This window comes from Aquibium carbonis (assembly GCF_003970795.1).
Lineage (GTDB): Bacteria > Pseudomonadota > Alphaproteobacteria > Rhizobiales > Rhizobiaceae > Aquibium > Aquibium carbonis.
In genome coordinates this window covers 55,807-110,953 of record NZ_RWKW01000002.1, presented here as the reverse complement: position 1 = coordinate 110,953, position 55,147 = coordinate 55,807, and the positions used below count along the sequence as shown (strand labels likewise).

Annotated in this window: 55 protein-coding genes (2 of these 55 running past the window's edge); 32 read left to right on the top strand and 23 right to left on the bottom strand. The window is 64.6% G+C overall.

The genetic code is table 11. The features are described from left to right. The 3 genes from EJC49_RS00955 to EJC49_RS00945 all read left to right on the top strand — a co-directional run. Positions 1-1,054, top strand: the 3' portion of a protein-coding gene (locus EJC49_RS00955; protein WP_342635332.1) for an efflux RND transporter periplasmic adaptor subunit. The gene continues 83 nt to the left of window position 1, outside the view; the window shows 1,054 of its 1,137 coding nt (coding positions 84-1,137); its start codon lies beyond the left edge, outside the window; the stop codon is at positions 1,052-1,054. Between the two features lie 16 nt (positions 1,055-1,070). Further along, the gene (locus EJC49_RS00950) at positions 1,071-4,247 is read left to right on the top strand and encodes an efflux RND transporter permease subunit (protein WP_126697575.1); all 3,177 of its coding nucleotides are present in this window, start codon (positions 1,071-1,073) and stop codon (positions 4,245-4,247) included. 92 nt (positions 4,248-4,339) lie between these two features. Next, a complete protein-coding gene (locus EJC49_RS00945; RefSeq protein ID WP_126697574.1) occupies positions 4,340-4,498 on the top strand; it encodes a DUF3309 family protein in 159 nt (52 codons plus the stop codon). Between the two features lie 78 nt (positions 4,499-4,576). On the opposite strand, the gene EJC49_RS00940 is transcribed toward EJC49_RS00945, so the two are convergent. Beyond that, entirely contained in the window at positions 4,577-5,536 is a 960-nt protein-coding gene (locus EJC49_RS00940; protein ID WP_126697573.1) for an NAD-dependent epimerase/dehydratase family protein, read from the bottom strand. Positions 5,537-5,638: 102 nt separating this feature from the next. Here EJC49_RS00940 and EJC49_RS00935 point away from each other — a divergent pair, with 102 nt between their 5' ends. Then, complete coding sequence (locus EJC49_RS00935; protein ID WP_126697572.1) at positions 5,639-6,616, top strand: LysR family transcriptional regulator; 978 nt, start codon at positions 5,639-5,641, stop codon at positions 6,614-6,616. On the opposite strand, the gene EJC49_RS00930 is transcribed toward EJC49_RS00935, so the two are convergent. The 3 genes from EJC49_RS00930 to EJC49_RS00920 all read right to left on the bottom strand — a co-directional run bounded on the left by EJC49_RS00930 (position 6,511) and on the right by EJC49_RS00920 (position 9,889). Next, positions 6,511-7,683 (bottom strand): MFS transporter, encoded by a 1,173-nt coding sequence (locus EJC49_RS00930; RefSeq protein ID WP_126697571.1) that lies wholly within the window; start codon positions 7,681-7,683, stop codon positions 6,511-6,513. The two genes, EJC49_RS00935 and EJC49_RS00930, sit on opposite strands and share 106 nt — an antisense overlap. Positions 7,684-7,803: 120 nt before the next feature. Next, entirely contained in the window at positions 7,804-9,027 is a 1,224-nt protein-coding gene (locus EJC49_RS00925) for an argininosuccinate synthase (protein WP_126697570.1), read from the bottom strand. 97 nt (positions 9,028-9,124) lie between these two features. Then, positions 9,125-9,889 carry a phosphatase PAP2 family protein gene (locus EJC49_RS00920; RefSeq protein WP_126697569.1) on the bottom strand — a complete coding sequence of 255 codons (765 nt, stop codon included), beginning with the start codon at positions 9,887-9,889 and terminating at the stop codon, positions 9,125-9,127. 372 nt (positions 9,890-10,261) lie between these two features. Here EJC49_RS00920 and EJC49_RS00915 point away from each other — a divergent pair, with 372 nt between their 5' ends. The 3 genes from EJC49_RS00915 (at position 10,262) to EJC49_RS00905 (ending at position 13,284) form a co-directional block, all read left to right on the top strand. Beyond that, positions 10,262-11,866, top strand: a complete 1,605-nt coding sequence (locus EJC49_RS00915) for a glycosyltransferase family 39 protein (RefSeq protein WP_126697568.1) — start codon at positions 10,262-10,264, stop codon at positions 11,864-11,866. 13 nt (positions 11,867-11,879) lie between these two features. Continuing rightward, positions 11,880-12,521, top strand: a complete 642-nt coding sequence (locus EJC49_RS00910; protein ID WP_126697567.1) for a LysE family translocator — start codon at positions 11,880-11,882, stop codon at positions 12,519-12,521. An 88-nt stretch (positions 12,522-12,609) separates the two neighbouring features. Continuing rightward, the gene (locus EJC49_RS00905) at positions 12,610-13,284 is read left to right on the top strand and encodes an outer membrane protein (protein WP_126697566.1); all 675 of its coding nucleotides are present in this window, start codon (positions 12,610-12,612) and stop codon (positions 13,282-13,284) included. Positions 13,285-13,293: 9 nt separating this feature from the next. On the opposite strand, the gene EJC49_RS00900 is transcribed toward EJC49_RS00905, so the two are convergent. The 4 genes from EJC49_RS00900 to EJC49_RS00885 all read right to left on the bottom strand — a co-directional run bounded on the left by EJC49_RS00900 (position 13,294) and on the right by EJC49_RS00885 (position 16,403). Continuing rightward, a complete protein-coding gene (locus EJC49_RS00900) occupies positions 13,294-14,136 on the bottom strand; it encodes a GNAT family N-acetyltransferase (RefSeq protein WP_126697565.1) in 843 nt (280 codons plus the stop codon). Next, on the bottom strand, positions 14,045-14,557 hold the full coding sequence (locus tag EJC49_RS00895) for a hypothetical protein (RefSeq protein ID WP_126697564.1): 513 nt from the start codon (positions 14,555-14,557) through the stop codon (positions 14,045-14,047). Before EJC49_RS00895 ends, EJC49_RS00900 begins: the two co-directional genes overlap by 92 nt. After that, positions 14,554-15,783 (bottom strand): dual-specificity RNA methyltransferase RlmN, encoded by a 1,230-nt coding sequence (gene rlmN, locus EJC49_RS00890; protein ID WP_126697692.1) that lies wholly within the window; start codon positions 15,781-15,783, stop codon positions 14,554-14,556. The genes EJC49_RS00895 and rlmN overlap by 4 nt, the downstream gene beginning before the upstream one ends. Positions 15,784-15,899: 116 nt before the next feature. Beyond that, the gene (locus tag EJC49_RS00885) at positions 15,900-16,403 is read right to left on the bottom strand and encodes an invasion associated locus B family protein (protein ID WP_126697563.1); all 504 of its coding nucleotides are present in this window, start codon (positions 16,401-16,403) and stop codon (positions 15,900-15,902) included. A gap of 345 nt (positions 16,404-16,748) precedes the next feature. On the opposite strand from EJC49_RS00885, the gene EJC49_RS00880 reads away from it, so the two are divergent. After that, positions 16,749-17,324: a sigma-70 family RNA polymerase sigma factor gene (locus EJC49_RS00880; protein ID WP_126697562.1), complete on the top strand. Its 576-nt coding sequence runs from the start codon at positions 16,749-16,751 to the stop codon at positions 17,322-17,324. Positions 17,325-17,351: 27 nt separating this feature from the next. On the opposite strand, the gene EJC49_RS00875 is transcribed toward EJC49_RS00880, so the two are convergent. The 4 genes from EJC49_RS00875 to EJC49_RS00860 all read right to left on the bottom strand — a co-directional run bounded on the left by EJC49_RS00875 (position 17,352) and on the right by EJC49_RS00860 (position 19,436). Continuing rightward, positions 17,352-17,735, bottom strand: coding sequence for a YkvA family protein (locus EJC49_RS00875; RefSeq protein WP_126697561.1), 384 nt, complete (start codon positions 17,733-17,735; stop codon positions 17,352-17,354). A 50-nt stretch (positions 17,736-17,785) separates the two neighbouring features. After that, the gene (locus EJC49_RS00870) at positions 17,786-18,082 is read right to left on the bottom strand and encodes a 4a-hydroxytetrahydrobiopterin dehydratase (RefSeq protein ID WP_126697560.1); all 297 of its coding nucleotides are present in this window, start codon (positions 18,080-18,082) and stop codon (positions 17,786-17,788) included. Position 18,083: 1 nt separating this feature from the next. Beyond that, complete coding sequence (gene thpR / locus EJC49_RS00865) at positions 18,084-18,677, bottom strand: RNA 2',3'-cyclic phosphodiesterase (protein ID WP_126697559.1); 594 nt, start codon at positions 18,675-18,677, stop codon at positions 18,084-18,086. Between the two features lie 123 nt (positions 18,678-18,800). Then, positions 18,801-19,436 (bottom strand): arylesterase, encoded by a 636-nt coding sequence (locus EJC49_RS00860; protein WP_126697691.1) that lies wholly within the window; start codon positions 19,434-19,436, stop codon positions 18,801-18,803. 88 nt (positions 19,437-19,524) lie between these two features. On the opposite strand from EJC49_RS00860, the gene EJC49_RS00855 reads away from it, so the two are divergent. The 4 genes from EJC49_RS00855 (at position 19,525) to EJC49_RS00840 (ending at position 24,447) form a co-directional block, all read left to right on the top strand. Then, on the top strand, positions 19,525-20,220 hold the full coding sequence (locus EJC49_RS00855) for an ABC transporter ATP-binding protein (protein WP_126697558.1): 696 nt from the start codon (positions 19,525-19,527) through the stop codon (positions 20,218-20,220). Positions 20,221-20,230: 10 nt separating this feature from the next. Further along, entirely contained in the window at positions 20,231-22,780 is a 2,550-nt protein-coding gene (locus EJC49_RS00850; protein WP_126697557.1) for an ABC transporter permease, read from the top strand. A gap of 211 nt (positions 22,781-22,991) precedes the next feature. Continuing rightward, a complete protein-coding gene (locus tag EJC49_RS00845; RefSeq protein WP_126697556.1) occupies positions 22,992-23,771 on the top strand; it encodes a Bax inhibitor-1/YccA family protein in 780 nt (259 codons plus the stop codon). A gap of 106 nt (positions 23,772-23,877) precedes the next feature. Beyond that, entirely contained in the window at positions 23,878-24,447 is a 570-nt protein-coding gene (locus EJC49_RS00840; protein WP_126697555.1) for a GNAT family N-acetyltransferase, read from the top strand. Positions 24,448-24,451: 4 nt separating this feature from the next. Here the strand turns inward: EJC49_RS00840 and EJC49_RS00835 are convergent, their stop codons facing one another. Both EJC49_RS00835 and EJC49_RS00830 read right to left on the bottom strand, forming a co-directional pair. After that, positions 24,452-24,838, bottom strand: a complete 387-nt coding sequence (locus EJC49_RS00835) for a DUF2794 domain-containing protein (RefSeq protein ID WP_126697554.1) — start codon at positions 24,836-24,838, stop codon at positions 24,452-24,454. A 450-nt stretch (positions 24,839-25,288) separates the two neighbouring features. Further along, positions 25,289-26,056 carry a DUF1223 domain-containing protein gene (locus tag EJC49_RS00830; RefSeq protein WP_126697553.1) on the bottom strand — a complete coding sequence of 256 codons (768 nt, stop codon included), beginning with the start codon at positions 26,054-26,056 and terminating at the stop codon, positions 25,289-25,291. A 140-nt stretch (positions 26,057-26,196) separates the two neighbouring features. Here EJC49_RS00830 and EJC49_RS00825 point away from each other — a divergent pair, with 140 nt between their 5' ends. Beyond that, a complete protein-coding gene (locus EJC49_RS00825; RefSeq protein ID WP_126697552.1) occupies positions 26,197-26,898 on the top strand; it encodes a ceramidase domain-containing protein in 702 nt (233 codons plus the stop codon). Between the two features lie 58 nt (positions 26,899-26,956). Here EJC49_RS00825 and acnA read toward each other — a convergent pair whose 3' ends face one another. Beyond that, positions 26,957-29,650 carry an aconitate hydratase AcnA gene (gene acnA, locus EJC49_RS00820; protein ID WP_126697551.1) on the bottom strand — a complete coding sequence of 898 codons (2,694 nt, stop codon included), beginning with the start codon at positions 29,648-29,650 and terminating at the stop codon, positions 26,957-26,959. Between the two features lie 274 nt (positions 29,651-29,924). On the opposite strand from acnA, the gene ccmA reads away from it, so the two are divergent. From ccmA to EJC49_RS00785, 7 genes are all read left to right on the top strand, one after another. Continuing rightward, positions 29,925-30,527: a heme ABC exporter ATP-binding protein CcmA gene (ccmA, locus tag EJC49_RS00815; protein WP_126697550.1), complete on the top strand. Its 603-nt coding sequence runs from the start codon at positions 29,925-29,927 to the stop codon at positions 30,525-30,527. Continuing rightward, positions 30,528-31,193, top strand: a complete 666-nt coding sequence (gene ccmB, locus EJC49_RS00810; RefSeq protein WP_126697549.1) for a heme exporter protein CcmB — start codon at positions 30,528-30,530, stop codon at positions 31,191-31,193. It abuts the gene before it with no gap. Continuing rightward, positions 31,193-31,594 carry an ACT domain-containing protein gene (locus EJC49_RS00805; protein ID WP_126697548.1) on the top strand — a complete coding sequence of 134 codons (402 nt, stop codon included), beginning with the start codon at positions 31,193-31,195 and terminating at the stop codon, positions 31,592-31,594. Before ccmB ends, EJC49_RS00805 begins: the two co-directional genes overlap by 1 nt. Before the next feature lie 91 nt (positions 31,595-31,685). Beyond that, positions 31,686-32,450 (top strand): heme ABC transporter permease, encoded by a 765-nt coding sequence (locus EJC49_RS00800; RefSeq protein ID WP_126697547.1) that lies wholly within the window; start codon positions 31,686-31,688, stop codon positions 32,448-32,450. A gap of 4 nt (positions 32,451-32,454) precedes the next feature. Next, positions 32,455-32,625, top strand: a complete 171-nt coding sequence (gene ccmD / locus EJC49_RS00795) for a heme exporter protein CcmD (protein WP_126697546.1) — start codon at positions 32,455-32,457, stop codon at positions 32,623-32,625. Next, positions 32,622-33,194 (top strand): DsbE family thiol:disulfide interchange protein, encoded by a 573-nt coding sequence (locus EJC49_RS00790; protein ID WP_126697545.1) that lies wholly within the window; start codon positions 32,622-32,624, stop codon positions 33,192-33,194. Before ccmD ends, EJC49_RS00790 begins: the two co-directional genes overlap by 4 nt. A gap of 113 nt (positions 33,195-33,307) precedes the next feature. Next, complete coding sequence (locus tag EJC49_RS00785) at positions 33,308-33,856, top strand: NUDIX hydrolase (RefSeq protein ID WP_126697544.1); 549 nt, start codon at positions 33,308-33,310, stop codon at positions 33,854-33,856. A gap of 19 nt (positions 33,857-33,875) precedes the next feature. Here the strand turns inward: EJC49_RS00785 and EJC49_RS00780 are convergent, their stop codons facing one another. From EJC49_RS00780 to EJC49_RS00750, 7 genes are all read right to left on the bottom strand, one after another. Beyond that, positions 33,876-34,490 carry a pyridoxamine 5'-phosphate oxidase family protein gene (locus EJC49_RS00780; protein WP_126697543.1) on the bottom strand — a complete coding sequence of 205 codons (615 nt, stop codon included), beginning with the start codon at positions 34,488-34,490 and terminating at the stop codon, positions 33,876-33,878. Continuing rightward, positions 34,490-35,143 carry a septation protein A gene (locus EJC49_RS00775; protein ID WP_126697542.1) on the bottom strand — a complete coding sequence of 218 codons (654 nt, stop codon included), beginning with the start codon at positions 35,141-35,143 and terminating at the stop codon, positions 34,490-34,492. Before EJC49_RS00775 ends, EJC49_RS00780 begins: the two co-directional genes overlap by 1 nt. Before the next feature lie 47 nt (positions 35,144-35,190). Beyond that, positions 35,191-36,588, bottom strand: a complete 1,398-nt coding sequence (ftsY, locus tag EJC49_RS00770) for a signal recognition particle-docking protein FtsY (protein ID WP_425358783.1) — start codon at positions 36,586-36,588, stop codon at positions 35,191-35,193. Further along, positions 36,554-37,855: a tRNA (N(6)-L-threonylcarbamoyladenosine(37)-C(2))-methylthiotransferase MtaB gene (gene mtaB, locus EJC49_RS00765; protein ID WP_126697540.1), complete on the bottom strand. Its 1,302-nt coding sequence runs from the start codon at positions 37,853-37,855 to the stop codon at positions 36,554-36,556. The genes ftsY and mtaB overlap by 35 nt, the downstream gene beginning before the upstream one ends. Continuing rightward, on the bottom strand, positions 37,852-38,733 hold the full coding sequence (gene dapF / locus EJC49_RS00760; RefSeq protein ID WP_126697539.1) for a diaminopimelate epimerase: 882 nt from the start codon (positions 38,731-38,733) through the stop codon (positions 37,852-37,854). The genes mtaB and dapF overlap by 4 nt, the downstream gene beginning before the upstream one ends. Before the next feature lie 104 nt (positions 38,734-38,837). After that, a complete protein-coding gene (locus tag EJC49_RS00755; RefSeq protein WP_126697538.1) occupies positions 38,838-38,999 on the bottom strand; it encodes a DUF1328 family protein in 162 nt (53 codons plus the stop codon). Between the two features lie 66 nt (positions 39,000-39,065). Further along, positions 39,066-40,160 carry an MBL fold metallo-hydrolase gene (locus EJC49_RS00750; RefSeq protein ID WP_126697537.1) on the bottom strand — a complete coding sequence of 365 codons (1,095 nt, stop codon included), beginning with the start codon at positions 40,158-40,160 and terminating at the stop codon, positions 39,066-39,068. Positions 40,161-40,396: 236 nt separating this feature from the next. On the opposite strand from EJC49_RS00750, the gene EJC49_RS00745 reads away from it, so the two are divergent. The 10 genes from EJC49_RS00745 (at position 40,397) to odhB (ending at position 51,565) form a co-directional block, all read left to right on the top strand. After that, positions 40,397-40,954, top strand: a complete 558-nt coding sequence (locus EJC49_RS00745) for an AprI/Inh family metalloprotease inhibitor (RefSeq protein ID WP_126697690.1) — start codon at positions 40,397-40,399, stop codon at positions 40,952-40,954. A gap of 34 nt (positions 40,955-40,988) precedes the next feature. Further along, entirely contained in the window at positions 40,989-42,203 is a 1,215-nt protein-coding gene (gene zapE / locus EJC49_RS00740) for a cell division protein ZapE (RefSeq protein ID WP_126697536.1), read from the top strand. A 224-nt stretch (positions 42,204-42,427) separates the two neighbouring features. Further along, a complete protein-coding gene (gene mdh, locus EJC49_RS00735; protein WP_126697535.1) occupies positions 42,428-43,390 on the top strand; it encodes a malate dehydrogenase in 963 nt (320 codons plus the stop codon). Positions 43,391-43,405: 15 nt separating this feature from the next. After that, entirely contained in the window at positions 43,406-44,599 is a 1,194-nt protein-coding gene (gene sucC / locus EJC49_RS00730; protein ID WP_126697534.1) for an ADP-forming succinate--CoA ligase subunit beta, read from the top strand. A 151-nt stretch (positions 44,600-44,750) separates the two neighbouring features. Continuing rightward, a complete protein-coding gene (locus EJC49_RS00725; RefSeq protein WP_126697533.1) occupies positions 44,751-45,428 on the top strand; it encodes a hypothetical protein in 678 nt (225 codons plus the stop codon). Positions 45,429-45,539: 111 nt separating this feature from the next. Further along, positions 45,540-45,788, top strand: a complete 249-nt coding sequence (locus EJC49_RS00720) for a DUF6364 family protein (protein ID WP_126697532.1) — start codon at positions 45,540-45,542, stop codon at positions 45,786-45,788. Further along, positions 45,781-46,206 (top strand): PIN domain-containing protein, encoded by a 426-nt coding sequence (locus EJC49_RS00715; protein WP_126697531.1) that lies wholly within the window; start codon positions 45,781-45,783, stop codon positions 46,204-46,206. The genes EJC49_RS00720 and EJC49_RS00715 overlap by 8 nt, the downstream gene beginning before the upstream one ends. A 22-nt stretch (positions 46,207-46,228) precedes the next feature. Next, on the top strand, positions 46,229-47,131 hold the full coding sequence (gene sucD / locus EJC49_RS00710; RefSeq protein WP_126697530.1) for a succinate--CoA ligase subunit alpha: 903 nt from the start codon (positions 46,229-46,231) through the stop codon (positions 47,129-47,131). A 138-nt stretch (positions 47,132-47,269) separates the two neighbouring features. Beyond that, a complete protein-coding gene (locus EJC49_RS00705; protein WP_126697529.1) occupies positions 47,270-50,257 on the top strand; it encodes a 2-oxoglutarate dehydrogenase E1 component in 2,988 nt (995 codons plus the stop codon). 45 nt (positions 50,258-50,302) lie between these two features. After that, positions 50,303-51,565: a 2-oxoglutarate dehydrogenase complex dihydrolipoyllysine-residue succinyltransferase gene (gene odhB / locus EJC49_RS00700; protein WP_126697528.1), complete on the top strand. Its 1,263-nt coding sequence runs from the start codon at positions 50,303-50,305 to the stop codon at positions 51,563-51,565. Positions 51,566-51,618: 53 nt separating this feature from the next. Here odhB and EJC49_RS00695 read toward each other — a convergent pair whose 3' ends face one another. Continuing rightward, on the bottom strand, positions 51,619-52,518 hold the full coding sequence (locus tag EJC49_RS00695; RefSeq protein WP_126697527.1) for a DMT family transporter: 900 nt from the start codon (positions 52,516-52,518) through the stop codon (positions 51,619-51,621). Positions 52,519-52,712: 194 nt separating this feature from the next. On the opposite strand from EJC49_RS00695, the gene EJC49_RS00690 reads away from it, so the two are divergent. Both EJC49_RS00690 and EJC49_RS00685 read left to right on the top strand, forming a co-directional pair. After that, positions 52,713-54,011 carry an adenylosuccinate synthase gene (locus EJC49_RS00690; RefSeq protein WP_126697526.1) on the top strand — a complete coding sequence of 433 codons (1,299 nt, stop codon included), beginning with the start codon at positions 52,713-52,715 and terminating at the stop codon, positions 54,009-54,011. 71 nt (positions 54,012-54,082) lie between these two features. Further along, positions 54,083-55,147 carry the 5' portion of a hypothetical protein gene (locus EJC49_RS00685; protein ID WP_126697525.1) on the top strand. 615 nt of this gene lie beyond the right edge of the window, so the window shows 1,065 of its 1,680 coding nt (coding positions 1-1,065); the start codon lies at positions 54,083-54,085; its stop codon lies off the right edge, out of view.

Here is a 55,147-nt window from a genome sequence, read left to right as displayed (position 1 = left end):
CAGTGCCCAGTCCGAGAACCAGCCCCCGGTATCGGCGCCAGAGGGCGCGCCGGTAAGCGACCAGCGCGTCGTGCGCACCGTCGGCGTGGTGACGCCGCCGCGTCGTGATCACGCTCGCGCCATCCGCATTTCCGGCACCACCGAGGCGAACCGTCGTTCGGCGCTGGCTGCACGTACGGCGGGCATCGTGGCAGAGCTCCCGGTCCGGCAAGGTTCATCGGTGTCGGCCGGCGACATCGTCATGCGGCTGGACAGCGAAGACAAGAGGTCGGCCGTGGAAATGGCGACGGCCGTCCTGGCGCAGCGTCAGGCCGAACTGAATGCCGCCGAAAGGCTCGCGACGACGGGCAATGTCGCACGACTTCAACTCGATGGTGCGCGCGCGGCGCTCGCGACCGCGCAAGCGCAGCTCGATTCCGCCAATGCCGAACTCGAGCGTTACGTGCTGCGCGCGCCTTTCGACGGGCTCGTCGATCGCGTCTCGGTGGAGGAGGGCAGCGCGATCGCACAGAGCGCGCAGGTCGCGATCGTGCTGGACCTCGATCCGATCCTCGCCGTCGGTCAGGTCAACGAGCGAGACCTCGAGAGCCTGCGGATCGGCGAAGCCTCGGAGATCCGTCTCGTCAACGGCGCCGTCGCGCAGGGCACGCTGCGCTATGTCAGCCGCGACGCCTCCCCGCAGACACGAACCTACGGAATCGAGGTCTCGGTCCCCAATCCCGACCGGTCGTTTCCGGCTGGGATGACCACCGAGATCACCTTGCGTTCTGACCCCGTCGATGCGGTGTTCCTTCCGCGGTCGGTGGTTACGCTGTCTGGGGCCGGCGATCTCGGGATCCGGATCGTTGGCCCCGACAACAAGGTCGGCTTCGTTCCGATCGATCTGATCGACGACACGCCGACCGGCCTCGTGCTCGGCGGCGTGCCGAAAGATGCCCGCATCATCGTGGCCGGACAGGATCTCGTCGCTGAGGGCGACACGGTCAACCCGGTGGAAGCCGACGCCGCGACGGTTCGCCGGCTGATCGGCGAAGCAACCGGAACGACCAACTGACGGACACGCGCTGACCATGGGTCTTGTCGAGTATTCCATACGCCACGCGCGTCTGACGATCTCCATCTTGGTGTTCTTCCTGATCGCCGGGACGCTCTCCTATCTCAGCATTCCCAAGGAAGCCGAGCCCGACGTCCAGATTCCCATCATCTATGTGAGCCTGTCCTATCAGGGCATTTCGCCCGAGGATTCCGAACGGCTTTTGCTGCGACCCGTCGAGACGCGACTGAAGTCGATCACCGGTGTCAAGGAGATGCGCTCGACCGCCTATCAGGGCGGCGGCAACGTGGTGGTCGAGTTTCAGGCGGGCGCCGATCTCGACAAGGCGCTCGAAGACGTTCGCAACAAGGTCTCGGATGCCAAGCAGGATCTGCCGCAAGGCGTCGACGAGCCCAGCGTCAACGAAGTCAACATCTCCGAGTTTCCGGTGCTGGTGGTCACGCTTGCCGGCGACGTGCCGGAACGCGCCCTGACGACTGCGGCACGTGCGCTGCGTGACCGGATCGAGGAAGTGCCCGGTGTGCTCGATGCCGCGCTTCGGGGCGCGCGCGACGACCTCGTCGAGGTGATCATCGACCCGGTCAAGCTCTCCTCCTACGATCTTCGGCTCGACCAGCTGGTCGGGGCCGTGGGCGCCAGCAATTCGCTGGTCGCCGCCGGGCAGATGCAGGGCGAAGAGGGCCGATATGCCGTCAAGGTGCCGGCGCTGATCGAGACGGTCGAGGACGTCGCCAACCTGCCCATCGTGGCGAGTGGCGATGCCGTCGTTCGGGCTCGCGATCTCGCTACCATCCGATCGACTTTCAAGGATCCCGTCACGATCACGCGCCTGGACGGCAAGCCTGCGATCGCCATCGAGGTGTCCAAGCGCACCGGCGCCAATCTGGTCGAGACGGTCGATGCGGTGAAGGTGGCGGCAACGGAGTTTCAGCAGCTTTTGCCGGAGGGAGCGATCGTATCCTTCAGCCAGGACAAGTCGACCGTCATCCGCCAGCTGCTCGGTGACCTGGAGAACAGTGTCCTCACCGCTGTGATCCTGGTCTTCGTGGTCATTCTCTACTCGCTGTCGGGCCGAGCCTCCATGCTCATCGGCATGGCGATACCCGCGTCCTTCCTGATGGGGATCCTGTGGCTGTCGCTGGCCGGGTTCACGGTCAACATCGTCGTCCTGTTTGCGCTGATCCTGGCGGTGGGCATGCTGGTCGACGACGCCATCATCGTCACCGAGTTCGCGGAACGGCGCATGTCGGAGGGCATGGACAAGCGGGAAGCTTTTGCCCTTGCCGCCCGTCGCATGGCCGGCCCGGTTATCGCCGCAACCGCGACGCGCGTCGCCGCCTTTTCGCCGCTGCTTTTCTGGCCGGGTATCGTCGGCGAGTTCATGAAGTACATGCCGATCACGCTGATCGTGACGCTGTCCTCGTCGATGATCTATGCCCTCATCTTCACCCCAGCGATCGGGGCGCTGATCGCCAAGCCGACGATCGAGGAGCCCTACAGGGACGGGTGGTATATGCGCTTCGTGCGTCGTGCGGTGCGCCACCCCTTCATCGTCACCTTCGCGACGCTGGCTGCGCTGGTCGCCGTGCCCTTCGCCTACGTCCAGTACGGCAAGGGCGTGGAGTTCTTCCCGAACGTGGAGCCGGAATACGGGCTGCTCTACGTCCATGCCCGCGGCAATCTTTCGCTTGCGGAACAGGACGCGATCGTACGCCAGGCCGAGAGCCGCATCCTCGGCTGGCCCGGCATCGAGACGGTCTACACCCGTGTCGGCCAGGTGCAGGGCGGCGGCGTCCAGCTCGACGAAGACGTGGTCGGCGTGATCCAGTACGAATTCGTCGACTGGCGCGAGCGCAAGTCGGCCAACGCGATCCTCGACGACCTGAGGGTTGCCATGACCGGCATTCCCGGCGCCGACATCGCCGTCTCCGTCCCCGAAAGTGGCCCGCCGACCGGCAAGGCCATCCAGCTCAGGCTGTCGGCCGTCGATCCGTCGGGCCTCGACGAGGCGGCGCGCCAGACCGCGGCGATGCTTCAGGGCGTGCCGGACGTCATCGACATATCGGATGGATTGCCGCCCCCCGGCATCGACTGGGAGCTCCAGGTCGATCGGACCCGAGCGGCGCAATACGGCATCGGGCCCGGCTCCGTGGGCACAGTCGTTCAACTCGTCACGACGGGACTGAAGCTGACCGAATATCGTCCGGCCGGCTCGGACGACGCGGTGGACATCCGGCTGCGACTTCCCGAAGACCGTCGCACGCTTTCGGAACTCGACCAGCTTCGGGTCCAGACCGCCGTCGGCGCCGTTCCGATCTCCAACTTCGTCGAGCGCAAGCCTGCCTTGCGCACCGGCACGCTGACCCGCATCGACGGAACCCGGACGGTGGTCGTCGCCGCCGGCATCCGCGAAGGCGTTCAGGCCGACCTGGTGCGTCAGCAGGTGATCTCGAACATGGACGGCATGAATCTCGCCCAGCAGGGCATCCGCTGGCGGCTGGCCGGCGAGGACGAGGAGCAGCGGGCAGCCGGCGAGTTCCTTTCGAAGGCCTTCGGCGCGGCGATCTTCCTGATCTTCGTCGTGCTGCTGGCGCTTCTCAACAGCTTCATTTCCGTGGCCCTGGTGCTTTCGGCGGTGGTCATGTCGACGATTGGCGTGTTCCTCGGCCTCATGATCATGGGCCAGCCATTCGGTGTGGTCATGACGGGCATCGGCATCATCGCGCTCGCGGGTGTCGTCGTGAACAACAACATCGTCCTGATCGAAACCTACGACGTGCTGCGCCAGAGCGGCATGGACAAGCTGGAAGCCGTGCTCCAGACCTGCCGCGAACGCGCGCGACCGGTGGTTCTGACCGCCGTCACCGCGATCCTCGGCGTCTTGCCGATCGCTTTCGGTCTCAATCTCGAGCTGATGAACCACGAGACCACTTACGGCGCGCCTTCGACTCAGTGGTGGATCGCGCTCTCCAGTGCGATCGTCTACGGCCTCGCCTTCTCGACCGTGCTCACCCTGGTGGTCACGCCGTCCCTCCTGATGATCGTCACCCGAAGCAATGATTCTCGGCTGTCGGCAATGCTTGCTCGCTGGTTCCCCTGGCGCCGTCCGGCAACGAGTGGTTCCACAGAAGCGAACCTTGCGGCAGAGGCGGGGATCGATGCGCGGGCGAGTTTTCCCAAGGCTGCGGAGTAGACTTCCGTCCCGACACGGCGACACATGGAACCTACCGGGCGTCCGCGCATTTCCGGGCAGCATCTTTGCTGCTGAAACGGAGGGCTTGAACAATGACGCTCGGTACCATTCTCATCATCATCCTGATTCTGCTCCTGCTCGGAGCCGTTCCTGCCTGGCCTCATTCGCGCGGATGGGGATATGGCCCGTCCGGTCTCCTCGGCGTCGTCGTCGTCGTGCTCCTCATTCTGGTTCTGATGGGACGAATCTGACCACGCATCCGACGGAAAGCACGCAAAAGGCCACCGGCGCTGCCGCCGGTGGCCTTTTCCATGTTCGGTAGGTGCCGGTCAGGCGGCGCTCGAGATCGGGGCGCGGTCGAGCGACAGGTCGGCGATGGCCTGGCGGATTGCGTCGACCGGAGAGGTCGAAGGCAGCGGCCCGACCACGGTTGCGAACTTTCGCCCATCCAGCGAATGCGGCGTCTGCCAGAGATAGGACATCGTCGCGATTTCGCGCAGCATCGGCATGAACAAGCCGCCCGCCCGGAAGAGCGCCCATGGCACGCCCCGACGCTGCAGCCCATGGCCCAGCGCCTTCTCGGTTGCGGCGAGCATCTCCGATCCGCTCAGCGTATGCCCGGCAAAATGGAAGCGGTCGAACGGCGCAAGGTCTTGGCGCCTGTCCGCCAGCGCTACGAAACCCCGCGCGAGATCGGGCAGGTAGGCGAAGGCGTGGGGCGCATCCATTGGACCCGGCCAGGTGAAGATATCCTTCTTCAGCTTCGACAGGATGAGCAGATCGAGCCAGCTGCCCGGCTTTCTTCCGCCGTAAAAATCTCCCGCGCGAAGCACGAGCGTCTGGACGCCGGCCTGTTGCGCGCGCTGGCGGAATAGGTCTTCCATCGCGATGCGGATGCGTGCCTTCGGCGTGGAGGGTGCATCGGGCATGTCCTCGGCCATGCCAAGCCTCACGCCATGGCCGAAATTGTAGACGTTTCCGGGCAATAGCTGGGTCGCGCCAGTCGCTTCGCAGGCAGCGATGACGTTCTCCGCCATCGGAAGAACCTTCTGCTCCCATTCCGTGTATTCGGGGTTGAGCGCATTGAGCACGACATCCGCACCGGAGCAGGCTTCAATGAGCCGTCCGCGGTCGGTCGCATCGACCTTGAGCCACTCGACGTCGATGGGAAGTTCGGCCCCCTTGCGCCCTCGCGCCAGGCCCTTGACCCGCCAGCCTGCAGAGACGAAAGCCCTGCTGGCGGCGTCGCCAATCCGGCCGGCGGCGCCGAGAATCACGATCGTCTTCATGGAAATCTCCCGCAATGAAATGCCTGCGGGATACGTAGTGCATTCGCATTTGAATGATAATGCGCTATAGCTGCATTCAAGTTATTCAGAGATGAATACATAATGGCGGATATCGACTGGAACCTGATCCGAAGCTTCGCGGCCGTCGCCGAGACGGGAAGCCTGTCGGCGGCGGCGCGGACGTTGCGGGCCAGCCAGCCTACGCTCGGCCGCCATATCGCCGAACTCGAACAGGTGCTGGACGTAACGCTCTTTCGTAGGGGCCGGGCCGGATACAAGCTGACCAGTCATGGCGTGGACCTGCTTGGCCGGGCGAAGGCGATGCGCGAGCAGGCCGAAGCCTTCTCCCGTCTGGCGCTGGGCGCGACCGAGGAAGTGGCGGGGACGGTGCGAATCGCGGCAAGCGAGATGGTCTCGATCTACGTTCTCCCGTCCATCCTCGCGCGTCTGACTTCGGAGGAGCCCGGAATCGAGATCGAAATCGTCGCCTCCAATCTCGTCGAGAACCTGCTCGGTCGCGATGCCGACATCGCCATACGCATGGTCGAGCCGTCCCAACTCGATCTCGTCGCCCGGAAGGTCGCCGACATCCCGATCGTCGCCTGCGCGGCGACGAACTACATCGCCCGCCACGGACGTCCAGGTGACGTGTCGGAGTTGCTCCATCACACCATCATAGGGTTCGATCGCGGCATGGAGATGCTCAACGGCTTTCGCAGTGCCGGGATCGAGATCGACCGTCACGCCTTTCATGTCCGTTGCGACCATCATGCGGTCATCTGGGAATCCACACGAGCCGGGGTCGGCATCAGCTTCCAGCAGCAGCCCATCGTAGACCGGGAACCACTGGTGGAGGCCATCCTTCCGGAGTTGCGGATCCCACTCCTGCCGTGCTGGATCGCCATGCACCGGGATTTGCGGTCGAGCGTGCGGATCCGCCGGGTGGCAGATTTTCTTCAGGAAAGCCTGAAGCGCTACTGCGAAGGACGGCCGCTTTCGGAGCCTGCGTTGAATTCCGCAGCCTTGGCAAGGCCGGCCATCAGGCACACGACAACGAGAAGGACGGAAACGGCGACGTAGACCGGGGCGAAGCCGAAACGCTCTCCAACGAATCCGATCGCGGAGGGAGCGACGAGGATGCCCGAGTAACCCATCAGCGTGACCGTGCTGAGCGAGGCGCCGGAGGAACTGCCCGGCTGGTTGCCGGCAGCGGAAAAGGCGATCGGAACCATGTTGGCGATGCCCAGTCCGGCAAAGCCGAAAGCGGCGATGGCCAGCCACGGCTCCTGCGAGAAACCGGCCACCAGCATGCCGGCGGCCGCAATCAGGCTCGAGGCTCGCAAGGTGCGCACGGCGCCGAAGCGGTTGCGCACCTTGTCGCCGGTGAAGCGCATCAATGCCATCGTGCCGGAGAAGGCCGCAAAGCCCAGACCTGCGGTTGCGAGATCGGATCCTCGCTCCTCACGAAGATAGATCGCCGCCCAGTCGAGGACTGCGCCTTCCGGTATCATCGAGAACAGTGCGATCAAGCCGATCAGGTAGACCACAGGGTTGCGCGGCAGCGCGAAGCGATGCGGCAGGTGAGCTTCAGGTCGCGGCTCCGTCACCATGTATCGAACCGCCACGAGCATGGCCGCCAGTGCGATGGCTGTGATGATGGCGGCGTGAACCCTGTAGTCGGTCGCCTGGATGACGGCGCCACCGGCCCCACCGCCGATGAAGCCGCCGACGCTCCAGAAGCCGTGCGAGGACGACATGATGGCGCGGCGCAACTGCTTCTCGACCTCGACCGCATTGGCGTTCATCGCCACATCGGTCCCGCCGATCAGCGCGCCGAGCAGCACGAGCGCGGCCGCCGCAGTCCAGATCCCGGGCGCCAGCGCCACGACGAGCAGGCCGAACGTGCTGGCGAGGCCGAAAATGCGAACGGTCGTGCGTGACCCGACGCGGCCGATGAGATAACCACAGGCGGGCATGGCAATGAGGGCGCCGAGTCCGAAGCCGAGGAGAAGCAGCCCCAACGAGAACTCGCTGATCTCCAGGCGGTCGCGGGTGACCGGGATTTGCGGCGCCCAGCTTCCGATGATGAAGCCGTTGACGAGAAAGACGGCCGCAACGGCCCAGCGGCCGCGGATCGCCTGTTGCATGCGGACATCCTTCACCGGGCAACCTCTCCAACCACGGAAACGCAATTTTAATCGATTTAGTCGACGATCCAAGATAAAGGCGGCCGAACCGTTTGGTCCAGCCGCCCCGAAGAACGTGGGTCAGCCGCGGCGGTTGCGCGCCGCCAGTGTCCGCAGCCTGAGCGCGTTGAGCTTGATGAAGCCAGCAGCGTCCTTCTGGTCGTAGGCGCCCTGGTCGTCCTCGAACGTGACGAGCTTGTCGGAATAGAGCGATTTCGAGCTCTCGCGGCCAATGACCATCACGTTGCCCTTGTAGAGCTTCAGCGTCACCTCGCCTTCGACGTCCTTCTGGGACAGGTCGATGGCGGCCTGCAGCATCTGGCGCTCGGGCGAGAACCAGAAGCCGTAGTAGATCAGCTCCGCGTAGCGTGGCATCAACTCGTCCTTGAGATGCGCGGCACCCCGGTCGAGCGTGATGCTCTCGATCGCGCGATGCGCCACGAGCAGGATCGTGCCGCCCGGCGTCTCGTAGACACCACGGCTTTTCATGCCGACGAAGCGGTTTTCGACGAGGTCGAGGCGGCCGATGCCGTTGTCGCGGCCGTAGTCGTTGAGCTTGGCCAGCAGGGTCGCGGGGCTCATGCGCTCGCCGTTGATCGACACCGCGTCACCGCGCTCGAAGCCAATCTTGATGACGGTCGCCACATCGGGCGCCGCTTCAGGCGAGATGGTGCGCATATGCACATATTCGGGGGCCTCGACCGCCGGATCCTCCAGCACCTTGCCCTCGGAAGAGGAGTGCAGCAGGTTGGCGTCGACCGAAAACGGCGCCTCACCCTTCTTGTCCTTGGCGACCGGGATCTGGTGCTTTTCGGCGAAGTCGAGCAGGTCTGTGCGGCTCTTGAAGGACCAATCGCGCCAGGGTGCGATGATCTTGATGTCTGGATTGAGCGCATAGGCCGACAGCTCGAAGCGCACCTGGTCGTTGCCCTTGCCTGTCGCCCCGTGCGCGATGGCGTCGGCGCCGGTCTTTTCGGCGATCTCGACGAGATGCTTGGAGATCAGCGGCCGGGCGATCGAGGTGCCGAGCAGATAGACGCCTTCATAGACGGCGTTGGCACGGAACATCGGAAACACGAAGTCGCGCACGAACTCCTCGCGCACGTCCTCGATGAAAATCTCCTTGATCCCAAGCATTTCCGCCTTGCGACGCGCGGGCTCCAGTTCCTCGCCCTGGCCCAGATCGGCCGTGAAGGTCACCACCTCGGCGCCGAGTTCGGTCTGCAGCCACTTCAGGATGATGGAGGTGTCGAGCCCGCCCGAATAGGCGAGCACGACCTTCTTGACGTCTTTCCACTTGGTCATTGATCCGCCGGTCGCTCGAGAAGAGGGCGCTTCCAGCGCCCGTTGAATTCGCCGGAACTAATAGCAGGAAAGCGCGGCCGGGCAAGATCGAGCGCCTTCAGCGCCGCCGCGGCCATGACATGGCTCTATGCACGGCGACCGTGAGCGCGGGTTGATAGACGGCACGTGCTCTCAGGACCGCCCGGATCGCGGCGGAAACGCGAAAGACCCGGTCTGCCGCCCTGGCGATCGGCAGGCCGCTGCCGACGATCGCTCGGTCGATCTTGCCCTCGTTCGCCTTGAACCAGCGCCAGAGCAGAACCGCCACGATCGCGATGAGCAGCCAGGATACGAAGACATCGGAGAGAAAGTGCCTGCCGAAGGCGACGCGCAGCAGCGAGAAGGTGATGGCGGCGGGCAGCAGCAACAAGAAGAGCATTGGACGAAGCGGTGCGGGCGCAAGCACGACGACCGACATCAAGGCGGCTGCGGATCCCGCTTCGCCACTCGAGAAAGAGCAGTTTCGCTCGCAGGCATCGGCGAGCTGCCACGGGATGGTGTAGGGGGCGGTCCCGCCGAAGACGGTCGTATCGCCTGGCCTGGCCCGCTCGACGATCTCCTTGAGAACGCTGACGACGAGGCCCGAGCCGATGGCATAGACGCCGAGCACGAAGAGCGCGCGATGCGGACGTGGGAGCCAGTTGATCCCTTGAATGAAGGCATGGACGAACAGGATGACGCCCATGGCGGGAAGCAACAACTGGGGCACCACCCGGTTCACGTCGCGGATGGAGATCAGCAGCGGGTGGCGGGAAAGCGGGAAGCTGCCGTCGGGTGCCGCGAACATGCCAGTCACCGCAAGGTCGATCCATGGCATGATCATGAACACCAGGCTCGTCGCGATCAGGCCGTAAACGAGAAAGCGTACCGGTTCGCGCTGCAGGCGCTCGTTGACCCGCGCGGCGGTACATCCAAGGCGTCGGAACCAGGTATGTCTCTCGTCTTGCGAGGGAGGGTGGGATTCCGAAGGCGAACTCAACGTCCTGGCGACATTTCCATCTAACAACAGGCACCCCCTGATGCCAATTCCTGGCTTAGTGTCGAGTCTTTAGATGACGAGCAGATGATGGTTCAATCTTGAACCAGACAAGATTCCGGTTACACCTGAAACCATGTTGACCGGCGGATAGCCATAGCGCCGCGTGCGAGAGAAGGCTAGGAGAAGTGCGACCTCACGCAGTCGAGAGCGGCCATCATGCCCCTTCTTCCTGACGCAACGGCCTTCGAACGGTCCGATGGCAGCGCTCGGAGCGCCGAGCAACAGGCCACGCAGCCTGCGGTGCCGAAACTCGACCCGGCCACAAGGCCCGCCGCGCTACCGTTCTGGGCGCGTCGGAGCGGCGTGTTGTTCTACACGGGCCTCTGGACCGCGGTTTTCCTGTTCATTGCAACGGCCCTGCGATCAAACGTCGGCACCGACGATGCAATGGAGATCTACCAGGCCCAATCGCTCGAGCTGTTCTACCAGGCGCGCAACCCCGCGCTGTACGATTGGTTTCTCTATGGCCTGAACCGGCTCATCGGGTCGCCTCTCGCCTCGGTGGCGCTCCTGAATTACGGCTCGATGTTCGCCTGCGCCTTGCTGCTCTACGCACTCGCTCGCCGCGTCATCGTGGATCCACGGTTGCAGGCGCTGTCGGTCTACTCCCTGGCGCTGATCTGGGTCGTCGCCTACGACAGTCACCGCATTCTCACGCACACCAACCTCAACATCGTCGTCATTGCCGCCACCTTGCTGACGATCCATTCGCTGGCGCGCAACCCAACGGCAGCTGCCTATGTGCTGCTCGGCCTGTTGTTCGTGATCGGCATGCTCGCCAAATATGCCTATGGCGTCTTTTTCGGTGCCCTCGTTGCGGCCGCGCTTCTGCAGCGCGACTACAGGCGCGTGTTCCTCGACCCACGCTTCCTGCTGACTCTGGTCGTTGCCGCCATGCCATTCATCGCCCTGGCGGTTGTCTACGCGGGTGAACTGAGAACCATCCTCACGACTGTCGACGGCGTCGTCCAGACCGGACGGGAAAACTCCTTCGTCGATAAGGCCGGCGCCCTGGCCGCAGCCTTCGTTGGTTATCTTCTCCCGTTTCTGCCGGTCTATCTCGGCTCCTTCTATCTGAAAGGCCTGCCATCGAAGTCGGATGGCCCTCGTGACGACTCCTTCCGCCAGCTCCTCGGCCTCTTGCTCGTGGTGAGCATGGTGGCCATGATCATCTGGGCCTTCGGTGTCGGGAGCACGCAACTGCGATCCCGCTACATGCATGGCGTCTGGCTGGCCGCGCCGCTCTTTTTCCTCATGATGCTCGACCGCTTTGCGCCGCCGGCACGGTCGTTCAGGTCCTTCCTGGCGGCAACGGTGACGATCACCGCAATCGTCGCGGGCATCTACCTCGTGTCCCGGATGGCGCCCTCCGAAGCGTTATGCGGCAACTGCCGTCCCAGTATCCCGTATCAGCAACTTGGTGACGCCATCGAAACCCGATACGGGCGGTCGCCAACATTGGTGGGATACTCGGCCCTGGAGGCAGGATACTTGCGCGCAGCTGTGCCCGGGGCGCGAACCCTTACGTTGGTCAATCATCCCTATCGCCCGCCGACGCGACCCAGCGATCATTGTCTCCTGGTCTGGCAGGCGGATTCGCGCGCCCAGAGCCGGCTTGCCGACAGTCTTGCGCAGAACGGCCTGCCGCTCCTTCCCGACGAAGAGTTGACGATCGACTGGTGGGCGCCGCTCTTGCCGCATACCCGCCAGACGACCTTCCTGATCCAGCGACTCCCGCTGGACTCCAGGCTTTGCGAATAGGAAGCACGCCCGCATGTCGTTTCTGCCCGACGCCGCCGTTTTCATCCAGTTCGCCGTCGCAACCGTCATCATAGCGATTACCCCCGGTCCGGACATGACCCTCTTCGTCGGTCGGGCGCTGTCCGAGGGGAGGGCGGCCGGTCTCGCTTGCATGGCCGGTGCGATGACGGGTTGTGCCATCCACACGACACTCGTCGCGCTCGGTCTTTCGGCGCTGATCGTCGCGTCCCCGCAGGCCTTCCTCGTGCTGAAGATCGTCGGGGCGGCCTATCTGATCTGGCTCGCCTGGCAGGCGATCAGCAACGGCTCGGCCTTCTCGCCGGAGACGAGGCAACGACGAGCTCGCTCTTTCTGGAAGAACTGGGCCACGGGCATCGGCATCAATCTGCTCAATCCGAAGATCATCCTGTTCTTCATGACCTTCCTGCCGCAGTTCGTCTCTGCAAACGATCCGCATGCGGCGGGCAAGCTCCTGTTCCTGGGGCTGCTGTTCATCCCGCTCTCGTTGCCGGTGACCATTCCCATGGTTCTGGCGGCGGACCGGTTCGCCAGCCTCTTGTCGCGCAGCCCCAAGGTGACGCGTGCGATCGACTGGCTGTTCGCCGGTGTGTTTTCGGCCTTTGCCGTGAAGATCCTGACGGCGCAGGCGCGATAGAATGCGGCTTCGCGACGACTGTTGCTGCGCTGCACTTGTCCGGTTCCGGGATTGTTGCTAGTCAGAAAAACGACCGACGAGGGATGACATGAAGCAATTTCTGATTGCAACGGCTGCGGTGGTGGCCATGGTTTCCGCAGCACAGGCGCAACAGCGGACGTTCGACTGGAGCGGCCCCTATGTCGGCGCAGAAATCGGCGGCGGCTTCTCCTCCACGAATTTCGCGGCGTCGTCGACCGATTTCGCCGGCGGTTACAGGGAAGACGTCATGGTCGGCGGCGTGTTCGCCGGATACGACTGGCAGTTCGGGCCGGTCGTCTACGGTCTCGCGGCCGACATCGATTTCGTCCATTCCGCCGATCTCGCCTTCGGCGACGAAGATGCACTGACGGGCGGCAAGGGCGAAGCCTACACCTATGATGTCGACTGGGTCTCCACGGCGCGCGCACGGCTCGGTTACACGCCGACCGATCGTATTCTCGTGTACGGTACCGGCGGCATCGCGGCCGGGCATTTCGAAGCGACGAGCTATTCCCGCCCGTCGTTTTTCGACACTGCGGACACGGCGAGTTATTCCGGTGTGAAGTGGGGTGGCGTCTTCGGCGCCGGCGTGGATTTCGCCCTGCCGAACGACTGGTCGCTGAAGGCGGAGTACCTCAACTACAGGTTTGAATCGATCAACTTCGGCGGCGAAGGCCTCCCCAACACATCGTTCAAACCGAAATTCGAAGCCGTCAAGTTCGGTCTCGCCTACCGGTTCTGATACGACGATTCAGCCTGGTGCCGGCGGCTTCCATCCGGCGGCGATCAGTTGATCTACGACGTGCGTTGAAGCCACGCCCGCGCCAGAAAAGGCCGGCGGTTCCACCAGCGCCTTCATCCGCTGGCGGAATTCGTCCAGTGTCATTGCGAAAAGCATCTGGTCTACCCGTTCCCCGGTGCGCCCGTCGATTCGGTGCGACCTTAACTCGCCCTCCAGCCGGAGCATCCCGACACGGCAGGCCGCGACGGCTGCGCGGTTTCGCGAAAGTGGCGCGAAGGTAAGCTTCTCCAGCTTTCGCTCGGTGAAGAAGTGCCACATCAGCACGCGCGTCGCGTCATAGATGACGTCCATCCGCCGATGCTCGCCCTTGCCGATGACGATGTGGGCCGAGCCGAGCTTGTGGCGCAGGTCGACATCCAGAAACAGCAGGCCGAGCGGCGTGTCATCGACGGAATCGCGGATGGCCATCAGGTTGCGGCGCAGGTTGTCGAAGCTGCCTACGTATGCGCGGAAGGCGTCCAGTCCCATCGCCCGACGCGGGGCATTGAGGCCTTCCATGATGGCGGGATCGGTGAGCCCGTCGGCGATCTCCGGCGTAACCTCGCCGGGCACGAGCGTGCGAAGCCTGACGAGCTTGCCAACCCTGTCGACGAAAACCGGCTTGAGCTTCATTGCCGCGAGAGGCGTGACGAGCGGCGGCTTGCGGGGCGGCTGGGGCATTTTCGGCATGGCTCTGATATGCCGCTGCCCCTCGATCGGGTCAAGGCAAGGGAGGAATCCGCGCCCGTGGTGCGCGGCGCCACTTGCCTGCTCCCCGGCCGGCCACGATCCAGTAGCCGATGCCTCCCACAAAGCCGGCTGCGAGCAGTGCCGCGAACACCTGTGGATCGTCGAGGCGCTCCGCCGACACCTGCGGCATGCCTTCGAACTCGAGCGACAGGTCGCCTTGGCGCCTGCCCCAGAACACCGACATCAACACGATCGCGATGGCGCCGCCGGCAAGTGCATAGGTCAGCCAGTCCTGCCACCTTGCAAACTCGGTGATTGCGATCGCCACCAAGGCTGGCAGGAAGGCGAAATAGCCTATGAACAGAGCGACGAAAGGGATCGAAAAGGCGATGCTGCCGAGAAGCACCCAGGGCGCCAGTTCAGGCTCGAACCCGGCCGCGCCGATCCAGGCGAGATGCAGAACGGTGCTGGCTGCGAGTGCGGCGCAGACGTAGCCGGCAATGATGACGGCGAACCGGACGAGGATGAGCGCGACGTGGCTCAAGCCTCGCCGTGCCCCGCGATCATCATGGCCTCCAGCGCCAGCCGGTCGCTCTTCTTCATTCGCTCGGATTCGGACTTGAGCTGGCCGCAAGCCGCCAGGATGTCACGGCCGCGCGGCGTCCGGATGGGAGATGCGTAGCCGGCGGCGTTGACGGCGTCGGCAAACTTCTCGATCGTCTCCCAGTCGGAGCACTGATAGTTGGTGCCGGGCCAGGGATTGAAAGGGATCAGGTTGATCTTGGCCGGAATGCCACGCAGCAGCCGCACAAGTTCGCGGGCGTCGGCAAGACTGTCGTTGACGTCCTTCAGCATCACATATTCGAAGGTGATCCGCCGCGCATTGGACAGTCCGGGATAGGCCCGACAGGCTTCCATCAGATCCTTCAGCGGATACTTCTTGTTGATCGGCACCAGCATGTCGCGCAGGTCGTCGCGCACCGCGTGCAGCGAGATGGCCAGCATGACGCCGATTTCGTCGCCCGTGCGGTAGATTTCCGGCACCACGCCCGAGGTGGACAACGTGATGCGCCGCTTGGACAGCGACAGCCCATCGCCGTCGGACGCGATCAGCAAGGCCTTCTTCACTTCCTCGAAGTTGTACAGCGGCTCGCCCATGCCCATCATGACGATGTTTGTGATGCGGCGGCCTTCGGCCGGTACGATGGCGCCGGCCGGCGTGTCGCGGTCCGGGAAATCGCCCAGCCGGTCGCGCGCGATCATCAGCTGCGCCAGGATCTCCTCGGCGGTGAGGTTGCGCACCAGCTTCTGTGTGCCGGTGTGGCAGAAGGAGCAGGTGAGCGTGCAGCCAACCTGGCTGGAGATGCAGAGCGTCCCGCGACCTTCTTCCGGGATGTAGACCGTTTCGATCTCGACGGGGCGGCCCGCACCACGCGGCGGAAACCGGAACAGCCATTTGCGCGTGCCATCGGACGAGATCTGTTCTTCGACGATTTCTGGCCTGGCAATCGAGAAACGGCGATCGAGCGTGGCGCGCAAATCCTTTGAAATGTTAAACATTTCCGAGAAGTCGGACACGCCGCGCACGTAGAGCCAATGCCAGAGCTGGCTGGCGCGCATCTTGGCCTGCCGCTCGGGTACGATACCCGAAGCAACCAGTGCCTCTGCGAGTTCGGTCCGCGAGAGACCGATCAGCGGCGGCTTTTCCTTCGTCGCTGGACGAAGGGCGTTCCGCGTGTCGGCGGATGTGATGTCGAAGGATAGGGCCATGGTCGGGGTAAGGTAAGGTCGGCCGGGGCCGAATGCCAATCAAGCACGTCTCATAACAGAGTAAGCGGCCGGGGTCACGCCCCGGCAACGCCGTGTTTCCCAACCCTGCTTTGGGCTTACCTGCAGGCCGAAATCGAATCGAGCGCAGCGGTTATGCCCCGCAGCGAGAACGAATAATTGGTCGGGTTTCCGCGGCCCGACGTCGCGCTGACCTGCATGGCGGAGCCCGACTTCATCGCCGCCACGAGCTGCGGTTCCTCAGCTGCATTCTCCAGCCAGGCCGACTTGCCCTTGGTGAACAGCGAGAATGCCTTGTCGCCGACCTTCACCGTGACCTTGGAGTTCTCCCGGAACGCATAGGAGGCGATGAATTGCGGTTCGAAAGCCACGTTCTGCCCGGGCTTCTGGCTCACGAAGAAGAAGATGTCGCCATGGTCGAGGCTCGTCGGCTGCTTTTCCTTCGGAACCGACAGCACGTAGCAAACCTTGCCCGCGTCGGCCTGATAGGAATAGGTGCCCCAGTCATTGTACTGTCCGACCTTGGTGGCCGATTGTGCGAGGGCTGGTGCCGCGACGGCCATCGCCACGATGCCAGCTGTGATCGAAATCAGTGCACGCATGTTATCCTGCCGTTGTCCTGGTGTGTCCTGATCGAGCGAATCCAAGAGCGGCCCTAGAGGACCGGTTCGCTTCATATTGAATTAATCGCGGTTACCAAATGGTGAACTCCCGTCCCACCGTTTCGATTTTGCGACCGCTGTGCCTGGCAGACCCCTGAGCGCATGCCTTCACGACTTCACGAATTGTGAAACGGATGAAAGCGGCAACAGTTTGTCGCCGGCTTGGGATCATCGGTCTGGGTTGCCGCCTGGCGAGCTTTCGAAGCCATATTGCGCCGCGACGTGGAGCTACGTAGGGTCGGTCGAGAACAACGGCCCGGAACGCGGGCGAAGAGTCCGAGGACAATGACGACTGGGCCGCGAGAAGAGTATGCACGCCTTGCGGCCCTGGTTGCGGAACGGCGGGACCAGGCGGCGTTCGCCGCGCTGTTCGATCATTTCGCTCCGCGCATCAATGGTTATCTCCAGCGGCTTGGAATGGACGGCGGCTCGGCCGAGGACGTCGCACAGGAGGTGATGTCGGTGCTTTGGCACAAGGCGCACCTGTTCGATGCAACGAAATCGTCGCTGGCGACCTGGCTTTTCCGGATCGCCCGGAATCGGCGGATCGACGGGCTGCGCCGCGACCGTTCCTACCTGATCGACCCCGACGATCCGATCCTTCAGCCGGAAGGCGAGGAAGCGCCCGACGTCGCGCTGGACGCAGGCCAGCGCGACGAACGCGTTCGCGTCGCTCTCCAGGGACTGCCTGCCGAGCAGGTCGAACTGATACGGCTCGCCTTCTTTGTCGGCCTGTCCCACAGCGAGATCGCCGACCAGACCGGCCTGCCGCTGGGAACGGTCAAGTCGCGGATCAGGCTCGCCTTCGGGCGATTGCGAAAGGCGATCGAGGCCGACCCCAGGATCGACGTGGACGCCTGAGCGGCGTCGCTCTGTCGCAACCAGTCTCTATTTGATCTCGTCGAGGAAATCGCGGGCCGCGGCGCGGTGACCCGGGGTGATGTGCGTGCGAATGGTCCCCAGTGCGGCCAACAGCGCGGACAGGTCGTCGGTGAAGCCGAGACCGAGGATGAAGTCCGGTATGACGTCGAACGGCATCACGAAATAGGCCAGAGCAGCGAACAGGGTGCCGCGCACCCGGGTGGGAGTCCGGTTGTCGAGGGCGCAGAAATACCCGGCCACGACCTCCTCCATGAAGGGAATCTGGCCGGCGGCACGCCGAACCGCGCGCCACAGCCCCTCGCGCACGCGCCGTTCGCGCCTGCGCTCCTCCGTGGGCGTGACGGGCGCGAGAATGCCTGCGATGCTTTCCTGGTCGAGGGTCTCGTTCATGGGCGAGATGTGGTGACGGCTAGTCCGGGCTGCAAGTTCGCTCGACACCGTCAGGTCCGGGCGAAACCATCCATCTTTCGTGCAAGCCTCACGTCCAGATCGGTCACGCCGTCCGCGTCATGGGTGGAAAGCGTCACGTCGACGGTCTTGTAGACGTTGGACCATTCGGGATGGTGATCCATCTTCTCGGCGGCCAACGCGGCTCTCGTCATGAACCCGAAGGCTTCGTTGAAGTTGCGGAACGTGAAGGTCTTGGTGATCGCCGATCGGCCCTCGACGAGGCTCCAGCCGTCGAGTTCGACGAGAGCCGTCGCGACCGCTTCATCGTCGAGCCTTTCGCCGGCCATCTCAGCGCCACATCGGATAGGCTTCCGCAGCCGCGAGCCCACTGCCAACGGCCGCGCGAGAACCGGCCAGCGGCCAGGCTTCTTCGACGACATAGGGCCCGCCGCCGACCGAATCGCGCGACGACAGCAGGACGAAGCGTCCGACCTTGAACGGGACCGTCGAGAATCCTCCATGGGCGGAGAGATAGGGCGCCAGCTCCTGCGGGCTCGTGTTGCGCAGCCGCGCGATCGTCACGTGCGGCGTGAACTTGCGGGCATCGGCGGGGGCGCCGTTTCGCAGGCAGATCCGATCGATCTCGGCCTGAAGCGCAGCGAGTTCGGCCGATGGCGCGACGCCGGCCCAGAGAGCGTGCGGCTTCTTGTTGCCGAAGGCGCCGACGCCTGAAAGCTTGATCTCGAAGGCGGAACGGCTGATCCGATCCAGCCCGTGGACGATGTCGTCGGCCGTTGGCCCCTCGACGTCGCCAATGAACCGCAGCGTTATGTGGTAGTTTTCGACATCCATCCAGCGGGCGCCGGGAAGGCCCCCGCGCAACAGTGACAGAGAGAGCGCCGCATCACGCGGTATCTCGAGGGCGGTGAAAAGTCGCGGCATGGCTGCCTCCTCGAATCGCTCCGTCAAGGGCAGCGAACCACCGATTCAACCTCGCGGCAAGTCCGATATCGGCCGCCAGTCACTTTTCATTGTGCGCCGCAGCAAAATTCTGGCCGCCTGTCGTCAGTCGAGCGCAGCCAGGGCCTGCTCCACCATGGGAAGTGCGTTCGCCACCATCTTGTCGACGCCCTGCGCATTCGGGTGCATGCCATCCTCCAGAAGCAGGGTGGAATTCGTCGCCACGCCATCGAGAAAAAACGGATACAGCATCACGTCGTGCTTTTCGGCCAGACGGGGAAACATGCCATTGAAGGCAGCAGCGTAGTCGTCGCCTAGATTGGGCGCAGCCATCATGCCCGCAAGCAGGACGGCGATCCCGCGCTCTTTCAGGCGTGTGATCATGGCATCGAGATTGCGCTCGGTTATGTCGGGCGAGATACCCCGCAGCATGTCGTTGGCCCCAAGTTCCAGGATCACGAGATCGGTCCCGTCTGGAACCGACCAGTCGAGCCGCGACAGTCCGCCGCTCGTCGTGTCGCCCGAGACGCCGGCATTGGCGATCCTGACATCGTGGCCTTTTTCCCGCAGCGCGGCTTCCAGCCTTTCGGGGAAGGACTGGCCGGCATCGAGCTGATAGCCGGCCATCAGGCTGTCGCCAAAGCCGACGATCTCGACCGGGTCTGCGGCAGCCGGCAGGATACAGCCCGTCCAGACCAATCCGGCCGCGGCGAATGCGCGTAGCAATTGTTTGAAACCCATTGTCGAACACCCATATCTGTCCATACCAAACGCCGACACCGCCGCCGCTCGGCCTTCCATTCCTCCAATCATATAGGGCCAGCATCCGGTGACAAAAGCAGTGATCGACCTGAAGAACGTTTCGCTCACGCTCGGCCAGGGCGCTTCGAGGGTCCACGTGCTGAAGGATGTCAGCCTGCAGGTGGCCGCTGGCGAGACGACCGGCATCGTCGGGCCGTCGGGATCGGGGAAGTCCACCCTGCTGATGGTGATCGCCGGTCTGGAGGGAACGGACTCCGGCACGGTGAGCATCGCCGGCGAACAGCTGACGGGACGAAGCGAGGACGCCGTGGCTGCATTCCGTGGGCTCAATGTCGGCATCGTCTTCCAGTCCTTTCACCTGATCCCAAACATGACCGCGCTGGAAAACGTCGCCGTGCCGCTCGAGCTGGCGGGGCGGCGCGATGCCTTCGAGGTTGCGGCGCGCGAACTGGAATCGGTCGGGCTGAAGGACCGCGTCACGCATTATCCCGGCGAGCTCTCCGGCGGTGAACAGCAGCGCGTCGCGATCGCGAGGGCGCTCGCGCCCGATCCCAAGATCCTCATCGCCGACGAACCGACCGGCAACCTCGATCAGGCAACGGGTCGCCAGGTTGCGGACCTGCTTTTTTCGAAGGCGTCGGAGCGCGGCATGACGCTCGTTCTCGTGACGCATGATCCGGTTCTCGCCAATCGATGCTCTCGCCAGATCGCCATGCGCTCGGGTCGCATCGAAAGCGGCCAGATTCTCGCCGTTTCGGCTTGAGGCGCCCGCAATGACCCTATCGCGCACCCTCGGTCTCGCCTGGCGGTTTTCTCTGCGCGAGATGCGCGGCGGCCTTTCCGGCTTCCTCATCTTTCTCACCTGCATCGCACTCGGCGTCGCCGCCATCGGCGGCGTCAATTCCGTCGCCCGCTCCATCACCACCGGCGTGGCCAACGAAGGCCAGACCCTGCTCGGAGGCGACATCCGCTTTCAACTCATCCATCGCCAGGCGACGGACGCGGAGTACACGTTCCTCGACAGTTTCGGGCCGCTGGCGCAGAACGCCAACATGCGTTCCATGGCGCGTCTCGAGGACGGGTCGGACCAGACTCTCGTCGAGGTCAAGGCGGTCGACGGAAACTACCCGCTCTATGGCAGCCTGCAGACGACGCCCTCGCTCGACCTAGACGGTCTCTTTGGACAGCAAGACGGGGCGTGGGGAGCGGTGGCGCCCCAGCTCCTTTTCGATCGCCTGGGCATCGATCTCGGGACGCGGTTGAGGCTCGGCGGTGAAGTGTTCGAACTGCGCGCGGTGATTGACGCCGAGCCGGACCTCGTCTCCGACGGATTCGGATTTGCCCCGCGTCTGATGGTCTCCCTCGATGGTCTGACCGCCTCTGGCCTCGTCCAGCCTGGCAGCCTCGTCGAGTATGCCTACAAGATCCGGCTGCCGGAGGGCGCCGGGGAAGGCGCGATCCAGCGGATTCGAGACCGCGCCGCGGCAGAATTTCCCGAATCCGGCTGGAGCATCCGTTCGCGCACCAATGCAGCGCCGGCGCTGTCGGCCAACATCGAGCGGTTTTCGCAGTTTCTGACCCTCGTGGGCCTGACATCGCTGGTGGTCGGCGGGGTGGGCGTCGCCAACGCGGTGCGTGCCTACCTGGAAGGAAAGCGCGGGGTCATCGCCACCTTCAAGAGCCTCGGCGCGTCGGGTGCTTTCGTCTTCATCGTCTATCTGGTCCAGATCCTGATGATCGCGGCGGTCGGCATCGTCATCGGTCTCGTGCTGGCCGCCCTGATGCCCTTCGCGGCCAGCGCTGCGCTGGCTGGGGTGCTGCCCGTGCCCGCCGAAGCCTCGATCTACTGGGACGCGCTCGGCATGGGCGCGCTGTTCGGCGTGCTCGTCACGCTGGCCTTCGCCATCCTGCCGCTCGGCCGCGCCCGGGACGTTCCAGCCACGGCGCTGTTTCGCGAGATGGGCTTCGAATCAAGCGGAATGCCTCGCCTGGTCTATGTTGCAGCTGCGATGCTGATCGCCCTCGCGCTGGCGGGCCTTGCCATCTGGTTCTCGACCGACCGCCGCATCGCCACGATCTTCATCGTCGCGACGGCTGCCGCCTTTCTCGTGCTGCGGGTCGTGGCGTCGCTGGTGCAGGCGCTGGCCCGCCGCAGCCCACGGGTGCGCTCGACTGCGCTCAGGCTTGCGATCGGCAACATCCATCGGCCCGGCGCGCTGACACCTTCGGTGGTGCTGTCGCTCGGCCTCGGCCTGACGCTTCTCGTCACTCTGGCGCTGGTGGACGGCAATTTGCGCAACCAGATCGGCGGCAGCCTCGCCGAGCGCGCGCCGAACTTCTTCTTCGTCGACATCCAGAACAGCGAGATCGAGGATTTCTCGCGCCTCGTCGAGGGGCTCGCACCGGGGGGGAAACTGGTGGAAGTGCCGATGCTGCGCGGTCGTGTGATGGCGCTGAACGGCATCGACGTCCAGAAGATCGAAGTGCCGCCGGAAGGTCGCTGGGTGTTGCGCGGTGACCGCGGCATCACCTACGCCCGAAACATCCCCGAGAACTCGACGCTTTCGGAAGGTGCGTGGTGGCCGGCAGACTACGATGGCGAACCGCTCGTCTCCTTCGCGGCAGAGGAGGGCGGCGAAATCGGCCTGAAGCTCGGCGACACCATCACCGTCAACGTGCTCGGCCGCAACATCACCGCCCGCATCGCCAACTTCCGCAACGTGGAGTGGGAATCGATGGGCATCAACTTCGTGATGGTCTTCTCGCCCAACACGTTCGCGGGTGCCCCGCATGCCTGGCTCGCGACGCTTCTCGACCAGGGGGCTTCGGCCGAGCAGGAGGCGCGCATCCTCAACGAGGTGACCAGAACGTTCCCCGCGGTCACGACGGTCCGGGTCAAGGATGCCCTCGATATCGTCAACCAGATCGTCGGCCAACTGGCGACCGCCATCCGCGCTGCGGCGGCTGTAGCCCTGATCGCATCGATCCTCGTGCTGTCCGGAGCGCTCGCCGCGGGCAATCGTGCCCGGGTCCACGACGCCGTCGTGCTCAAGATGCTCGGCGCCACCCGCACCACGCTGATCGGCGCCTTCACGATCGAGTACCTGCTGATCGGACTGGCGACCGCAACCTTCGCGCTGGCGGCGGGCGGGGTGGCGGCCTGGTTCGTCGTGGCGCGCATCATGAACCTGCCGGCGAGTTTCCTCCCCGAGGTCGCTGCCACCACGGTGGTGGTCGCCCTTGTTCTGACCGTCGGGTTCGGCCTTCTGGGCACGTGGCGTGTTCTGGGACACAAGGCCGCACCGGTGCTGCGCAATCTTTAGCAACGACCGGTTGAACGCTCCCGACGGCCGCGAAGGGCACCATTCCGGTCGATCACGAGTGGTTGCGCGGTGAAACAGGTCTTGTCCTCGCGCGCTTCAACCCTCATATTGAGGCACAGGCATGCTGGAGTCCCGCCAGCGGCGCCTGGGGCCGTGCGCGAAAGCCGGGGCGCCCGACACCCGACGGGACAAGAAGCTGTAAGAGGAAAACATGGCTGACATCCGCAACTACAATGCGCGCGTCGCCGGGGCGGGCTCCCGAGCCGACGCCGGTATCGACGAAGGCCTTCGCGCGTACATGCTCAAGGTCTACAACCTCATGGCGCTCGGCCTCGCCATCACCGGCGTCGCCGCGTTCGGCATGGTTGCGCTGACCACGACCAACGACCCGGCGCTTGCCGTCGCGACGTTGGGCAATGGAAAGATGCTGACCGCCCTCGGCGCCACCGTCTATGGCTCGCCGTTGCGCTGGGTCATCATGCTGGCTCCGCTCGCGATGGTGTTCTTCCTGTCCTTCCGCGTGCACAAGATGAGCGTCTCCGCCGCGCAGACGACCTTCTGGCTCTACGCCGCGATGGTCGGCATCTCCCTGTCGTCGGTGTTCCTGGTGTTCACCAGCGGCAGCATCGTACAAACGTTCTTCATCACCGCCACCGCCTTCGGCTCGCTGTCGCTCTACGGCTACACGACCAAGCGCGACCTGTCGGGCATGGGTTCGTTCATGGTGATGGGCCTGTTCGGCCTCATCATCGCGATGATCGTCAACATCTTCCTTCAGTCCTCCGCCATGCAGTTCGCGATCTCGGGCATCGGCGTCCTGGTGTTCGCCGGCCTCACCGCCTACGACACGCAGAACATCAAGGAGATGTATTTCGAGGGTGACGACGACGTCGTTGCCGGCCGCAAGGCCATCATGGGTGCGCTGCGCCTCTACCTCGACTTCATCAACCTGTTCATGTTCCTGCTGCAGTTCCTGGGCAACCGCGAGTAGGACGTGCTGGACCAACGGAATGACGGGGGCGGCCTTCGGGTCGCCCCTTTTCTTTTGGGGCTCTTCCAGACCACATTCCCGGTGAAGCTCAACAGACCCTAGGACAATGAGCCCCATCACGATCCGCGCCGCTACCCTCGCCGACGTTCCCGCCATCGCCGCCATCTACGGGCACGCCGTCAGCACGGGCACTGCCAGCTACGAACTCGAACCGCCAACGGTGCGGGAAGTGGCGGTGCGGTTCGATGCGCTTTCCGCCGGTTCCTACCCTTACCTGGTCGCCGATACGCCGCAGGGCATCGTGGGCTATGCCTATGCAGGGCCGTTCCGCCCGCGCCGCGCCTATCGCTTCATGGTCGAGGATTCGATCTATCTGGACCCGGCTGCGCAGGGCCGTGGTACCGGACGCCTTCTCCTGTCGGCCCTCGTCGAGGCGTGCACCCGGCTCGGCTTCCGGCAGATGGCGGCCGTCATCGGCGACGGCAAGCGCAACCAGGCCTCGGTGCGGTTGCACGAAGCCCTCGGCTTCCGCCATGCCGGTCTCCTCGAGGGGTCAGGCTACAAGCATGGGCGGTGGCTCGACACGGTGTTCATGCAACTGACGCTCAACGGCGGGACCGCCTCGCCGCCGGACCCGGACTCTCTGCCGGAGCGCAATTTCGTGGGGAGCCTGTAGGCTCTCAGGCGCCGACGAGGCGCAGGGTCGGCTCGAACACGTTCAACACCCGCGCCAGGTCGTGTCCGCGCTTCAGGATGTTGCCGCTGGCGGCTACCACGGAGTACGCACCCTGCTTGCGCGCGAGCTTCGGGTTCTTGACGATCTGGAAAAGCGGCACTTCGCTGGTACGGCGAAAAACGGAAAAGACCGCGCGATCCTGAAGATGATCGATCGCATAGTCCCGCCATTCGTTTGCAGCGACCATCCGTCCGTACACACGAAGGATCTGGTCGAGTTCGCGACGGTCGAAGGTGACGGAGATGGTTTCCCGATCGCGCCGGATGTCCTGCAAGGGGATCAGTATCGCTGATCCCTCCCCACCCTCCGCTCCGTTCGCGCGATCGACCATGCGGCAGCCTTTCCATGACAGTTCTGCGACAGGACGAAGTTTGCGCTTTCGGGTCCCGATTTCAACCCCTGAACCGGTGGGGAAACACCGTCGGAACCTTCGACCTGCCACCGGCGAGCGCTGACTCCCGTTTAAGTCTTATTAACTGCAAGTCCGTCGGAGGCAGGCCGGCGGTCACTTTGCAGAACAGGGCGATCGAATTGGTGATCGCCGGCCACAATCCTGCCGCGAATTGTCCCGCTTCCAGCCCCAAAGAAAGACGACGATCCGATCGTTGCCTGAGACGGTTCGGTTCGGCGTTGGCTCCGTAACCCCAAGCCCCCCGCCCACGGTGTCTTCGCTGGGCCGAACCAACTCGGCAACAACCCATTCAAGCGGCTCGTTCGCTCGCGCTTCCGGTGTCTTCACCCCATCTCGGCGGCCGGTTTTTTCGCAAACGGCGGATGACGGCTACATGCCGGGGTGCTTCAGCACCGCCGCCCCGATGATGGCTCCTGGGGCCCCGTCTTTTCCCAGCGACTGGAGCAGGGCCGCGCAACCGCCGGTTCCTTTCCTGCGAACTTCGCTCATGGGTATCTCAAGGCGCATATCCTCGCCATGCCACATGCCGGCGGTCTGGATACCAGTCACCGCGTTCCAGTAGGCGACGTTCTTGCCGGCGTTCTCGCCTCTCGGGATCTTGACGACGGTCCTCGCATCGAAAAAGACCAGAAGCAGGCTCGCCTTCACCTTCTCGTTGTGGCCGCCGCTGCGCGTTGCTTCGATGATGATGCTGTCGGCGCCTTTCCGAATCGAGAGGTCGGCTCGCGTCGTCTGCTGGGTCGTCTCGGCCAGCAGGCCTTCGATGGCCGTTTTGTCGGCGCCATTGCGGTGCGCCATGCCGTTGATCACAGCTTGCGGCGTGTAGACGGAACGCTGGCCGAGCGCCGCCGCGTAATCCTGTTGGCGTCTCGTGTTTTCCGGGCTTGCCAGTGTGTCGCGCCAGCCCAGATAATCCCAATAATCGACGTGGTAGGCGAGAGCGATGATATCGGTTCGCTGGGCGAACTCGGCCAGATTGGCATCCGCCGGCGGGCAGGAACTGCATCCCTGGCTGGTGAACAGTTCCACGACGCCAGGCCGGTCCGCGGATAAGGCGGATTGCTGCGCCAGAGCGGGCGAGGCCAATGCCAAGGTGAAGGCGGCAAGCGCCAGCCGCAGGTGTCGGCTGATGGTCATATCCGATCTCGGTGCTGTCCGGACGATCGCTGTCCGCTTCTGGTCATTCAGACAATAGTCAGCCGAGAAGTTCAACAGGAAGTCACGTTGCGGTGAGAGAACGGCGGGGCCGAGTGCCGTTTGAAGACCTGGAGGCCGAAATGGACACGCTTTTCGCCAGAATAGACGCCTATTGCGAGCGAACCGGGCCCGAGCTCTGGTCCGAGCCGGTCAACGCGATCTCCAACCTCGCCTTCTTCGTCGCCGGGTTCTGGGGATTGCGAGAGGTTCGCCGCCACGGGGCCGGGCTCTTCGCGGAGATCCTCGCCTGGTGGGTCGTTGCCATCGGCGTCGGATCGACGTTGTTCCATAGCTTCGCGAACGTGTTGACGGTCTGGATGGACGTCCTCCCGATCGCGGTGTTCACATTGGCGCTGACCTTGTTCAACCTGAAGCGCTTCGTCGGCCTTGGATGGGTGCCGAGCGTGCTGGCACTCGTTGTCTTTTTCGCGCTCGCGGGCCTGGCGACCGCCGCGTTGCCGGACTGGGTGCGCGTGGCCACCAACGGAACATCCGGATACCTGCCGGCGTTACTGGCGCTAACCGTCTTCGGCGCGCTGCTCGTGCTTCGCGGCCATCCGGCCGGGCGCTACAATCTCGCCGCCGCCGCGATCCTGCTCGTCTCGGCCATGTTCCGGTCGATCGACGCCGAGATCTGCGAGGCGCTGCCGCTCGGAACGCATTTCCTCTGGCACACGCTGAACGGCCTTCTGCTCGGCGTGCTCCTCGCCCCTGTCGCTTGGTACGGGCGGCCCGAATACCAGCCGGGCACGGTCCCGATCACAGGGCCGCACAGGCCATGAAAAAGGCCGCCGGGAGCAATTCCCGGCAGCCTTGTTTCTTACGAACGACGCGTGTCGCCTACGCAGCCAGGTCGCGCAGCACGTACTGCAGGATGCCGCCGTTCCGGTAGTAGTCGAGCTCGTCCAGCGTATCGATCCGGCAGATGATCGGTACCTCGCGCGTCGCGCCGTCCGCGTAGGTCACCTTGGCCACCATCGTCTGGCGCGGCTTGATGGTTTCCAGGCCTTCGATCGTCACCGTCTCGTCGCCCTTCAGGCCGAGCGAGGCCCAGGACGTGCCCTCTTCGAAGACGAAGGGGATGACGCCCATGCCGACCAGGTTCGAGCGATGGATACGCTCGAAGGACTGCGCCACGACCGCCTTGACGCCGAGCAGGTTGGTGCCCTTGGCCGCCCAGTCGCGCGAGGAGCCGTTGCCGTATTCCACGCCGGCGAAGACGACCAGCGGCACGCCTTCATGCTTGTACTGCATGGCGGCGTCGTAGATCGACATCTCCTCCTTCGAGGGATAGTGGATCGTGTAGCCGCCTTCGCGGCCGTTCTCGCCCAGCATGAAGTTGCGGATGCGGATGTTGGCGAAGGTCCCGCGCATCATCACTTCATGGTTGCCGCGCCGCGTCCCGTACTGGTTGAAGTCGGCGACGCCCACGCCGTTGTCGGTCAGGTACTTGCCGGCCGGCGATGCGGCCTTGATCGAACCGGCGGGGGAGATGTGGTCGGTCGTGATCTTGTCGCCGAACAGGCCGAGGATGCGCGCGCCCTTGATGTCGCCGACGTCGACGGCCTTCTGGCCCATGCCGACGAAATAGGGCGGGTTCTGCACATAGGTCGAGTCGTCGTCCCAGGCGTAGGTCTCGCCGGCCGGAACCTGCACGGCCTGCCAGTTCTCGTCGCCCTTGAACACCTCGGCGTATTTCTGAACGAACAGATCGCGCGTGACGTGCTTGTGGATGAACTCCTGGATCTCCTGGTTGGTCGGCCAGATGTCCCGGAGGAACACGTCGTTGCCGTCCTTGTCCTGGCCGATCGGCTCCTTCGTCAGGTCCCTGGTGACCGTTCCAGCGAGCGCGTAGGCCACGACCAGCGGCGGCGAAGCGAGGTAGTTCGCCTGCACGTCCGGCGAAATGCGGCCCTCGAAGTTGCGGTTGCCCGACAGCACGCCAGCGGCGATCAGGCCCTTGTCGTTGATGGTCTTGGACACTGGGGCCGGCAGCGGACCGGAATTGCCGATGCAGGTGGTGCAGCCGAAGCCGACGAGGTTGAAGCCGATCTGGTCGAGTTCCTTCTGCAGGCCCGACTTTTCAAGATACTCGGCCACCACCTGGCTGCCGGGGGCGAGCGAGGTCTTCACCCAGGGCTTCTGCTTCAGGCCAAGCCGGTTGGCGTTGCGGGCGAGCAGGCCCGCGCCGATCAGCACCGATGGGTTCGACGTGTTGGTGCAGGACGTGATCGCCGCGATCGCCACGTCGCCATGGCCGAGATCGAAATCCTCGCCTTCCACCTTCCAGCGCTTGTCGGCCTCCGAGGCGTCCTTCTTGTACTCCTTGACCAGCGACTGCTCGAAGCCGGCGGCGATGCCCTCCAGCGGGATGCGGCCTTCGGGACGCTTCGGGCCGGCCATCGACGGCACGACCTCGCCGAGGTCCAGTTCCAGCGTATCGGTGAACACCGGTTCGGCCGCGCCGGGCATCCAGAACATCTCCTGCGCACGGCTGTAGGCCTCGACCAGCGCGATACGGTCCGATGCCCGTCCCGAGACCGTGAGGTAGTTCAGCGTTTCCTTGTCGACCGGGAAGAAGCCGCAGGTCGCGCCGTATTCCGGGCCCATGTTGCCGATCGTGGCACGGTCGGCCAGCGTCATGTTGGCGAGGCCTTCGCCGTAGAACTCGACGAACTTGCCCACCACGCCCTTCTTGCGCAGCATCTGGACCACCGTGAGCACAAGGTCGGTCGCCGTGACGCCTTCCTTGAGCTTGCCGGTGATCTTGAAGCCGATCACCTCCGGCAGGAGCATGGAAACCGGCTGGCCGAGCATGGCGGCCTCGGCCTCGATGCCGCCGACGCCCCAGCCGAGAACGCCCAGGCCGTTGATCATCGTGGTATGCGAATCGGTGCCCACGCAGGTGTCCGGATAGGCCACCGTCTCGCCGTCCTCGTCCTTCGTCCAAACCGTCTGGCCGAGATATTCGAGGTTGACCTGGTGGCAGATGCCGGTGCCGGGCGGCACCACGCGGAAGTTCTTGAAGGCCTGCTGGCCCCACTTCAGGAAGCGGTAGCGCTCGCCGTTGCGCTCGTATTCGAGGTCGACGTTGCGCTTGAACGCCATCGGCGTTCCGAACTCGTCGACGATGACCGAGTGATCGATGACCAGGTCGACCGGCACCAGCGGGTTGATCTTCTGCGGGTCTCCCCCGAGGGCCTTGATGCCGTCGCGCATGGCGGCCAGGTCGACGACGGCCGGAACGCCGGTGAAGTCCTGCATCAGCACGCGCGCCGGGCGATAGGCGATCTCGTGGCCCGCGGTGCCCCTGTCGGCAATCCAGTCCCGGATCGCGACGATGTCGGCCTTGGTGACCGAGCGGCCGTCTTCGTTGCGCAGCAGGTTCTCCAGCAGCACCTTCATCGAGAAGGGAAGCTTGGCGATGCCGTCGAGCCCGTTCTTCTCGGCCTCCACGAGGCTGAAATAGGTGTAGTCCTTGTCGCCGACCTTGAGGGTGCGGCGGCAGTTGAAGCTGTCGAGAGAGTTTGACACGTACGATCCCTAACTGTTCGTTGCCGGGGTGGAAACGGACGCCAGTGCATCACGCGCAAAGGTGCGGGTACGGTCATTTCCGCTGTCCGCTCCCAAGCGCGTCCACCGCTGAGAAGACGGGGATGCGCCGGTCCGGCTCGATTGGTGTCCGTGCCGACCGCTGGCACGGTTGCTGACCTCTTAGAGAATTTCTAAAGAGAGTTCCAGTGTCGCGCGCGGGATTTATGGTGCGCCGCAAATACGACTTTCAGCCGATGGTATGGTGGGCCTGCCGATGCGCCTCGTGGCAAACGAACTGGACGGCGAACGGGGCGGCGAGACGATCTTTTCGGGCGTCTCCTTCGTGCTCACCGCTGGCGAAGGCCTGCTCGTCACGGGCGCCAACGGATCGGGCAAATCGACGCTGCTGCGCATCGTCGCCGGCCTGCTCCCTGCTGCCGGAGGCGCCGTAACCCTGGAGGGCGGTGAGCCCGACTGGCCAGACGTCATGGCCGCCAGCCACTATCTCGGCCACCAGAACGCGCTGAAGCCGGCGCTTTCCGTCACCGAGAACCTCGCCGCCTGGCGCGACTATCTCGGCGAGCCGCACGTGCCCATACCCGAGGCGCTCGAAATGGTCGGGCTGGACGAGATCGGCCACCTGCCGCTGGGCTATCTCTCGACGGGTCAGAAAAGGCGCATCGCCATCGCCCGGCTGCTGGTCAGCTACCGGCCGGTCTGGCTGCTCGACGAACCGACCGCCGGGCTCGATCGGGCATCCGAGACGCAGTTTGCCGCGCTGATGGCCGCGCACCTGGAAGATGGCGGTATGATCCTCGCCGCCACCCACTTGCCGCTCGGGCTGGACTGGACGCACGAATTGCGGATGGGCGCCTAGATGCTGGCCCTCTACATCCGCGACGTGCGCCTCGGCATCCGCTCCGGCGGCGGGGCACTGGTGGGGGTCCTGTTCTTCCTCGCCGTGGTGGCCGTCATCCCCTTCGGCGTCGGTCCTGACCTGAACCTTCTTGCCCGCATCGGCCCGGCCATCCTTTGGATCGGCGCGCTGCTGGCCAGCCTGCTCGGCCTCGACCGGTTGTTCCAGGCCGATCGCGACGACGGCTCGCTCGACATCCTGATCATGGCCGGCGAACGTCGCATGCTGGCGCTCGCTGTCTTCGTCAAATGCCTCGCCCACTGGACCGCGAGCGTCCTGCCGCTGGTGGTGGCCGCGCCCATGCTCGGCCTGTTCATGAACATGGAGCCCATCGGCATCGGCGCGGCGACGCTCACACTTCTCTTCGGCACGCCGGCCATCGCCTTCATCGGCGCGGCGGGGGCCGCTGTGGCGGTGTCGCTGCCGCGGGGCGGCTTGCTCGTCTCGGTACTCGTCCTGCCGCTGGTGATCCCGGTGCTGATATTCGGCGTCTCGGCCAGCTACGGCGCCGTCACCGAGCCCGACCCGTTCCTGCCGCCCTTCCTGCTGATGCTGGCGATGACGCTGTTCTTCGCCGTCCTCGGACCGGTGGCGGCGGCGGCGGCGCTCAGATGGTCGGCGGACTGATGCAAGGCGAGACAAACCTCGCACGGCTGCTTGCCGGCATGTCGCCCTCTCTCGACGAGACCGTCTACGTCTTCGCCTTTCTCCCCGCCGGCAGCCCTGAAACGGTCGTCAGTGCCGTTCTCATGCGTTTCGCCGAGGCCGAAGGCACGACGCTGGTCCTGCCGCGCGAGGAGGCGGAGCGGGCGGGCCTCGTCTTCACCTTTCCCTGCCGCCGCATCGTGCTCGAAATCCACTCGTCGCTGGAGGCGGTGGGCTTCCTCGCGATGATCCTGCCCAGGCTCGCCGCCGCCAGCATTGGGGTCAACCCGGTGTCGGCCTTTCACCATGACCATCTCTTCGTGCCGGAGGACCGCGCGGCAGACGCGATGGCAATCCTGTCCGCCATCGCCACCGGCGCGTGAGCCATTCCGTCGCAGGGCGGATTCCGCCCAAATCACGCCCCTTTGATCGCCATCAATTGCGACGGTCGCCAACTCCCTCTATTGAGAACCCATGAGCCAGACCATTCCAGCCATCGGACGTTGGAGCGACCTGGCGAATCCGACGCGCTTCGTCGGCTTCGCCAACGCGGTCGTGCCGTGGCTTGCCGCGATAACGGCAGCGGTGCTGGCTCTGGGCATCTGGATGGCCTTTGCCGCCCCGGAGGATTACCAGCAGGGCATCACCGTCCGCATCATGTACATCCACGTGCCTTTCGCCTGGCTCGCGATGATGTGCTATTCGATCATGTCGATGTCAGCGATCGGCACGCTGGTGTGGCGCCATCCGCTGGCCGACGTGGCGCTCAAGGCCGCAGCCCCCATCGGTGCCATGTTCACCGTGCTCTGCCTGATCACCGGCTCGATCTGGGGCAAGCCGATGTGGGGCACCTGGTGGGTGTGGGATGCGCGCCTGACTTCCGTCTTCATCCTGTTCCTGATGTATCTCGGGTTGATCGCGCTGACGCGGGCGCTGGACGATCCGGGCCGCTCGGCGCGCGCGGCCGCCATCGTCACGCTGGTCGGTTTCATCAACATCCCCATCATCAAGTTCTCGGTCGATTGGTGGAACACGCTGCACCAGCCGGCATCGGTGATCCGCCTCGACGGGCCGACCATCCATCCGACCATGCTCTGGCCGCTGCTGATCTGCGCGCTGGGTTTCTCGCTGCTGTTCTTCACGCTGCATCTGATGGCGATCCGCACCGAAATCTGGCGCCGCCGCGTGACCGCCATGCGTCGCATCTCGGCGCGCCGCGCCGATGCCGGGGTGGCCTGACGCCATGTCTCATGAACTCTTTGTCGCCGCCGCCTATGGTATTTCCGCGCTCGGCATCCTCGGCCTCGTTGCCTGGAACCTGATCGACCAGCGCGCGCGGAAGGCCGAACTCGCCGACCTCGAGGCGCGGGGCTTGCGCCGCCGCTCCGATCGCGCGGATACGGGCAACAGATGAACGTCGAGGATACACGCCCGACGCGCCCGCGACGCTGGCTGGTCTTCGTGCCGCTCGCCCTTTTTCTCGCCCTGTCCGGGCTGTTCCTCGCGCAACTCCTGTCCGGCCGAGACATCTCGGCCATTCCGTCGGCGCTCATCGGCCAGCAGGCGCCGCCGACCGATCTGCCACCGCTCGAAGGCGTCAACCTGCCCGGCGTGACCAATGCCGCCTTCGAGGGACAGGTGACGCTGGTCAATGTCTGGGCGTCCTGGTGCGCGCCGTGCCGGCAGGAGCACCCGCTCCTGATGCAGCTGACCCGCGACGAACGCGTGCGCATCGTTGGCCTCAACTACAAGGACAAGCCCGAGAACGCCCGCCGCTTCCTCGGCGAACTCGGCAATCCCTACGACGCCATCGGCGTCGACGACGTCGGCCGAACCGCTATCAACTGGGGCGTCTATGGCGTGCCGGAGACGTTCCTTGTCGGCAGGGATGGCACGATCCTGTGGAAACATGTCGGCCCCTTCACACCCCGGAGCTTTGCCGACGACCTGATGCCGCAGATCGAAAAGGCGCTGGCGGGATAACCGCCTTCCTTGGGGAGGCGCCGGGGCAGGGTGGAAGAACCGGCGGCCCGGCCGTTCCAATGCTGGCTCTCGCCGATTGGCAACCTCTCGGCTTCGCCCTATCTTTCCCCTCCATGGTTTATCCGCTTCCGCCCGTCTTCGCCCGCACCGTCCCCGATGGCGACACCCATGAGCGCGCCGTCTGCGAGAACTGCGGTTTCGTCAACTACGAAAACCCGAAGATCGTGGTCGGCTCGGTGGTGCGCCATCAGGGGAAGATCCTGCTCTGCCGCCGGGCGATCGAGCCGCGCCACGGCTTCTGGACCGTGCCGGCCGGCTTCATGGAACTGCACGAGACGCCGGAGGACGGCGCCCGCCGCGAGGCTCAGGAGGAAGCCAATGCCGCCCTGTCGCTCGACGGCCTGCTCGCCATCTATTCTGTGCCGCGCCTGAGCCAGGTGCAGCTCATCTACCGCGCGACGTTGGCCGAACCGGCCTTCTCGGCGGGGGAGGAGAGCTTGGAGGTGGCACTGTTTTCCTGGGACGATATTCCGTGGGCGGACCTGGCCTTCCCGACGGTGCACTGGATGCTGCGTCACGAACGCATGGTGCAGGAGGGCAGGGGCGTCGCGCCCTTCGCCAATCCGCCGGGCGAGGACGGGAACGCATCGCCGGGGCGATGAGAATGGCCGGTCCTGTTCGTCACCAAAGGGTCTTGGCGTAGGCGTCGGCGAGCGCTTCGTCGGTTTCGGCCGCCGTCGCCGCGAAGGCGATCTGGTCCTTGAGGATCTCGCCCAGCGTCGGCATCTCGGAGCGGGCGGGCCAGGTTTCTGGTGCCCACAGGTTGGACCGCAGGAAGGCCTTGGCGCAGTGCATGTAGACCGAGCGGACCTGGACCACGACCACGGTCGTTGGCAGCTTGCCATCGACGGCGAGGCGCTCGCGCAGATTGGTATCCGCGGTGATGCGCGCGTGGCCGTTGAGACGCAGCGTCTCGTTCATGTTGGGGATCAGGAACAGGAGCCCGACCGAGGGCTCGGCGACGATGTTTTCCAGCGTGTCCAGCCGGTTGTTGCCCGGCCGGTCGGGGATTGCAATCGTACGGTCGTCGAGCACGGCAACGAAGCCCGGCCTGTCCCCGCGCGGCGTCACGTCGGCGTTTCCGTTCCCATCCGATGAACCGATCAGCAGGAACGGGCTCTTCCGGATGAAGCCCCGCGCGTGCTGGTCGAGGACGGGCAGTTCCTTTTGGATCGCGCGCTCGTGCGTCGCCTTGTAGAGGCCGCGCAGTTCCTCGCGGCTGGTCAGGAACTCCATCAACTCCCCTTCCTGAACGTATCGTCGGTCGAATGCCGCATGATCAGCGGCATCTGGCTGAAAGTAAAGATCAGCGTAATCGGCATGATGCCCCACACCTTGAACGCCACCCAGGCATCGGTCGAGAACATCCGCCAGACAACCTCGTTGACAAGAGCCAGGAAGAGAAAGAACAGGCCCCACCGCAAGGTCAGCTTGCGCCAGCCCTCGGCGTCGAGCTTGAACGCCTCGTCGAAGACGTAGCCGAGCAGCGACTTGCCGAAGAAGAGACCTCCGAGCAGCACGGCGCCGAACAGCGTGTTGACGATGGTCGGCTTCATCTTGATGAAGATCTCGTCCTGCAGATAGAGCGTCAGCGCGCCGAAGACGAAGACGACGACACCTGACACCAGCGGCATGATCGGCAGCGAGCGCACCATCAGCCAGGACACGCTCAGCGAAATCGCCGTGGCGACCATGAACAGGCCGGTGGCGACGAATAGCGGCCCGCCGAACTCGCCCAACGCCGGGAAGGTCTCGGCCAGCCATTCGCCGCGCGAATTGGCGAAGAAGAACACCATCAGCGGCCCGAGTTCCAGCGCAAGCTTCAGCAGTGGGTTCATATGCTTGCGCTTCGGGTCGGCGGGGTCGCGTTCGAGGATCGGTTCTGACATTGTTGTCCTGTCCTTGCGGTCGGTTCGGCGGCTCGGCGGGCGGAAAGTCAGCCGACGCCAGCGATCGCCTTGGCGAATTCGCTCGCCGAAAAAGGTTCGAGATCGTCGACCTGTTCGCCGACGCCGATGAAATAGACCGGCAGCTTGTGCTTCGCCGCGATGGCGACGAGGATGCCGCCGCGCGCCGTGCCGTCGAGCTTGGTCATCACCAGCCCGTTCACGCCCGCGATGTTGCGGAAAATCTCGACCTGGTTGAGCGCGTTCTGGCCGGTGGTGGCGTCGACCGTCTGGAGCACGGTGTGCGGCGCGTCCGGGTCCAGCTTGTTCAGAACGCGCACGATCTTTTCCAGTTCGGCCATCAGCTCGGTCTTGTTCTGCAGCCGGCCGGCCGTGTCGATGATCAGGACGTCGGAGCCTGCGGCCTTCGCCTTCTCGAAGGCATCCCAGGCAAGGCCAGCGGCATCGGCGCCGAGCTTTGTGGCGACAACCGGCGAGCCCGTCCGCTCGCCCCAGATCTTCAACTGCTCGATGGCGGCCGCACGGAACGTGTCGCCCGCCGCCAGCATGACCTTGAGCCCGCCGGCCGTCAGCTTGGCGGCGAGCTTGCCGATCGTGGTCGTCTTGCCGGTGCCGTTGACGCCGACGACCAGGATCACGTGCGGCTTCACCGAAAGGTCCAGTTCCAGCGGCAGCGCCACTGGCTTCAGCACCTTTTCGACCTCCTGCGCCATGATCGTCCGGACCTCGAGATCGGAAACGTCCTTGCCGTAGCGTCCGGAGGCGAGCGCGTCGGTGACGCGCATCGCCGTCTCCATGCCGAGATCGGCGCGGATCAGCACGTCCTCGAGGTCCTGCAGCGTGTTTTCGTCCAGCTTGCGCTTGGTAAAGACGCCGGCGATCGAGCCGGATAGTTCGCGCGAGGAACGCGACAGGCCCTCGCGCAACTTCTGGAACCAGGTCTGACGGGCGACGGGCGTCGCTGCGGCGGAACCGGCGTCCTCGGCCTTGCGCTCGACAGCCTTGCCGACGGTAATCCGGCCGGCTGGCGCAGACGACGATGGATCAGGAGCCGAGGCCTCGGGGGCCGTGGGGTCGGAGGGACGTGAAGCGGACACCGCACGAACGTCGCCGATTTGATCTTGCGATGGATCGTCCGCGTTCGGCGGCGCGATCGCTTCCATCTCGGGCGCGATCTCGTCACGCAGGGGATCGGCGTGCACGGGTGACGGCTCGCGCAGCGGCGGCCTGATCTCCGCCGAAAGGTCGGGCGCGTCCGGCGTCTCCGTGGTCGCTGACACAGGCGCGTCGACGATCGGCGTTTCCACATGGTCATCGGCTGGCGTCTCTTCGCCCTTGTCCTTGCCGAAGGAAAAGACCTTCTTGATGAAGCCAAATGCCATTCGTGGGTCCTCAGGCCGCAGCCGCTTGTCGCGGCGCGGCGACAAGCCTGGCGCCGTCGTTGCCGGCGATCCGCACCGTCACGATCTCGCCCGGCGCGCCGTCGTCGAGGCCGACCAGGGTGAAGCCTTCCGTGCGGCCCAGACCCTCGCGCTCGACCAGCACGCGCTGTTTCGTGCCAGTCAGCGCGACGAGATGCCGGCGATAGGCTCGCTCGCCTGCTTCGCGCAGCCGTGCAGCGCGGTCTTTTACCGTCCGGCGGTCCACCGGCGGCATGCGGGCGGCCGGCGTTCCTTCCCGCGGCGAGAACGGGAAGACGTGAAGATGCGTCAGCCCGCATTCGTCCACGATCCTCAGCGAGTTCTGGAACATCGTCTCGGTCTCGGTCGGAAAGCCGGCGATGATGTCGGCGCCGAAGACGATGTCTGGCCGCAGCCGTCGGACATCCTCGCAGAAGCGGATCGAATCCTCGCGCAGATGCCGCCGCTTCATGCGCTTGAGCACCATGTCGTCGCCGGCCTGCAGGGACAGGTGCAGATGCGGCATCAGCCGCATCTCCGTGGCGATGGCCTCCATCAGATCCTCGTCTGCCTCGATGGAATCGATCGACGACAGCCGCAACCGCTCGATGTCGGGCACCTGGCGCAGGATCGTGCGAACCAGCTTGCCGAGACGCGGGGCGCCAGGCAGGTCGGCGCCATAGCTCGTCATGTCGACACCGGACAGCACCACCTCTCGGTAGCCATTGCCCGCGAGTCGCCTGATCTGCTCCACCACCGCGCCCATCGGAACCGAGCGCGAATTTCCGCGACCATAGGGGATGATGCAGAACGTGCAGCGATGATCGCAGCCGTTCTGCACCTGCACGAAGGCGCGCGCGCGGCCCTCGATCGCATCGACCATGTGCAAGGCCGTTTCGGTCACCGACATGATGTCGTTGACGCGGGCCTTCTCCGTATCGTTGATGCCGAAATCTGGCAGCGCCCGGTAGTTGTGTGCGGCGAGCTTTTCCTCGTTGCCGAGAACGAGGTCGACCTCGGCCATTCCAGCGAAGCTGTCGGGATCGGTCTGCGCGGCACAGCCGGTCACGATGATGCGTGCTGCAGGATTGTCGCGGCGCGCCTTGCGGATCGCCTGCCGCGCCTGACGCACGGCCTCGGCCGTGACGGCGCAGGTGTTGAAGATCACAGCGCCGCCCGAAAGGGCGCCGAGACCCGCCGTCTCGGCCTCGCGCTTCATCACCTCCGACTCGTAGGTGTTGAGACGGCAGCCGAAGGTGACGACGTCGATGCCAGCGCGATCGCCCGCCGTCACCGGGCATCCTCCGTCTCGCGCGCCCAGATGCCCGTCTCCGGGTCGAACTGGCCGGAAAACTCCCACTCGGCAGGGCCGGTCAGCACGACATGGTCGTCGTCGCCCCACGTCACGCGCAGCAATCCGCCGGGCGCCTTCAGTTCCACGCTGCGTGACGTGCGTCCAGTTCGCGCGCCTGCGACGGCTGCGGCGCAGGCAGCCGACCCGCAGGCCTTCGTCAGCCCGGCGCCGCGCTCCCAGGTGCGGATCGTCATGGCATCGCGCGAGGTAACCTGCGCGATGGTGATGTTGGCGCGCTCGGGAAAGATCGGGTGGTTCTCGAGAAGCGGGCCGATCCGGTCGAGCTCGTAGGACCAGACATCGGCGTCGACCCAGAAGATCGCATGCGGGTTGCCCATCGAGACGACCGACGGCGAATGCAGCACCGGCGCGTCGATCGGTCCGGCCTGGAGTTCTATGGCGCGTGTGTCGCGAAACTCTTCGGCCAGCGGAATGTCGCGCCAACCGAACTTTGGCGTGCCCATGTCGACCGAGATCAATCCATCCCGGTGCAGTTCTGCATTGAGGATGCCTGCGACGGTCTCGAAGGTGAACAGCGTCTGGCCGTTTTCGGCCGCGAGCGCCTGCACGACGCAACGCATGCCATTGCCGCAGGCCTGCGCCGACGAACCGTCCGAGTTCAGGATGTCGACAAACCAGCCTGTCCCGGGGGTGCGAGGGTCATGGATGGCCATGATCTGGTCGAAATGCGTGTCCTTGTCGGCGGCGAGTGCCAGCGCCGCTGCGGGCGTCACCCGGTCGGACCGTCCGCGCATGTCGGCAACGATGATTTCGTTGCCGAGCCCGTTCATCTTCGCAAAAGGGGCACGGAGTGTCATGGGTGTTGACCGAACTTGACCTGTTCAGCCCGCTATATGGCCGAACACGTCCCGGATTACCAGTATCGGCGGCACGGCCTCGGCACCCGCAGGCGCCCGCATCCCTACGCCAGCGCAATGATGCCGAACAGAACCAGCAGGAACAGGACCAGGACGAGCCCGATCAGAATTTTCGCGCCCGTCAACGCCGCGCCAGAAATGGCGTTGAAGCCCAGCAGCGCGGCGACCGCAGCCACGACCAGCAGTATCAGGATCCAGTCTAGCATCATCGTTTCCTCATATTGACACTGAGGAAAATGGAGTGGGGGCTGAATCGTTCCTGTCGGGCGCAGTTACCCCGTGGAGGCCGGCACGTCCCAGACTTCGCCCGGCAACATGGGCCTGAACCGGTCGCGCGCAATGGCGCGCGCGTCCAGAGCGGCATGGAGATGGTCGCGTGGTTCCTCCACCGCTTCGTTGGTGAGTTGGAAGGTCCCCCAATGGCAACCGGCCGCGAACTCCGTCTTCGAGAGTAGCATGCCTTCGACGGCTTCCTGCGGGTTCTGGTGCTGCCCTTGCATGAACCAGCGCGGCTCGTAGGCGCCGATGGGCAGCACCGCGAAGCGAAAGCCGCCATGCTTGCTGGCTGCTTCCCGGTAGTTGATGCCGCGATGGAAACCGGTGTCGCCGGCGTAGTAGATCTTGCCTGCCGAGGTTTCGACTGCAAACGCTGCCCAGAGCGCCATTCTGCGGTCGCCTGTACCTCGTGCCGACCAGTGATGCGCAGGCTCGATGTGAATGCGGGCCCGGCCATGCGGCAGCACGATATCGTGATGGTGTCCCCAGTCTCCTTTCGCGATCCGCATCGTCGGTACCGCGCGATGCAGGATCGTGTCGTTTCCCAAGGGAGTCACGACCAGCGGGTCGTGCTCCGCCTTCAGCCGCTTCAGCGTCGCAACGTCGAAATGGTCATAGTGATTGTGAGACAGCAGCACGACGTCGACCTTCGGCAGGTCCTCAAACGCGATTCCTGGTGCGTTGACACGGCGTGGCCCCGCGAAGGAGACGGGCGAAACCCGGTCCGACCAGACCGGGTCGGTGAGGTAGGTCAGTCCGCCGGCCTGGATCAGCATCGTGGCATGTCCCACCATGGTCACGCGTAGCGCGTGCTCGGTCGAAAGCCGTTCGGGCGTCGCCTGCGGGAAGGGGCTCGGCCAGGATTTGGGCCATTTCTTCTTTCCGCCGCCAAGCTGCCAGCGAAGCAGGTCGGAGAAAGCCGCGGGCGGCACGCCGTCCGGATTGAAGAAGATGCGCCCATCGTAGTGATCGCTTGCCGGGCCGACGTAATAGGGGTTTTCGCCGCTGTCCTTTGCTGCCAGGGCGCCGCCTCCAGCCACGGCCGTCAGGCCGGTCAGTCCCGTCCACTTGATCAAGCTGCGCCTGTTCATGCCTTCGTCCTGTGTCACGTCTTCCATCCTTCAAGCAGATGGTGTGCCTCGTGGCGCCCGTCAAACGCGGCGGCGGGGTTGGATGCGCCGGTGCTTTGCCGACGCGGATAATTTTCCAACAGGGCGTGAAATCACGACCCTCTTCGTGTTATCGACCCAACAATGCCATGTTTCTGGCCGACTCGCGAAGCGGGACGGCTCGTTTGCCACACCGTCCTCATGGAGGATTACGCATGATGCTTTCGACTGCCGGGTTGACGAAAACCGGCCTTGCCGCTGCTGCCATGGTTGCGCTTGCCATCGTGTCCGGTTGTCAGAGCAGCCGCGTGGGCTCGCTCAACACGCGGCCGGAGCCGCTTCAGCCGGCGCCGTCCGGAGCGGTCGTCGCGAGCCAGTTGCCGCCGCCCTCCGGGCCGAGCGATGCCAGTTCTTTCCCGCCCCCGCCCGGGATGACGAATGATGGCCAGCAGGTCGCGGCCCTCGACCCGAACGCCAGCGCGCCGGCCGGTGCGCCCGACCTCACGGCCGGCAGCGTCGCCGGCGTCTGGAATGCCACGGTGGCCGGCCAGGGATGCCGTGTCGCGACACCGCAGACCAAGTTCGGCCAGGGCTTTCGCGCCGGCCCGCTTCGCTGTCCGATTCCGCTGGACGGCGTGAAGTCGTGGAACGTCGCAGGCAAGCAATTGTCGCTCTATGACGGCAATGGCGACCTGCTCGCCCGGCTCTACTCGTCGAGCCCGGAGCGGTTCGATGGACAGATGACGTCCGGTCAGCCCATCTCTCTCAGCCGCTGACGCATCGATACCGGAACACCGGAATACGGCCCTGATGAAGACGCGCGACGGACTCCAGCCCTTCCGCACGCTTCGTCAGGCCTATGGGGACAAGGTGGAGCGGGGCGAGATGACCCGCGATCCGGCCCAGGAACCGTTGGTGGCCGCTTTCGATCGGCTGATCGAGGATGTCGCGGCCAAGCGACTGGCGGCAAAGTCGAGTTCGCTCGGCTGGTTGTTCGGACGCAAGCGCCAGACCAGGGAGCCCGTCAGGGGCCTCTACATTCATGGTGGCGTCGGGCGCGGCAAGACCATGCTGATGGACATGTTCTTCGAGCTGGTGCCGGTCCGGCGCAAACGGCGGGTTCACTTCAACGACTTCATGGCCGAGGTGCACGATCGCATCGGCCGCCACCGTGCCGCGGTCAAGGCCGGCACGGCAAAAGGCGACGATCCCATCCCGCCGGTGGCAAGGGACCTTGCCGAGCAGTCATGGGTGCTCTGCTTCGATGAGTTCTCCGTCACCGACATCGCCGATGCGATGATCCTGTCGCGCTTGTTCTCTGCCCTCTTCGATGAAGGTGTCGTGCTTGTCGCAACCTCCAACGTCGCGCCCGACGACCTCTATCGCGATGGCCTGAACAGGCCGCTGTTCACCCCGTTCATCGCCATTCTGAAACGCCACGCGCAGATTCTGTTCCTCGACGCGGACACGGACTATCGGCTCGAGAAACTGGACGGCGTGCCCGTTTACATGCATCCGATCGACGCCGCCAACGAGCATCGCTTCGACGAAGCCTGGCGCGCGTTGGTCGATGGATCGGTCGAAAGGGCAGACGAGGTGGTCGTGAAGGGCCGTCATGTGCCCGTTCCCCGTGCGGTACGCGACGCCGCGCGCTTCGCCTTCGCCGACCTGTGCGAGAAGCCGCTGGCCGCCCGCGACTATCTCGCCATCGCGGATCGCTATCGGACGATCTTTCTTGGCGGCATCCCGGTCATGGACGACAGCCGCCGCAACGAGGCGAAGCGCTTCATCCTGTTGGTCGACACGCTTTACGATCGCAAGGTGCGCCTCGTCGCGACTGCTCAGGCCGCACCCACGGAACTCTATCGCGGCCGCATCGGCGCCGAAGCCTTCGAGTTCGACCGCACCGCCTCGCGCCTGATTGAGATGCAGAGCGAGGAATGGCGCGATGCCTGGGAAGCCGCTTCGGCAACGCAGGATTCCAACGGCGCTCTTGCCGTGCGTCAGGACGAACCTCGAGTCTGATCTTCGTGCATCGGATGAAATTTTGACGTTTACGTAAATCCCAAGCGCATTAAACGATTGAAATCCTTGGGTCTGAAATTTTCCATTGAGTTTTTCTTCCCTTGACGGTATGGCGTCGGTCAATTTTCCGCCGGACCAAGGCGACCGACAGACCGGCAGAAACAGACGCAATCCTGTCATCCGGGCCGGGTAGGCCCAAGCAGTCGCGAGGGAAATCCACCAAAATGGCACGCAGCAAGATCGCGCTCATCGGTTCCGGCATGATCGGCGGAACGCTGGCCCACCTGATCGGTCTCAAGGAACTCGGTGACGTCGTCCTGTTCGACATCGCCGAGGGAATTCCGCAGGGCAAGGGGCTCGACATCGCCGAATCCTCGCCCGTCGACGGCTTCGATGCGCATTATCTCGGCGCCAACGACTATTCGGCCATCAAGGGCGCCGATGTTTGCATCGTAACCGCCGGCGTGCCGCGCAAGCCCGGCATGAGCCGCGACGACCTGCTCGGGATCAACCTCAAGGTCATGGAGCAGGTGGGCGCCGGCATCAGGAAGTATGCCCCGAATGCCTTCGTCATCTGCATCACCAACCCGCTCGACGCCATGGTCTGGGCGCTGCAGAAGTTCTCGGGCCTGCCGAAGACCCATGTCGTGGGCATGGCCGGCGTGCTCGACTCCGCCCGTTTCCGCTACTTCCTTGCCGAAGAGTTCAAGGTTTCGGTCGAGGACGTGTCGGCGATGACGCTCGGCGGCCATGGCGACGACATGGTGCCGATGGTGCGCTACTCCACCGTCGCCGGCATCCCATTGCCCGACCTCATCAAGATGGGCTGGACCAGCAAGGAGAAGCTGGACGCCATCGTCGAACGCACCCGCAAGGGCGGCGGCGAGATCGTCGCGCTTCTCAAGACCGGCTCCGCCTATTACGCGCCGGCCGCGTCGGCCATCGCGATGGCTGAATCCTACCTCAAGGACAAGAAGCGCGTTCTCCCCTGCGCTGCTCATCTCGATGGCCAGTATGGCCTGAAGGACATGTATGTCGGCGTTCCCGTCGTCATCGGCGCCGGCGGCGTCGAGCGCATCATCGAGATCGACTTCAACAAGACCGAGCAGAAGATGTTCGAGAAGTCCGTCGCCGCCGTGCAGTCGCTCTGCGAAGCCTGCGTCGGCATCGCCCCGAACCTGAAGTAACGGAACCATAGCCCGATGAACATCCACGAATACCAGGCCAAGCAGGTTCTGAAGGGCTACGGCGCGCCCGTCGCCGAGGGCGTCGCGATCATGTCTGTCGGCGAAGCGGAAACGGCGGCGAAGTCGTTGCCGGGTCCGCTCTATGTCGTGAAGAGCCAGATCCATGCCGGCGGCCGGGGCAAGGGCAAGTTCAAGGAACTGTCGCCCGACGCCAAGGGCGGCGTGCGGCTGGCGAAGTCGATCGAGGAGGTCGTCGCGCACGCGACCGACATGCTCGGCAACACGCTGGTCACCAAGCAGACCGGGCCCGAGGGCAAGCAGGTCAACCGCCTCTACATCGAGGACGGCGCCGACATCGAGCGCGAGCTCTACCTGTCGATTCTCGTCGACCGCACCGTCGGCCAGGTGGCCTTCGTCGTCTCCACCGAGGGCGGCATGGACATCGAGCAGGTCGCGCACGACACGCCCGAGAAGATCATCACCGTCGCGATCGCGCCTGAAAAGGGCGTCACCGCCGCCGATGTGGCGAAGCTGAACGAGGCGCTGGCGCTGTCGGGCGATGCGGCAAAGGACGGCGAGAGCCTGTTCCCGATCCTCTACAAGGCCTTCGTCGAGAAGGACATGGCGCTGCTCGAGGTCAACCCGCTGATCGTCATGAAGGACGGCCGGCTGCGCGTTCTGGACGCCAAGGTGTCGTTCGACGGCAACGCGCTCTTCCGCCACGACGACATCAAGGCGCTCCGCGACGAGTCCGAGGAGGACTCCAAGGAAATCGAGGCCTCCAAGTGGGACCTCGCCTATGTCGCGCTCGACGGCAATATCGGCTGCATGGTGAACGGTGCGGGCCTCGCCATGGCCACCATGGACATCATCAAGCTCTACGGCGCCGAGCCGGCCAATTTCTGCGACGTCGGCGGTGGCGCCGGCAAGGAGAAGGTCGCGGCCGCCTTCAAGATCATCACCGCCGATCCGGCCGTGAAGGGCATCCTGGTCAACATCTTCGGTGGCATCATGAAGTGCGACGTCATCGCCGAGGGCGTGATCGCCGCGGTGAAGGAGGTCGGGCTGACGGTTCCGCTCGTTGTGCGCCTCGAAGGCACCAACGTGGAGCTGGGCAAGAAGATCATCAACGAGAGCGGCCTCAACGTCATCTCGGCCGACGATCTCGACGACGCGGCCAAGAAGATCGTCGCGGCCGTTCAGGGCTGACGACGGGGTTCCCATCGGGTCTGCAGGGTCTTGCGGTTGATATGTCATGTCCCTCGGCCCGGTCGGCTTGCTGGCGAGTGCGGGAGTGAGGGTTAGCGAGGCGTTCGGCTTGACGAATGTCAGCCTTTGATTGGTTGGGGAGGAGGGCCGCATGACTCGCAGGCTTCCGAAGTCGTCCCTTGGCACCGCCTTCGTGGCTCTGGTCGCCACGCTGACCGCCCATTCCACGCCCGCGTTCGCCGAGGACTACGACGTCGCCTTCGTGAAGGCCTTCGCCGATGCCTGCGTGCCGCAACGCATGAGCTATCCCGGCACGGTGGACACGGCGCGTGCGGCCGGCTGGCGAGACGCAGAGAGAACCGCCAACGCCGAGCTCGACGCGCTGATGGCGAAGTCGGAGGCGGAGGCGGAGGATCCCGAACTGCAGGGGACGTTCGAATACACGATCTTCTCCAGGCCTGTGCTGGAGCAGGACCACTATCTCGTCGTCAGCCGGGCATCCTTCATCATCGGTGACGAGGACGACCCGCTCAATCCCTGGGTCTATATCGGCTGCTATCTCTACAATTTCGATGCGAAGGCGCCGATCGGACCGGGACAGGTCAGCGCCCTGCTCGAGAAGCCCGTGGGCAACCGCCATTTGGACGACACGCTGACGAGCTATGTCTGGGGGCCGCCATGCCCGATGCCACGCACCGGCGACACCTACCTGACATTCGTGCCGGAAGGCAGCCCGCACCAGGCCGCCACAGGATTTTCCGGGCTGGTGCTGAAGTTCGAAACCTCCGAGCCGAACCCGGGAGAGGTGGTGCCGGAAACCTATTGCTGAGCATCGCGCGCGACCAGCGTCCAATGCCCGTGGACGCGCCTGCTGCTTTCGCTTGCCAATCCGTCGCACACACATTATGTGCTCCACATAACCCGTGTAAGCCGTGAACGCGTGACCAAGAACCTGACCCTCGCCATCGACGACGACCTGCTCGACAAGGCGCGGGTTCTCGCCGCCATGCGTCGCACGACGGTGAACGAGATGGTCAGAGTCTATCTCCAGCGGCTTGTCGAACAGGAGCGGGAGCGGGACGAGGCGCGGGAGGAATTGTTGCGTCTGATCGACGAATCCGAGGGCGACTTGGGCGATCACCGCCCCTCCCGGGACCAGACCTATTCCGGGCATCGCCGCTTTGATTGATGCAACCGATGTCTTCCTCGACACAAACGTCTTCATCTACGCCGCGCAACGGGTACCCGATGCGCCGGAGAAGAAAGCGATTGCGCGCCGCATCGTCGTGGAGGCGAATTACTGCACGTCGTCCCAGGTCCTGGCCGAATTTTTCGTCAATGTCTGCAAGGAGGGCAAGACGCCTCTTTCGGCCGCAAAGGCGGCCGAATGGGTGCGGGTCATCGCGAAGAAGCCATGCCTGCCCGTCGATGCGCACGTCGTCCACGCCGGCATCGCCATTTCCATGCGCTACGAGATTACCTACTGGGACGGTGCGATCATCGCGGCGGCCGAGAAGCTCGGCGCGAGGACAGTCTATTCCGAAGATCTCAACCATGGCCAGACCTACGGGTCCGTCACGGTCCTAAACCCATTCCTAGCATCCTGAAGCAGCGGAGAGCGCAGCGTCCATGTCGATCCTCGTCAACAAAGACACCAAGGTTCTCGTCCAGGGCTTGACCGGCAAGACCGGCACCTTCCACACCGAGCAGGCGCTGGCCTATCACGGCACGCAGATGGTCGGCGGCATCCATCCCAAGAAGGGCGGCGAGACCTGGGCTGGGTCGAAGGGCGAAAGCCTGCCGATCTTTTCCTCCGTCGCCGAGGGCAAGGAGCGCACCGGCGCCAGCGCTTCGGTGGTCTACGTGCCGCCGGCAGGTGCGGCCGAAGCCATCATCGAGGCGATTGAGGCCGAGATCCCGCTGATCGTCTGCATCACCGAGGGCATCCCGGTCATGGACATGGTCAAGGTCAAGGCTCGTCTCGACCGGTCGGCCTCGCGCCTCATCGGGCCGAACTGCCCGGGCATCGTGACGCCGAACGAGTGCAAGATCGGCATCATGCCCGGGAACATCTTCCGCAAGGGTTCGGTGGGCGTTGTCTCGCGCTCCGGAACGCTTACCTATGAGGCGGTGTTCCAGACCTCCAACGCCGGTCTCGGTCAGTCGACGGCCGTCGGCATCGGTGGCGATCCGGTCAAGGGCACGGAGTTCATCGACATGCTCGAGATGTTCCTGGCCGACGACGAGACCCAGTCGATCATCATGATCGGCGAGATCGGCGGTTCGGCCGAGGAAGACGCGGCGCAGTTCCTCAAGGACGAGGCGAAGAAGGGCCGCAGCAAGCCGATGGCCGGCTTCATCGCGGGCCGTACGGCCCCGGCCGGACGCACGATGGGCCATGCGGGCGCGGTGATCTCCGGCGGCAAGGGTGGCGCGGAAGACAAGATCGCGGCCATGGAATCGGCGGGTATTCGTGTTTCACCCTCGCCGGCGCGACTCGGGCAGACTCTGCTCGAAGCCCTCAAGGGCTGATTACGAGCATCGGGACCGGCCGCACCAGCGGCCGCTCCCATCGAGGAGCAGGAACAGGCGGGCAACCGCCAAGGAAACAGCGGCCAATACGCCGCACCAAGAAGGAGACGGGGCCGCAGGCTCCGGCAAGGACCGACCATGGCACGGCAGGATCAGGCCAACGACCAGTTTTCCCTCACCTCGTTCCTCTATGGCGGCAACGCCAACTATATCGAAGAACTCTATGCCTCCTGGCAGGACGATCCGAACGCCGTCGATCCCGAATGGCGGGAGTTTTTCGGTGCCCTGAAGGATGATGCCGACGACGTTCGCAAGAACGCCCGTGGCGCTTCCTGGGAGCGGGCCAACTGGCCATTGAAGGCCAATGGCGAACTGGTATCTGCGCTCGATGGCGATTGGGGCACAGTCGAGAAGCATTTCGACAGGCGCACGCGCGAGAAGGCCGCCACGACCGGCGCCGCATTGTCGGAGGCTGACGTCCACCGCGCGACCCGCGATTCGGTGCGGGCCATCATGATGATCCGCGCCTTTCGCATGCGCGGCCATCTGCATGCCAACCTCGATCCCTTGGGTGTCGCCAGCCGCCAGGAGGACTACAACGAACTGTCGCCCGAAAACTACGGCTTCACCGAAGCCGACTTCGACCGCCCGATCTTCATCGACAACGTGCTCGGACTCGAGTTCGCCACCATCCGGCAGATGCTCGACATCCTGCAGCGGACCTACAGTTCCACGCTTGGCGTCGAGTTCATGCATATCTCCAATCCGGAGGAGAAGGCCTGGATCCAGGAGCGCATCGAGGGGCCCGACAAGGGCATCGAGTTTACCGCGAACGGCAAGAAGGCGATCCTGCAGAAGCTGATCGAGGCGGAAGGCTTCGAACAGTTCATCGACGTCAAGTACAAGGGCACCAAGCGTTTCGGCCTCGACGGCGGCGAGGCGCTGATCCCGGCGTTGGAGCAGATCATCAAGCGCGGCGGCAACATGGGCATGAAGGAGATCGTGCTCGGCATGGCCCATCGTGGCCGTCTCAACGTTCTCACTCAGGTGATGGGCAAGCCGCATCGGGCCGTCTTCCACGAGTTCAAGGGCGGCTCTTTCGCTCCCGACGACGTCGAGGGTTCGGGTGACGTGAAGTACCATCTCGGCGCGTCGTCAGACCGCGAGTTCGACGGCAACAAGGTGCATCTGTCGCTGACGGCCAACCCCTCGCATCTCGAGATCGTCAATCCCGTGGTCATGGGCAAGGCCCGCGCCAAGCAAGACCAGATCTTCGGCCGCAAGCGCGAGGAAGTCGTGCCGCAGGAAGAACGCGCCAAGGTTCTGCCTTTGCTGCTGCATGGCGACGCCGCCTTTGCCGGCCAGGGCGTGGTAGCCGAGTGCCTCGGCCTTTCGGGCCTGCGCGGCCACAGGGTTGGCGGCACGCTGCATTTCATCATCAACAACCAAATCGGCTTCACGACCAATCCGCGCTTCTCGCGGTCGTCCCCGTACCCTTCCGACGTCGCCAAGATGATCGAGGCGCCGATCTTCCACGTCAACGGCGACGATCCCGAAGCGGTGGTCTACGCCGCAAAGGTGGCGACCGAGTTCCGGATGACCTTCCAGAAGCCTGTCGTGATCGACATGTTCTGCTACCGGCGCTTCGGCCACAATGAGGGTGACGAGCCGGCCTTCACGCAGCCGCTCATGTACAAGAAGATTCGGTCGCACCCGTCGACCGTGCAGATCTATTCGCAGAAGCTGATCGACGAGAATCTGGTGACCCGTGAAGAGGTCGACCAGATGAAGGCCGAGTGGCGCGCCCACCTCGAAGTCGAGTTCGAGTCCGGACAGGCCTACAAGCCGAACAAGGCCGATTGGCTGGATGGCGCGTGGTCAGGGCTTCGCAGCGCCGACAATCAGGACGAACAGCGCCGTGGCAAGACCGGCGTGCCGATGAAATCTCTGAAGGAGATCGGCCGCAAGCTGACCGACATCCCGAAGGATTTCGAGGTTCATCGCACCATCAACCGCTTCCTGGAGAATCGCCGCCAGGCGATCGAAACGGGCGAAGGTATCGATTGGGCCACCGCCGAGTCGCTGGCTTTCGGCTCGATCCTGCTCGAGGGCAATCCGGTGCGCCTGTCAGGCCAGGATTCTGAGCGCGGCACGTTCTCGCAGCGCCATTCGGTGCTCTACGACCAGCGCGACGAGAACCGCTACATCCCGCTCAACAATCTCGGTCCCCAGCAGGCCAATTACGAAGTCATCAACTCGATGCTCTCGGAAGAGGCCGTGCTCGGCTTCGAATATGGCTACTCGCTGGCCGAGCCGCGCGCGCTGACGCTCTGGGAAGCGCAGTTCGGCGATTTCGCCAACGGCGCCCAGGTGGTGTTCGACCAGTTCATCTCGTCGGGCGAACGCAAGTGGCTGCGGATGTCGGGCCTCGTGTGCCTCCTGCCGCACGGCTACGAGGGGCAGGGACCGGAGCACTCGTCGGCCCGCCTGGAGCGCTGGCTGCAGATGTGCGCCGAAGACAACATGCAGGTCGCCAACCTCACCACGCCGGCCAACTACTTCCATGCGCTGCGCCGGCAATTGAAGCGCGATTTCCGCAAGCCGCTGATCCTCATGACGCCGAAGTCGCTGCTGCGCCACAAGCGCGCGGTCTCGACGCTGGCCGAGATGTCGGGGGAGAGCTCGTTCCACCGCCTGCTGTGGGACGATGCCCAGCTCCTAGCGGACCAGCCGATCAAGCTGGTGAAGGACTCGAAGATCCGCCGCGTCGTCATGTGTTCGGGCAAGGTCTATTTCGACCTCTACGAGGAGCGCGAGAAGCGGGGCATCGACGACGTCTACCTGCTGCGCATCGAACAGCTCTATCCCTTCCCAGCCAAGGCGCTGATCACGGAGCTCTCGCGTTTCCGCAACGCCGAGATGGTCTGGTGCCAGGAGGAGCCCAAGAACATGGGTTCCTGGTCGTTCATCGACCCCTACCTGGAATGGGTGCTCGCCCATATCGACGCCAAGCACCAGCGCGTGCGCTACACGGGACGCCCCGCCTCGGCGTCGCCCGCCACCGGTCTCATGTCCAAGCATCTGGCGCAGCTCGAGGCTTTCCTCGAAGATGCGCTGGGCGAATAACGCAACATCGATCCGAAACCCCTTCGAAGGCACGGAACAAGAAACATGGCCACTGAAATCCGCGTCCCCACGCTGGGTGAATCCGTCAGCGAAGCAACCATCGGCAAGTGGTTCAAGCAGCCGGGCGATGCCGTCGTCCAGGACGAACCGCTGCTCGAGCTCGAAACCGACAAGGTGACGCTCGAGGTGCCGGCCCCGGCCGCTGGCAAGCTGGCCGAAATCACTGCCAAGGAAGGCGAGACCGTCGGCGTCGGCGCGCTGCTCGGCATGATCGGCGAAGGCGCGGGCGCGGCGCCTGCACCGAAGAAGGATGAAAGCGCCTCGGTTGCCCAGGCCTCCGGCGCCAGTGGCTCCTCCACCGTCAAGGATGCGCAGGACAAGACCGCTGAACTCGTCGGCGGCGAGGTGACGAAGCGCGACATGCCCGCCGCTCCGTCGGCCGCCAAGCTGATGGCCGAGAAGAATCTTTCCGCCGATCAGGTGGAAGGCTCGGGCAAGCGCGGCCAGATCCTGAAGGGCGACGTGCTCGACGCGATCTCGCGCGGCGCTCCGGCCCAGCCGGCCGAAGCACCGAAGGTTCCCCGCACCGCCACGGCCGCGGGCGACGAGGGCCGCGAGGAGCGCGTCAAGATGACCCGCCTGCGCCAGACCATCGCGCGCCGGCTGAAGGACGCCCAGAACTCCGCCGCCATGCTGACGACCTTCAACGAGGTCGACATGAAGGCGGTGATGGACCTGCGCACCAAGTACAAGGACGTGTTCGAGAAGAAGCATGGCGTGAAGCTCGGCTTCATGGGCTTCTTCTCCAAGGCGGTGACGCATGCGCTGAAGGAAATCCCGGCGGTCAATGCCGAGATCGACGGCACTGACATCATCTACAAGAATTACTGCCACATCGGCGTGGCCGTGGGCACCGACAAGGGCCTCGTGGTGCCGGTGGTGCGCGACGCCGACCAGATGTCGATCGCCGAGATCGAGAAGGAGATCGGCCGGCTGGGCATCGCGGCGCGCGACGGCAAGCTGTCGATGGCCGACATGCAGGGCGGCACCTTCACCATCTCCAACGGTGGCGTCTACGGCTCGCTGATGTCGACGCCGATCCTCAACGCGCCGCAGTCGGGCATTCTCGGCATGCACAAGATCCAGGAGCGGCCGATGGTCGTCGGTGGCCAGATCGTGATCCGCCCGATGATGTATCTCGCGCTCTCCTACGATCACCGGATCGTCGACGGCAAGGAAGCCGTCACCTTCCTGGTGCGCGTCAAGGAAAGCCTGGAGGATCCCGAGCGGCTGGTGCTGGATCTCTAGGAAAGCGCCACTGGCGGCGAGCTTGGCTGACGCTCGCCGCCCCCGCTGCCCGCTCAGGCTACCTTCGCCGCCCGCCTGCGCCCGCTCCACTCCGCGATCCAGATGCCGGCGATGGTCAGCGCGATCGCGACGACGTGATAGCCGTGCAGCGCTTCGCCGAGCACGAGGATCGAAAGCATCGTGCCGAAGATCGGGACGAGGTTGATGAACAGCCCGGCCCGGTTCGCGCCGATCATCTCGACGCCGCGCATGTAGAACACCTGCGACAGCAGCGAGGGGAAGACGGCCGTGTAGACCACGCAGCCCCATCCGGTCGCATCGGGCCAGATCATCGCGTCGGCGGCGTACTCCATGATGGCGAACGGGATCGATGTGAGGCCGGCGGCCGCCGAGAGCACGATCATGTAGCTCTTCCAGTGGATCGGCGGGCGATAGCGCAGGCACACAGTGTAGCCCGCATAGACCACCACCGCGACCAGCACCAGCGCGTCGCCGCGATTCAGGTCGAGCCGCAGCAGCCCGGCGAGATTGCCATGCGCGGCCGTCAGCAGGATCCCGGCGAAGGTCAGCAGGAAGCCGACGATCTGGCCCTTGAAGACGCGCTGCCCGAAAAACAGGAAGTTCAGCGCGAAAATGACCACCGGGATGCCGGCCTGCTCGATGCTGCCGTTCACTGCCGTCGTATAGAGAAAGGCGCCGTAGAGCGCGAGATTGAATGCCGCGAAGCCGAAGAAGCCCATCGCGGACAGGTAGGCCAGTCTCGGGCGCACGGCGGCCCAATCGGCGCTCAGTTGCCGATGGCCGATCAGGTAGAGGAAGCCGAAGGCCATCGCCCATCTCAGGACGACGAGCAGCATGGGCGAAACGTGGCCCACGGCCATCTTGCCGGCCACGGCATTGCCGCCCCAGAACATGGTCGTCAGCAGGAGCAGGGCATAGGCCGCTTGATGCATGGGGATCCGTTCAGGTCGAGTGGCGCCGGGGTTAGGGGCTCGCGGTCTCGAAGTAAATGATCAAACGCGCCTATTTGGTTGGTCCTCGGCACGAAACCGGCGCGAAAAGGGGTCGCGCGGCTCGGTGCGGCCCGCTATAGAAGCCTGTCATTTTTTGCGGCGCTTCCTGCGCCGGCATCTGGAAGGAAGCGTCAATGGCCAACGTCGTGGTCGTCGGGTCTCAGTGGGGCGATGAGGGCAAGGGCAAGATCGTCGACTGGTTGTCCGAGCGTGCCGATCTCGTGGTTCGTTTCCAGGGCGGACACAATGCCGGGCACACGCTGGTCGTCGATGGCAAGGTCTACAAGTTGTCGCTGCTTCCGTCGGGCGTCGTGCGCCCTGGCAAGCTGTCCGTCATCGGCAATGGCGTGGTCTTCGATCCGCATGCCTTCGTCGCCGAGGTGGAGCGACTGAAGGGGCAGGGCGTCGACGTAAATCCGGACCGCCTGAAAATAGCCGAAAATACCGCGTTGATACTGTCCCTTCACAGGGAGCTTGATGGGTTCCGCGAAGACGCGGCCTCGAATTCGGGCACCAAGATCGGAACCACCCGCAGGGGTATCGGGCCGGCCTATGAGGACAAGGTCGGCCGCAGGGCGATACGGGTCATGGATCTGTCGGACATGGAAAGCCTTCCGGGCAAGGTCGATCGGTTGCTCACGCATCACAATGCGTTGCGGCGCGGTCTCGGCCATGCCGAAGTCGACCATGCGACGGCCATGGAAGAGCTTCGCTCCGTCGCCGACAAGATTCTGCCCTACATGGATCGTGTCTGGAAGATTCTCGACGATGCACGCCGCGCGGGCGATCGCATCCTGTTCGAGGGTGCTCAGGGCACGCTGCTCGACATCGATCACGGCACCTATCCCTTCGTGACGTCGTCGAACACCGTGTCGGGTCAGGCCGCCACAGGCTCGGGTGTCGGGCCCGGAACCATCGGATACGTGCTCGGCATCACCAAGGCCTACACCACCCGCGTCGGCGAAGGGCCTTTTCCGACCGAGCAGGACAATGAGGTCGGCAATTTCCTCGGCGAGCGCGGCCACGAGTTCGGCACGGTGACCGGGCGCAAGCGCCGCTGCGGCTGGTTCGACGCCGTGCTGGTGCGCCAGGCGGTGGCGGTGAACGGGATCGATGGCATCGCGTTGACCAAGCTCGACGTTCTCGACGGGCTCGACGAGATCAAGGTCTGCACCGGCTATCGACTTGACGGCGAAGAGATCGACTATCTTCCGGCCAGCCAGGGCGCGCAGGCGCGCGTGGAGCCCATCTACAAGAGCCTCGAAGGCTGGAAGGGCACGACGCGCGGCGCGCGCAGCTGGAACGACCTTCCCGCGCAAGCGGTGAAGTATGTTCGATACGTGGAGGAACTGATCGGCGCGCCGGTTGCGCTGCTGTCGACCAGCCCCGAGCGCGATGACACCATACTTGTGACGGACCCGTTTCAAGATTAGTTTGAAACTCCTGCGGGGGGCGGAAATGGCCGCGTCTGTCCGGGAGGAAAAAATATAGGTCGAAGAGACATATGGCGGATTTCGTAGCGGTCCTCAAAAAGACCATCGAAGGCCTCGGCGAGACCACGCCCGATGTGCGCGAGAAGGTTTACCAGAAGGCGCGCATCACCATCGGCGCGAAGCTCGCGGCTCTCAATCCGCCTGCGCCACCCGTTGTCATCGACCGCCAGCGCAAGGCGCTGGAGGAGGCTATTCTCAAGGTCGAGGCGGAGTACGCAGCCCTCGACATCTCCATCGAGTTCGATGAGGAGGAGGATCCGCTCGACGAGCTCGACGCGCTGTTTTCCAGCCTGTCGAAGCCGGCGCCGAAGGCTCCGGACCCTGCCCCTCCCTCCCGCCCGGTTCCGGCCGCGCCCGTGCCCTCGTCTCGAGCCGCCGCGAACGCCAGCACTGCGCCCATTGCCGTGGCCGCGTCCACGGTTGCACCCGCCGCGGCAGCCGCCAGGGATGGATTCAGGCCCGTCCAGCCGCTTCCTGCGCAGGCTCCGCGCGGCTTTTCTCCCGTAGCGAACGTCCCTGAACCGGAGGACGAAGAGGAACCGGAATTCGAGCCCGAGTACGAAGAGCCGTCCTTCGATGGCAACGACAGCTATGGCGCCTATGACGAACCTGCCGCCGCACCGCGCCACGACGATCCGCTGGGCGGCGCCATTTCGGCGGACGACCGGCGATATGGCGGAGCCGGGGCGGCGCCGCAGGCGCCCGCCCGCGCCCGCTCGGGCTTCGTCAAGATCGCGGCTGGCGCCGCTGCCGCCCTCGTCGTGTTCGGTGGGCTGGGCTACGGCCTTTGGGCAAACCAGGATCGGATCGGATCGCTCTTTGGAGGCGGTGACGTTTCGACGGTGAACCTTGCGCCGGACGCCGCGCCGGAACCTGCAGAGCCGCTCGCCGTCGAAGAGGACGAAGAAGAAATCGCTGCGCTTTCGCCGGAGCCCGACGTGTCCGGCACGAGCAGCGACAATGTCACTGCCACCGACACCGCGCCGAAGTTGACCCAGCGCCTCAATCCCGATGGCAGCGAGGTCGACGACGGCCCCGCCAACGGCAGGCCCATCATCGGCGAGGGCACGTCCGTG

Excerpts from the sequence above, each read along its gene's own strand:
- EJC49_RS00950 (WP_126697575.1), top strand. The coding sequence starts at position 1,071 with ATGGGTCTTGTCGAGTATTCCATACGCCACGCGCGTCTGACGATCTCC.
- EJC49_RS00945 (WP_126697574.1), top strand. The coding sequence starts at position 4,340 with ATGACGCTCGGTACCATTCTCATCATCATCCTGATTCTGCTCCTGCTC.
- EJC49_RS00940 (WP_126697573.1), bottom strand. The coding sequence starts at position 5,536 with ATGAAGACGATCGTGATTCTCGGCGCCGCCGGCCGGATTGGCGACGCC.
- EJC49_RS00935 (WP_126697572.1), top strand. The coding sequence starts at position 5,639 with ATGGCGGATATCGACTGGAACCTGATCCGAAGCTTCGCGGCCGTCGCC.
- EJC49_RS00930 (WP_126697571.1), bottom strand. The coding sequence starts at position 7,683 with ATGCAACAGGCGATCCGCGGCCGCTGGGCCGTTGCGGCCGTCTTTCTC.
- EJC49_RS00925 (WP_126697570.1), bottom strand. The coding sequence starts at position 9,027 with ATGACCAAGTGGAAAGACGTCAAGAAGGTCGTGCTCGCCTATTCGGGC.
- EJC49_RS00920 (WP_126697569.1), bottom strand. The coding sequence starts at position 9,889 with ATGATCATGCCATGGATCGACCTTGCGGTGACTGGCATGTTCGCGGCA.
- EJC49_RS00915 (WP_126697568.1), top strand. The coding sequence starts at position 10,262 with ATGCCCCTTCTTCCTGACGCAACGGCCTTCGAACGGTCCGATGGCAGC.
- EJC49_RS00910 (WP_126697567.1), top strand. The coding sequence starts at position 11,880 with ATGTCGTTTCTGCCCGACGCCGCCGTTTTCATCCAGTTCGCCGTCGCA.
- EJC49_RS00905 (WP_126697566.1), top strand. The coding sequence starts at position 12,610 with ATGAAGCAATTTCTGATTGCAACGGCTGCGGTGGTGGCCATGGTTTCC.
- rlmN (WP_126697692.1), bottom strand. The coding sequence starts at position 15,783 with ATGGCCCTATCCTTCGACATCACATCCGCCGACACGCGGAACGCCCTT.
- EJC49_RS00885 (WP_126697563.1), bottom strand. The coding sequence starts at position 16,403 with ATGCGTGCACTGATTTCGATCACAGCTGGCATCGTGGCGATGGCCGTC.
- EJC49_RS00880 (WP_126697562.1), top strand. The coding sequence starts at position 16,749 with ATGACGACTGGGCCGCGAGAAGAGTATGCACGCCTTGCGGCCCTGGTT.
- EJC49_RS00875 (WP_126697561.1), bottom strand. The coding sequence starts at position 17,735 with ATGAACGAGACCCTCGACCAGGAAAGCATCGCAGGCATTCTCGCGCCC.
- EJC49_RS00870 (WP_126697560.1), bottom strand. The coding sequence starts at position 18,082 with ATGGCCGGCGAAAGGCTCGACGATGAAGCGGTCGCGACGGCTCTCGTC.
- thpR (WP_126697559.1), bottom strand. The coding sequence starts at position 18,677 with ATGCCGCGACTTTTCACCGCCCTCGAGATACCGCGTGATGCGGCGCTC.
- EJC49_RS00860 (WP_126697691.1), bottom strand. The coding sequence starts at position 19,436 with ATGGGTTTCAAACAATTGCTACGCGCATTCGCCGCGGCCGGATTGGTC.
- EJC49_RS00850 (WP_126697557.1), top strand. The coding sequence starts at position 20,231 with ATGACCCTATCGCGCACCCTCGGTCTCGCCTGGCGGTTTTCTCTGCGC.
- EJC49_RS00845 (WP_126697556.1), top strand. The coding sequence starts at position 22,992 with ATGGCTGACATCCGCAACTACAATGCGCGCGTCGCCGGGGCGGGCTCC.
- EJC49_RS00840 (WP_126697555.1), top strand. The coding sequence starts at position 23,878 with ATGAGCCCCATCACGATCCGCGCCGCTACCCTCGCCGACGTTCCCGCC.
- EJC49_RS00835 (WP_126697554.1), bottom strand. The coding sequence starts at position 24,838 with ATGGTCGATCGCGCGAACGGAGCGGAGGGTGGGGAGGGATCAGCGATA.
- EJC49_RS00830 (WP_126697553.1), bottom strand. The coding sequence starts at position 26,056 with ATGACCATCAGCCGACACCTGCGGCTGGCGCTTGCCGCCTTCACCTTG.
- EJC49_RS00825 (WP_126697552.1), top strand. The coding sequence starts at position 26,197 with ATGGACACGCTTTTCGCCAGAATAGACGCCTATTGCGAGCGAACCGGG.
- ccmA (WP_126697550.1), top strand. The coding sequence starts at position 29,925 with ATGCGCCTCGTGGCAAACGAACTGGACGGCGAACGGGGCGGCGAGACG.
- ccmB (WP_126697549.1), top strand. The coding sequence starts at position 30,528 with ATGCTGGCCCTCTACATCCGCGACGTGCGCCTCGGCATCCGCTCCGGC.
- EJC49_RS00805 (WP_126697548.1), top strand. The coding sequence starts at position 31,193 with ATGCAAGGCGAGACAAACCTCGCACGGCTGCTTGCCGGCATGTCGCCC.
- EJC49_RS00800 (WP_126697547.1), top strand. The coding sequence starts at position 31,686 with ATGAGCCAGACCATTCCAGCCATCGGACGTTGGAGCGACCTGGCGAAT.
- ccmD (WP_126697546.1), top strand. The coding sequence starts at position 32,455 with ATGTCTCATGAACTCTTTGTCGCCGCCGCCTATGGTATTTCCGCGCTC.
- EJC49_RS00790 (WP_126697545.1), top strand. The coding sequence starts at position 32,622 with ATGAACGTCGAGGATACACGCCCGACGCGCCCGCGACGCTGGCTGGTC.
- EJC49_RS00785 (WP_126697544.1), top strand. The coding sequence starts at position 33,308 with ATGGTTTATCCGCTTCCGCCCGTCTTCGCCCGCACCGTCCCCGATGGC.
- EJC49_RS00780 (WP_126697543.1), bottom strand. The coding sequence starts at position 34,490 with ATGGAGTTCCTGACCAGCCGCGAGGAACTGCGCGGCCTCTACAAGGCG.
- EJC49_RS00775 (WP_126697542.1), bottom strand. The coding sequence starts at position 35,143 with ATGTCAGAACCGATCCTCGAACGCGACCCCGCCGACCCGAAGCGCAAG.
- dapF (WP_126697539.1), bottom strand. The coding sequence starts at position 38,733 with ATGACACTCCGTGCCCCTTTTGCGAAGATGAACGGGCTCGGCAACGAA.
- EJC49_RS00755 (WP_126697538.1), bottom strand. The coding sequence starts at position 38,999 with ATGCTAGACTGGATCCTGATACTGCTGGTCGTGGCTGCGGTCGCCGCG.
- EJC49_RS00750 (WP_126697537.1), bottom strand. The coding sequence starts at position 40,160 with ATGAACAGGCGCAGCTTGATCAAGTGGACGGGACTGACCGGCCTGACG.
- EJC49_RS00745 (WP_126697690.1), top strand. The coding sequence starts at position 40,397 with ATGCTTTCGACTGCCGGGTTGACGAAAACCGGCCTTGCCGCTGCTGCC.
- zapE (WP_126697536.1), top strand. The coding sequence starts at position 40,989 with ATGAAGACGCGCGACGGACTCCAGCCCTTCCGCACGCTTCGTCAGGCC.
- mdh (WP_126697535.1), top strand. The coding sequence starts at position 42,428 with ATGGCACGCAGCAAGATCGCGCTCATCGGTTCCGGCATGATCGGCGGA.
- sucC (WP_126697534.1), top strand. The coding sequence starts at position 43,406 with ATGAACATCCACGAATACCAGGCCAAGCAGGTTCTGAAGGGCTACGGC.
- EJC49_RS00725 (WP_126697533.1), top strand. The coding sequence starts at position 44,751 with ATGACTCGCAGGCTTCCGAAGTCGTCCCTTGGCACCGCCTTCGTGGCT.
- sucD (WP_126697530.1), top strand. The coding sequence starts at position 46,229 with ATGTCGATCCTCGTCAACAAAGACACCAAGGTTCTCGTCCAGGGCTTG.
- EJC49_RS00705 (WP_126697529.1), top strand. The coding sequence starts at position 47,270 with ATGGCACGGCAGGATCAGGCCAACGACCAGTTTTCCCTCACCTCGTTC.
- odhB (WP_126697528.1), top strand. The coding sequence starts at position 50,303 with ATGGCCACTGAAATCCGCGTCCCCACGCTGGGTGAATCCGTCAGCGAA.
- EJC49_RS00695 (WP_126697527.1), bottom strand. The coding sequence starts at position 52,518 with ATGCATCAAGCGGCCTATGCCCTGCTCCTGCTGACGACCATGTTCTGG.
- EJC49_RS00690 (WP_126697526.1), top strand. The coding sequence starts at position 52,713 with ATGGCCAACGTCGTGGTCGTCGGGTCTCAGTGGGGCGATGAGGGCAAG.